The organism is Streptomyces sp. A18, assembly GCF_059026065.1.
In genome coordinates, this window is record NZ_JBWLKL010000013.1 from 112,432 (window position 1) to 168,398 (window position 55,967).

Here is a 55,967-nt window from a genome sequence, read left to right on the forward strand (position 1 = left end):
GCGACGTGACACGCTGGCCTTCCTTTCTCAGCCACGTACGCCTGGTCGAGCCGATGGACGGGGGTCGCTTCGCATGGCAGCTGGAACTGCCCGGTGCGGAGAAGAACTTCGTCGCCGAGCTCACCGAAGTGGTGCCCGAGAACCGGATCGCCTGGCACACCGTGGAGGGGGTTGACCACGCCGGCGTGGTGACCTTCCACCGGCTCAGCGACACCACCAGCCGTGTGACGCTGCAGATCGAGTACGACCCGAAGGGCTTCGTGGAGCGCCTCGGCGCGCTCACGAACCTCGACTCCACGCTGGCCAATTACGACCTGGGTGAGTTCCAGAAGCTCGCCGAGAAGGCGGCGGCACGGTAGAACCCCTGAAGCGGTAGACCCCTTGAACGCGCGAGGAAGCGAACGGCGCCGCGCCCGCTACAGCAGTAGCGGGCGCGGCGCCGTCCCTCGCACATCGGGCAGCGCGTCAGGCCGCGTCACTCCGGTGGTCGGCCATCGGCTGTCGACTGCCTGCCGGGCGCCCTTCCCCGTGAACGAGGCGAAGGTGACGTACGCGCCGATCGGTTCTCGGCCACGCTTCCTCGTTCAGCAGGTCCTCGATGCGGTCCATGGCGATCATCAGGAGCCCCATGACCGGCAAGAGCAAAAGAGCGACAACTAGCATCGGCAGCGTCCTCCTCGCGGCTTCTCTTCTCGCGTGCCCCCCATCGACACGCCCACGGCCCCGAAGGTATGGAGAGCCTGCAACGCTCTCTTCACATATGTGCCGCGTGGATCACGACCGCCGTTCGGATTAGCGCACACGTTCGAATCATTCGCTACACTGACCGCATGGCAACGCACCAGCTCCAGGGATCACTCTTCGATCAGAGCGATGACGTGCGCCTGGGCCCCCTGGACGGAATCCGCAGGACGGTCCTCGGCGACGGAGCGTGGATCGACCTCCTGCCGGGCTGGCTCAGCGGCGCCGACGTCCTGTTCGAGCGGCTGGCCACGGACGTCCCGTGGAAGGCCGAACGCCGCCAGATGTACGACACGGTCGTGGACGTACCGCGGCTGCTCGCCTTCTACCGCGACGGAGAACCACTCCCCCACGCCGTTCTCGACGAGGCCCGCCAAGCGCTCTCCGCGCACTACGCGGCCGAGCTCGGCGAGGCGTTCACGACGGCCGGCCTGTGCCACTACCGCGACGGGCGCGACAGTGTGGCCTGGCACGGCGACCGCGTCGGCAGGGGCGCCCGCGAGGACACGATGGTCGCCATCCTCTCCGTGGGAGCACCCCGCGACCTGCTGCTCCGCCCGCGCCACGGCGGCGAGGCCGTCCGGCACCCGCTGGGACACGGCGATCTGATCGTGATGGGCGGCTCCTGCCAGCGCACCTGGGAGCACGCCATCCCCAAGTCGACGCGCGCCGCCGGAGGACGCATCAGCATCCAGTTCCGGCCGCACGGGGTGCGGTGACCGCTGCCGCGGGGGACGCCGGGGCCCTAGTCGCCCAGTACCGCAGGCGTCGGGGCGTCGGGGCGGACCGTGATGCTGTACGCGGCCTTGGGCGGGGTGGAGTTGAAGCTCGGGACGTGGAGCGGCAGCAGGTGTTCGAGGAGCGTCGTTGATTCCCGGAGGGCGAACTGCAGCCCCAGGCAGGCACGGGGGCCGACACCGAACGGGTAGTAGCTTCCCGGGTCGGTGGGGCGTCGTCCGGGGGTCGTGAAGCGGGACGGGTCGAAGCGCGCCGGATCGTCCCAGAGTTCGGGGTCTCGGTGCGTGAGGTAGGGGCAGACCAGGACGTCGGTGCCGGCCTCGATCTCGTATCCGGAGAGGGTGTCGTCCTCCGCCGCGCAGCGCGGCAGCATCCAGGCAGACGGGTAGAACCGCAGCGTTTCGTGGACCAGTGCCTGGGTGGCCAGCCTGCGCTCGGGCGAGTCCTCGGGGCCGGCGGCGAGAGCCTGGTCCCTTGCTTGCGGGTTCTGGTCCAGGAGGAGGTGGAGCCAGGTCAGGGTCGTGGCGGTGGTCTCGTGCCCGGCGACCATCAGCGTGACCAACTCGTCGCGGATCAGCCGGTCGGTGTACTCGGGTCGCGTCTCGGCCGCATCGAGCAGGACATGCAGCAGGCCAGGTCCATCGGGTCCGGCATCGGCGTCGCGCGCGGCGGCGATGGCGCGGCTCGTGACCGCGTCGATCCTGGCCAGCTCGGCGGCGACCTCCCCTTGGGCCGCGGCACCGTCCGCGGGCAGGCTCGGCAGTGCGGCCACCACGGCGGGCACCGCGGCGAGTTCGCGCTCCGTGGCCGGGTCCAGAGGGTGTCCGGTCAGCGCGCGCCAGATGGTGTCCAGGGCGAAGCGGCGCATCTCGTCGCCGACGTCGAAGACCTGCCCCGTGCGGGCGTACTCGGCCCAGCGCGCCGCCGTGGTCCGGGCCGCCGCGGTGATCCGCTGCTCGTATCGGCGCATGCCCCGGCCGGTGAACTGGGCCTGCAGCAGCCGCCGTTGGCGCTGCCACGCGTCACCCGTCGCGGCCAGGACTCCGTCGCCGATCAGCAGCCGGGCGCGGTGCGAACGCTTCACGTACCGGCCGGGATGAAGCGCGAGCACGTGCTGCACGGCCTCGGGAGCGGTGATCAGGACGGTCGGGCGCGGACCGAGCCGGAAGGCGGCGACGCCGCCGAGCCGTTCGCGCGCCTGGGTGAACAGGTCGATGAGTTCCCCTCCCCCGGCCTGCCACTGTCCGACGAGGGCGGGATCGAGCTCGGGGACCCGGTGCCCGGGAGGCGACGGGAGTGAGCCGGGGCGGGCGTGGGTGGCCACGGGACTGCTCCTGTTCGGCGGCTGTGCGTCGTCACGGACGGGTGGAGGCGTCACGCACTGTAGGGGAGCCGGAGCGGCACGCGACAGTACGCCTCTGCCCTCGCGTCGCGAGCAGCCCCGAGGGGGCCGGGCCACCCCGTGGCGGCCCGGCCCTCTCGGTCGGTGGGGGTCAGACGCGGTCTGCCGCGATCAGGACGTACTGGAAGGAGCCGTCCTTGTACGAGTTGATGAACGCCTCCTCGATGCCGGTGACCAGGGACGACGTGGCCCGCAGCTCCCAGTAGGGCAGGGTCGCGGGGGTCAGGTCGACGACGGCCTGCGGGACGAGGCGGTTGTCGGCCATGGCGCGCAGGTACTCCCGGCGGGAGTGGATGTTGCACTCGAAGTGCGCGTTGATCTGGGAGACCCACCTCGACGGCTGGCCGTAACGCGGGTTCCAGCAGCCGGTGATGGTGACGTAGCGGCCGCCGACCTCAAGGACGCGGGAGTGCTCGGCGAAGAGGTCGTGCAGGTCGACGTACATCGTCGACTCGTTGTTCCACGAGCCCGCGGCCTGCCCTGTCTCGAAGGGCATGTCGAGCATGTTGCACACTCGGGCGCGGACACGGTCCTGGATGCGCAGTTCCTCGGCACGCTGGTTGGCGAAGTCGGCCTGCTTGGCCGAGAGGGTCACGCCCTCGACCTTGCACCCGAAGCGCTGGTGCGCCATGACCATCGAACCGCCGCGCCCGCATCCGGCGTCCACGAGCGTGTCGTCGGGCAGGCGGGAGCCGAGGTGGTCCAGGAGGACCTCGGCCTGCGCCGACTCCAGGCGGTGGAGCTCGCCGATGAGCTTCTTCTCGTGCTCGCTGTCGTCGGGGTCGCCCAGGGCCGCGCGGTCGACGTCGCCGATGCCGTAATGGTGGTGGTAGAGCCCGTCGACATCGCCGAGACGCAGATTCACGGGCCGCGCCTCGTTGTTCCAGTAGCGTGCGATGTCGCCCTGGTACGGGGTCGCGGGGGCGGGGACGAACGCGGACGCGCTGTCGACAGTGGAGAACTCGGTGCTGGTCACAGGTGATTCCGTCCTTACCAGAAATCGGGCAGGCTGTATCGGTAGGTGTTGGTCTGGTGCCAGTAGTGGTTGCCGTCGACCCACACGGCCACGCCCTTCAGGAAGCGCAGCACGCTCGGGACGGGACAGGAGGCCGCCAAGGCCGCGGCCGCGGCCTCGAAGTCGCGCATGAGGTCGTTGTGGACCTCGACCGCCTTCAGATAGGCGTCCTGGTCGGAGACGCCCTCACGGTCGGCGATCACCACGGGCAGGTTCAAGTGTCGTCCGGGGGCGGCCAGTTCCTTGGTGTACGAGTACAGGTCGTTGACGATGGTGCTGGCGTTCCCGGCGAGCGCGAGCACCCGTTGCATGGCGGCCTGGGCATGCAGGTCCGCGGGCAGTTCGTAACCGCCGACAGTGTCGGTGATGGTGGGGCAGGGCCGGAAGTTGTTGAACTGCCGCATCGCCAGGTACTCCCACACCTCCGGTGTTTGGTCCGTCTCGGCCCAGGCGGCCTCCGCGAGGTACCCCAGGTGCAGCCGGGCCATGTCGTGCCGGTAGCGGTCGGCCTGGGACGCGGTGGCCTGCTGGACGAAGTACTGCATCGCGGAGCGGTAGGCGCGCCGCGGGGCGTCCGCGTGCAGCGACTCGGCCCACTGCGGTTGGTACTCCTTCGTCGCGTGCAGGGGGTCCAGGGCGGTGTGGGCCAGGAGCAGGCGCCCCCCGAGGCCGATGGGCGAGCCGCCGTGGTCCTCGCAGTAGCAGTCGTCGACCGCGTTCTCCGCGACCATGAGCCGTGTGGCGACCATCAGGTGGTCGATGGTCGGAGCGTCCGGGTGACAGGCCACCATGTAGCGCCCGACCGAGAAGCCGTCGAATTCGCCCTCCCACTCGTCGGGGAACAGCTCGACCTCGTCCACCGCCCAGTCCTTGATCCGGCGGCTGACCTCCGCCACGCGCGCCGGGTCGGGCTCCGGCACCGGGTGGTAGTAGAGGCCCGGGATCTGCAGGGCGTCCGCCGGCGTCTCGGCCGCCGGCGTCTCGGCCGCCGGCGTCTCGGCCGCCGGCGTCTCGGCCGCCGGGGTCTCCTGCGGCTGAGGCGGCTCCGGTGGCTCCCGTAGCTCCGGCGGCTTCGCGCGCAGGGACAGGCGCAGGCCTGCCGTGCCAAGGCCGCTGGGGCCACGCAGGATGCGCTCAAGCGCGGGTGAGGCGGTGGGGGTGGGGACTTGGTCCCCGACGCGGGCCGCAGCGGCAGGCGGGGTCGACTGCAGAGGGGAAGACCCGGGATCGGGCATCCGTGGCTCCTTGGTGGGGTGGGTGGCCTGTCCCGGATCCGGGCACACTCGCCCGGCCCGGGAAGGTCCGGGCTGTTCGTGGCGGTACGACGGAACCTCTAGGCCCTCTAGATCCTCTAGGCCCTCTAGGCGCCCCTGCGGGCGATCTGCACGTTCTCCAGGACGCCGAGCGCGTTCGGCACCAGGATGGCGGCGGAGTAGTAGGTGCTGACCAGGTACGAGGTGATCGCCTGCTCGCTGATCCCCATGAAGCGCACCGACAGGCCCGGCTCGTACTCATCCGGCAGTCCGGTCTGATGCAGACCGATGACTCCCTGGTTGTCCTCACCGATGCGCATGGCGAGGATCGAGCTCGTCTGCTCCTTGGTGATGGGAATCTTGTTGCAGGGCAGGATCGGCACCCCGCGCCAAGCCGGTACCTGCTGCCCGCCGAGGTCGACGTGGTCAGGGTAGATCCCACGGGCGTTGAGCTCGCGCCCGATCGCCGCGATCGTCCTGGGGTGGGCGAGGAACAGCTTCGTGCCACGGCGGCGGCAGAGCAGCTCGTCGAGGTCGTCCGGAGTGGGCGGGCCCGAGTGGGGCTGGATCCGCTGCTTGAAGTCGGCGTTGTGGAGCAGGCCGAACTCCCGGTTGTTGATGAGCTCGTGCTCCTGGCGCTCGCGCAGCGCCTCGATGGTGAGCCTGAGTTGCTCCTCGGTCTGGTTCATCGGCCCGTTATAGAGGTCGGTGACCCTCGTGTGGATCCGCAGAATGGTCTGCGCGGCGGAGAGTTCGTACTCGCGCGGCTTCAGTTCGTAGTCGACGAAGGCGCCGGGCAGTGCGACCTCGCCGACGTGCCCGGCCGACATCGCGATCTCGGCCTCGCCGTACTTGTTCTGGCGCTGCCGGGGCAGTCGGCTGAACTCGTGTACGTGGGCCTGGAGGCTCGGCGCTGTGGAAAGGACGGCGTCGAAGTCGGAGCGGGACAGGGTGAGCAGGGTGCCCGCGGTCTCGGCGGTGGCGGTGCTGTCCCATCTGGCGTCGGCGTCCAGCAGGGTGTTCTCCCCGAACCGGTCGCCGTCGGCGAGTACGGCGACGCCGACCTCGTCGCCGTACTTCCCCACGGAGTTCTGGCTGATCCGGCCGTGGGCGATCAGATGGAGCTGCCCTGCGGGCGCGCCGCGCTCGACCAGCACCTCGCCGGCGCGGAAGTCCCGCTGGACGCACCGGTCGGCGATGGCGGTCAGGACCTCCACGTCGTCGAAGCCGCGCAGCAGGGCCAGTTCGCCGAGTTCCCTGGGGATCACGCGGACGTCGACGCCGTCCTGGACGAACTCGATGCGTCCGTCGCCGACGGTGTAGCTCAGGCGCCGGTTCACCCGGTAGGCGCCGCCCTTGGTCTCCACCCAGGGGAGCATGCGCAGCAGCCAGCGGGAGGTGATCTCCTGCATCTGCGGGGCGGACTTGGTCGTGGTGGCCAGCTTGCGGGCAGCCTCGGTGCTCAGGCTGGACCGCCGGGGCGGATCCAACTGCGTTTCCGGGCTGGTCTCAACGGTCATCGGGCGGGCTCTCCTTCACGGGGAGGTACGAGGCGTTTGTGCGCCAACCGGCGACAGCGGAACTAGTCGGCCAATCTCAGGGAATTCGTCCGGATCCCATGACCATTTAACGGCCGTTGCGCCGGGCCCGCCCGACAAGACCGCTGGCAACACACGAAGCAGTGATCTTGCTCGGCGCGGGGTTTATCCGACCGACCGACGACGTTCCGGCCACTGGCCGAGAGCGTGCGCAACTGGCTTCACTCCGGTACCTGGAGGGTGAGTTGACGACCCGTCAGGCACGGGCACTGGGGCACGAACTACGGTCGTGACCCATGACCGAAGCAACCCACCTGCACGCCACTCGGGCGGCGTACGACACCGTCGCCGCCGACTACGAGCGTTTCCTCCGCGACGAGTTGACCACCAAACCGCTGGACCGCGCCATGCTCACCGCGTTCTCCGAACTCGTGCGGGAACCTGGCACCGGGCCGGTCGCCGACGCCGGATGCGGTCCCGGCCGCATCACGGCCTTTCTCCACTCGCTCGGGGTGGACGCGTTCGGCATCGACCTCTCCCCCGGGATGATCGCGGTCGCCCGCCGGACGCATCCGGGCATCCGCTTCGAGGAGGGATCGATGACCGCACTCGACCTGGAGGACGACAGCCTCGGCGGCATCGTCGCCTGGTACTCGACCGTCCACACCCCGCCGGAACTGCTGCCGACCGTGTTCGCGGAGTGCCATCGGGTGCTGGCGCCCGGCGGTCGCATGCTCCTGGCGTTCAAGGCCGGGGACCGGCTGCGGCACCTGGATCGCGCGTACGGACACGAGTTGTCGCTCGATGTCTACTGGATGCCTGTCGAGCAGGTCGCCGGCCTGATGAGCGAGGGCGGTCTCGTCATGGACGCCCAGTTGATCCGCGAGCCCGACGAGAGCGAGAAACCGCGGCAGGGCACGCAGGCCTTCTTCCTCGCACGCAAGCCCAAGGCACCGTGACCCACGCCCCCCTCACCCGGGAATCCGGCGGTGGACGTCCTCCAGCAGGTTCCGCATCGCCATGCGGAACAGCTCTGCCTGGTGGTCGCCGAGGAACGAGGTGTGGCCGAACACCTCCAGGACCACGAGGCCGTGCAGGTGGCCCCATGCGCTCAGGAAGAGAGCAGTCGCGGGCGGCGGCAGGTGTCCCCCACCGAAGTGCGGCAGCTGGTCCAGGTGCCCCTTCATCGAGGGCGAGAGCGCCGGTGCGTCGGCGCGGGCGAGCTGCGCCGTGGTGAAGCCCTCGAACATCTCGCGCTCGAAGAGCACGCTCATCCGGCGCGTCGCCTGGGTGGTCGGGCCATCGGCGGGTGCCGCGTAGTCCCGCAGCGGTGTTCCGTACAGGAGTTGGAAGTGCTCGGGGTGGGCGATCGCCCATCGACGGTAGCCCTCGGCCGCGACCACCAGGCCCGGCAGGTCCGCATCGTCCGCCGCGGTGTCGACGGCGGCCTGCACCGCTTCGGCGAGGTCGTCGTACGCCTTGGTGACGAGCGCCGTGACGAGGGCGTCCCGGCTCGGGAAGTAGTGGTAGAGCGCCTGCACGGTCATCCCGAGACTGCGGGCCGTCGCCCGCAAGGACAAGGCGGCGGGCCCGTGTTCGGTGATGTGGCGCTCGGCGGCGTCCAGGATTTCCCGCGTGGCGGCGGCGCGGCGGCGCTCGCGCAGGGAAGGCGTAGCCATGGCGGGCTCCTCCGCGGCATGCGGCGGCCGTACGACGGCCGCCCCGGTGGACCACCCGGGAGTTTCCGGGTGTGAAGAAAATCTAACACTGCCAAATTTCGGGCGACCTCACTAACGTCGTCCGTGGCGACGAAGAGCGCGCGCCGCGCCTGCTTCTGACGGGGTGACAGGACCCTGCGGAGCACTGGGCCGACCCTGCCCTTGGCCAACTCCGGCCGTTTCGCGCCGCTTTCACCGTATGGACACCGAAGGAGATCGTGCGTGTTTGAACGCATAGCGGAACTGGCGATTCGCCGGTCCCGGCTGATACTGGTCGTCGCCACCGTGGTCGTGGCCCTCATGGGTGTCCTGGGCGCAGGCGCGTTCGGCAAGTTGCTGGGAGGCGGCTACGACGACCCGTCCTCCCAGTCCACCCGCGCCGGGAAGGTCATCGACGAGAAGTTCGGCGGTGAGACGAACCTGGTCCTGCTGGTCCGTAGCGCCGAAGGCCGCATCGACACCCCAGAGGCCGAGCAGAGCGGCCGGGCCCTGGTGGCCGGCCTCAAGAAGGAGCAGAACCTCGAGAACGTCATCTCGTACTGGGACACGGCGAGCCCCGACCTCCGCTCCGAGGACAGCCGCGAGGCCATGGTCCTCGCCCATGTGAAGGGTGAGGGAAAAGACCGGGACGAGAACACCAAGAGCCTCATCGACGCCTACACCGGACCGTCCAAGGGCCAGCTCTCCGTCCAGGCGGGCGGCGGCGCCGCCGTCACCAGCGAGATGGGCACACAGTCCGGCGAGGACCTCCTCCTGGCCGAGGCCATCGCCATCCCGCTCACCCTCCTCCTGCTGCTGCTCGTCTTCGGCAGCCTGGTCTCAGCCCTGCTGCCGCTGGTGATCGGCATCATCGCCATCGGCGGCACCTTCGCGGAGCTCTTCGTCCTCGGCAGCGTCACCGATGTCTCCATCTTCGCGATCAACCTGACCACGGCTCTGGGGCTCGGCCTCGGCATCGACTACGCCCTGCTCATGGTCAGCCGCTTCCGGGAGCAACTCGCGTCCGGGGCAAGCGTGGACGACGCCGTCCGGCGGACGGTGAGCACGGCGGGCCGCACGGTCGCGTTCTCCGCCGCGACGGTGGCGGCGGCTCTCGGGGCGCTCCTGGTGTTCCCGCAGTACTTCCTGCGCTCGTTCGGCTATGCCGGGGTCGGTGTCGTCGCCATCGCGGCCCTCAGCACCCTGTTCGTCATGCCCGCCCTGTTCGTCGTCCTGGGGCACCGGGTCAACAGCGGGCGGCTGCCCTGGGCGAACCGTCGCCGCTCCGCCACCCGGGCGCCCATGTGGGGGCGGCTCGCCGGCACCGTCATGCGGCGGCCCGCGCTCACCGCGCTGCCCGTGCTCGCGGTCCTGCTCCTCGCGGCGAGCCCACTCCTCGGCATCACCTTCGGCACACCGGACGAACGCGTGCTGCCCGAAGAAGCCCAGAGCCGCCAGGTCTCGACGGTGCTTCAGGAGAAGTTCAACGGCAGCGACGACGCGGCTCTCCACGTCGTCATCGACCGCCCCGTGAGCAAGGCCCCACTTCAGTCGTACGCGGATGAGCTGTCCGGGCTGGATGGCGTGGCCCGCGTCGAGACCAGCCAAGGCACCTACGCGGATGGACGGTCCGAGGCGGCCGACCCCGGCAGCAAGGCCCTGGGGCGCCCCGACGCGCAGCAGATCAACGTGGTGAGCACCCTGACTCCGAAGTCGGACGCGGCCCAGAGCCTGGTCGAGGAGGTGCGGGCGGTCGACGCGCCCCCAGGGACCGACGCCCTGGTGGGCGGAGTCGATGCCGAACTGGTCGACTCCAAGGACTCCATCGGCGACAAGCTCCCGCTCGCCGTGGCTCTGGTCGCCGTCACCACGTTCCTGCTGCTCTTCCTGTTCACCGGCAGCATCGTGCAGCCACTGCGTGCGCTGCTCCTCAACATGATCAGCCTGGGAGCGACCCTCGGCGTCATGACCTGGATCTTCCAGGACGGCAATCTCTCCTCCCTCCTCGGCTTCACCGCGCAGCCCATGGAGGTGTCCATGACGGTGCTGATGTTCTGCATCGCCTTCGGCCTCTCCATGGACTACGAGGTGTTCGTCACCAGCCGCATCAAGGAACTCCACGACCAGGGCGAGGACAACGAGTCCGCCGTGACCAACGGCCTCGGGCACACCGGCCGCATCGTCACCGCGGCGGCCTGTCTGCTCGCGGTGAGCTTCTTCGCCTTCGGCACGGCCAAGCTGAGCTTCATGCAGATGTTCGGCCTGGGCAGCGGCCTCGCCATCCTCATCGACGCCGTCGCCGTACGCGGCATCCTCGTACCCGCCGCCATGCGGCTGCTCGGCCGCTGGGCCTGGTACGCGCCCGGCTTCCTGCGGAAGGTCCACGGCCGCATCGGCCTCAGCGAAGGCGGCCCAGCGCCCGAGCCCACCGCCGGGGCGCAGCTCGTGAGCGAGTCGCCGTACGAGAAGAAGTCGACGCAGGTCTGAGCCCCGGAGAAGCAAGCGCGCCCCGCCCCCCGGCCAGAGCCGTGAGTGAGCGGGGCGCGCGGCACGCGGGAGTTCAGGACAGATAGGCCTCCACTTCGCTGAACTGGGCTGCGGGCCAGCCCGTGTTGGCCGTGACGCGCAGCCGCAGGTGTCGGATGTCAGGGGAGGAGGCGGGCAGCGTGATGGTCACCTTGTTGCCGCTCGCCGGGTCGAAGCGGTAGTCCTTCGACTCGGCCAGGGTGCTGTAGGTGGTTCCGTCGGCGCTGCCCTGGACCGACAGGGTCTGGGTCCTCGACCCCCAGGCGGCGGGCGGCGGCAGCTTCAGGACGAGTCTGCCCACCGCTTCGGTCTTGCCGAGGTCGACGGTGATCGACTGGGGGAAGGCGTTGTTGGTGGATTCCCAGTACGTCGCCGCGTCGCCGTCGACCGCCTTCGCCGGGGTGTAGACGTCGACCGATCCGGTCGCGGTGGCCGGGCGGCTCTTGGCTACGTTGCGTTCCGGGTCGGGGCCGGGGTTGCCGCCACCGGGTTCCGGCCAGGTGGAGCAGTCGTCCCAGGTGCTGTCCCAGCCGGAGTTGCCGCCTCCGTCGGTCAGGGCGAAGGTGCCGGATCCTGCCGGGTAGGGGCAGTTGTAGACACCGGCCGCGCCGACGCCGGTGGCCTTGACGTTCGACATCTTCACCGCGCCCGGCGTCTCGGCCTGGACGACGACCGTGCCCACCTCGTCGATGGTGGTGCGGTCGATGTTCACGTTCTTCACCGCCTTGCCGGTGCCGCCGCCCGACACGAACTCGTACGCGCTCCAGGGGCTGTCTGTGATCGTCGTGTCGGTGATGTTCACCGTGGCCTCGATGGCGCTGTCGTACGCGTCCACGCGCAACGCGCCCATCGGGTGCTGCCAGTTGGGGTTCATGGCTCCGGTGCGTACGAGGCTGTTCCCGGAGACGGTGATGGTGCCTGCCAGCGGGAAGAACGGGTCCAGGAACTTCTGGTTGGAGATGGCGATGCCGCTGCCCAGGGCATTGGTGTCGAGGATCAGGTTGTCCTTGACGGTGATGTCGCGGCCGCCGTAGATGGCAATGCCGTTGGCGAGGTTGGGCTGCGAGATGGTGTTGGCTTCGAAGGTCGAGTCGCTGTTGGTGGTGTTGAGGGACCACATGGCCAGGGCGTCGTCGCCGGTGTTGCGCAGGAAGTTGTTGCGTACGTCGACGCCCTTGGCTGTGCCGTTGAGGTTGAGGCCGTCGGCGGTCATGTCGAGGAAGCGGCTCTTCTCCACGACCAGGTTGTCGTTGTTGCCCGTGAGCCAGAGGCCGACCTTGAGGTGCTGCAGCCACATGCCGGAGACGGTGGAGTTCGGGCCGAGCGAGCCGTTGACGAAGTTGTCCGGGTTGTTGTCGACCCGCTCGGTGACCTCGCCGATCACCGCGAAGTCGTGCAGGCCCACCTTGCCGGTGGGTGCGCTCGACTGGTCGATGAAGCGTGAACTGCGTACGACCGAATGCCAGTTGCCGGCGCCGCGGATCGTCACGTTGTCGACGTTGTTGAGGGACTGGGTGAGCTTGTACTCGCCCGGCGGGATCCACACCGTGCCGCCCTTGGCCGCCGCGATGGTCTCGCGGAAGGCCTGGGTGGAGTCACCCTGACCGGTGGGGTCGGCGCCCTTGTCGGTGACCGAAAGCGCGCCGGATGGCTTGGTCGGGGCGCCCGCGACCTGCTCGAAGTCGGCCACGTCAACCGTGACTTGGGTGGAGGTGGCTGCCAGTTTCACCTTGTCGCCCGACTGCAGGTTCTGGCCGAGCTGCAGCCGTGCGTTGTCGAAGAGGTGGTGGGTCTTGGAGCCCGCGATCCAGGAGGTGTCGATGTAGCTGTATTTCGACGTGACGGCGAGCGTCTTGGAGATCTTCTGCCCGTTGACGTAGACGTCCATCGAACCTGCTTGGCCGTCGGGCACGTTGTAGGCGACGTTGACCGCGTTCGCGGCATCGGCGAGCGTGAACTCCACGCTCTGGCCGGCCGCGAGGCGCACCGCCTGCCGGCCCGACGCCTCGGAGGCGACCGTGCCCTGCGTGTAGTCGGGGCCGATCTTGGTGCCGTTCGTGGTCGCGCTCTCCGCCTCGATGGAGGTGAAGGGCAGCGTGGCACCCGCTGCCGCCTCGGCGGCGTGCGCGCCGGCGGCCGTGAGGCCGGTGACGAGGGTGCCGGCGAGGCCCGCGGTGGCCACGGCGGCACACCACTTACGGCTCGACCCCGACGTACGGCTCCCTGTAGCGCTCCTTGAAGTGCTTCTTGTACTGCTTCTTGTAGTGCTCCTGTCAGGTCTACCCATGGGTGGTGCACCTTCCTTGTGAGTGGGGAGGTCAGTGCTCGGTCGCGGGTGGGCGTTCGGTGAGCTGGAGGTCAGACGCGCAGCCAGACCGCCGTGTCCTGCGGCAGGCGGCCCGCGTCGTCCAGGGGGCCACTTGCCAGCAGGAGGCGTGTGTGGACCGGGAGTTCGACGGGCGTGGGGGCGAGGTTGACGACGCAGGCCAGGCCCTGTTCGCGCACGAAGGCCAGGACGCCGTCGGCAGCCGGCAGCCAGCTCAACGGGCCGTCGCCGAAGCCCGGTTCGATGCGGCGCAGGCGCAGGGCGGTGCGGTAGAGCGTGAGCATGGAGTGAGGGTCCATGACCTGGAGGTCGGCGGCGTACGAGGGCCAGTCCTCCGGCTGGGGCAGCCAGGGTCCGGTCATCGACCCGAAGCCCGCGTGCGGTTCGTGGGCCGACCAGGGCAGGGGCACCCGGCAGCCGTCGCGGCCCGGGTCGGTGCCGCCGGAGCGGAAGTGCATGGGGTCCTGGATGCGGTCCAGCGGGATGTCGGCCTCGGGCAGGCCGAGTTCGTCGCCCTGGTAGATGTAGACGGCTCCGGGCAGGGCGAGGGCGAGGAGCGCCGCGGCGCGGGCGCGGCGGGTGCCGAGCGCCAGGTCGGTGGGGGTGCCGAACTCCTTGGTGGCGAAGTCGAAGCCGGTGTCGTCGCGGCCGTAGCGGGTGACCGTGCGCGTCACGTCGTGGTTGCACAGGACCCAGGTGGCCGGGGCGCCGACCGGGGCGTGCTCGGCGAGGGTGGCCTCGATGGACGTACGCAGCTTGTCCGGGTCCCAAGGGCAGGACAGGAAGGAGAAGTTGAAGGCGGTGTGCATCTCGTCGGGGCGCAGATAGCGGGCGAAGCGTTCGGCGTCGGGCAGCCAGACCTCGCCGACGAAGACGCCCCCGTACTCGTCCGCGACGGCCCGCCAGGAACGGTAGATGTCGTGGAGTTCGTCGCGGTCGATGAAGGGATGCGGGTCGACGCCCTCGGTGAAGTCGGGCAGGGCGGGGTCCTTGGCGGGCAGGGCCGCCGAGTCGATCCGTACGCCGGCCACTCCGCGCTCGAACCAGAACCGCAGGACGTCCTCGTGCTCCGTACGGACCGCCGGGTGCGCCCAGTTGAGGTCGGGTTGCTCGGGGGCGAAAAGGTGGAGGTACCACTCGCCGTCCTCGACCCGGGTCCAGGTCGACGCGGTCGCGGAGAACTGGGACGGCCAGTCGTTGGGCGGGAGTTCACCGTGTGCGCCGCGGCCGGGGCGGAAGTGGAAGAGCTCGCGTTCGGGGGCGCCGGGGCCCGCGGCGAGGGCTGCCTTGAACCAGACGTGCTGGTCGGATACGTGGTTGGGGACGATGTCGACGATGGTGCGGATGCCGAGCGCGCGGGCCTCGGCGATCAGCTTCTCGGCTTCGGCGACGGTGCCGAAGGCGGGGTCGATGACGCGGTAGTCGGTGACGTCGTAGCCTCCGTCGACCATGGGCGAGAGGTACCAGGGGCTGAACCACAGGGCGTCGACACCGAGTTCGGCGAGGTAGGGCAGCTTGGCCCGGACGCCCGCGAGGTCCCCGGTGCCGTCGCCGTCACCGTCCGCGAAGCTGCGTACGTACACCTGATAAATGGCGGCCGAGCGCCACCAGGCGGCGTCGGTCGGGGAGGTTTCTGCCACGTGAGGTTCCTTTCGGGCAGGTGGGACCCCGTCGCCGTGGCTTGATGCGGTGGCGGGGTGCGCGAGATGTGGGCCCGGGGTCAGCCCTTGAGGCTGCCGGCGGTCAGGCCGCTCATGATGTTGCGCTGGAAGATCAGGAAGATGATCAGGGTCGGCAGCGAGGCGATGGCGAGGGCGGCAAGGAGCCAGTTCTCCGAGACGCTGGCGGCCAGGGAGTAGATGCCGACGTTGACCGTCTGCTTGGCGGGGTCGGGCAGGGTGAGCATCGGCCAGAGGAAGTCCTTCCAGACTGCGACCACCGCGAAGATCGACACGACGCCGAGGATCGGCCGGGACAGCGGAAGGACTACGGAGCGCAGGGTGCGCAGCGACGAGGCGCCGTCGATGGAGGCGGCGTCCAGGAGTTCGCGTGGGATGGAGTCGAAGAACCGCTTGAGCAGGAAGATGTTGAAGGCGTTGGTGACCGAGGGGAGCCAGATCGCCCAGGGCGAGTTGATGAGGTTGCGCTCCACGACCGGCACGTCCAGGACGGTCAGGTACTGCGGTACGACCAGGACGGTGGCCGGGATCATCAGGGTGAGCAGCATCGCCCCGAGGATCGCCTTGCCGAACACGGGCCGCAGCTTGGAGAGCGAGTAGGCGGCGGCCACGTCGAAGATCAGCTGGAAGGCGAGCGCGCCGAACGCGTAGTACAGGGTGTTGAACAGGAGCCGGGCCAGGTCCATCACGCCCCAGGCGTCCGCGTAGTTCTGCGGATGGACGGCGTCGGGGACCAGGGTGGGTGGTGTCCGGGCGAATTCCTGCGGGGATTTGAGGCCGCTGGTGACCATCCAGTACAACGGGCCGATGAAGACCAGGGTGAAGACGATCACCACCACGGTGAAGGCGGTCCAGTACAGGACCTTGCCGCGGGGCCTGGCCAGTTGGGCCGGGGAGATCAGGGTGCGTGTGCTCATGTCCGTGCTCTCCCCCGGCTAGTCTTCGCTGCCTGCGCGGCTCAGTCGTACGTACGCCGCCGAGAACCCGGCGAGCAGTACGAGCAGGACCAGGCCGAGCGCTGCCGCGCTGCCGTAGTTGTTGAAGGTGAACGCGTACTGGTAGATGAGGTGGACGACGGTCAGGGTCGCGCCCTCGGGGCCCGCGCCGCCGGTGAGCAGGAACGGCTCCACGAAGACCTGCATCGTGGCGATGATCTGCATGAGCAGCATCAGCGAGAGGATGAGCCGGGTCTGCGGGATCGTGACGTGCCAGATCCGGCGGAGGACACCCGCGCCGTCCAGTTCAGCCGCTTCGTACAGCTCTCCGGGGATCGACTGCAGCGCGGCCAGGTAGATCAGCGTCGCGCCGCCCATGTTCATCCAGGTGGCGGCGATGACCACGGAGAGCATCGCGGTGTCGGTGTCCTGCAGCCAGGCCTGTCCCGGCAGGCCCACGGATTCCAGGATGCGGTTGAACAGGCCGTATCCGGGGTCGTAGAAGTACTTGAAGAGCAGGACGGATGCGACGGGCGGCAGCATCACCGGGAGGTAGACGAGCAGCCTCAAGTAGCCCCGGCCGTGCCGGAATTCATTGAGGACGAGCGCGATGGCGAAGGGCACGGCGAAACCGAGGAGCAGGGCGAGGCCGGTGAACATCAGGGTGTTGCGCCACGCCTGCCAGAAGGCCGGGTCGTTGAAGATGTAGGTGAGGTTGGACCAGCCGGCCCAGACCGTCTCGCCGTTCTCGGTCTTCTGGAAGGCCAGGATGAACTCCCTGACCATCGGATACCAGGAGAAGATCGAGAAGCAGAGCAGGGCGCCGATGAGGAACGCGTGGGCGGTGAGATTGCGCTTCAACGCCTGGCGGAACGGCCCCTGTTCGGGGCGGGAGGCCCGGCTGCCCTTCGGCTCTGCCGGCTGCCGGGCCTCGTTCTTGTGAAGGGTGGGCGCGGACATCACTGATTGGCCAGAACCTGATTGACCTGTTGCTCGGCGGTCTTGAGCAGCTTGTCCGCGTCGGCGTCCTTGTTGGTGAGGACGGCCGACATCAGCGTGTCCAGGACCTTGTAGACCTCTTGGGCCTTGGGCGGTTCGGCCTTGCCGGTGACCGGCTTGTCGGTGAAGGCCTGGAAGTTCTCGACGGGCATCGTCGAACTTTCCTCGCGGGCCTTGTCGTCCTTGGCCTTGCTGTCGCCGGTCCAGAAGTTCGGCTGCGGCAGACCGACGGGCAGACCGTCAGCTTTGGTGCGGGCCCAGTCGAACTGTCCCTTGCCGACACTGAGGAACTTGAAGTTGATCCACGCGATCGCGGCCTTGATCTGGTCGGGCGAGCTGCCCTTCTTGATCATGTAGTCGTTGCCGCCGAAGAGGGTGGCCTTCTGGCCGGGTATCGGGCCCATCCCGAAGTCGTCGTACTTCGCGCCGAGGTTCTGCACCATGTACGTGATGTCGTCGGGCGCGGCGAGGAACATGCCGAGCTTGTCGGCGGCCATCTGCTTCTGCAGGTCGCCCCACTTCAGGAGCTGGGTCTTGCCCATGCTGTTGTCGTCCCAGCGCATGGCCTTGAGGTTGTCGACGATCTGCTTGCCGGTGTCGTTGTTGAAGGCGGCCTTGGTGCCGTCCTCGCTCACGATGTCGCCGCCGAGGCCGTAGGTGGTGGCGGTGAAGTGCCAGCCGCCGTTGTTGCCGGCGCTGTACTCGCCGAAGCCCGAGACGCCGTCGCCGAGGGCGGCGATCTTCTTGGCGGCGGTGCGGACCTCGGCCCAGGTGGTGGGAGGCGAGTTGGGGTCGAGCCCGGCCTTCTCGAAGAGCTTGCGGTTGATCAGCAGGCCCATCGTGTAGTTGCTGAAGGGCAGGCCGTAGAGCTTGTCGTCCTTCTTCAGGACGTTGACGACGTTCGGGTCCATGTCCCCCAGCGCCGGGACGGACTTGTCGTTGACGTAGGCGCTGATGTCCTGGGCGCCTTCGTTGTCCAGGACCTGCTGCAGGTCGGTGAAGTAGCTGTAGAAGACGTCCGGTTGGGACTTCGCCTTCAGCATCGCGGTGAAGCGGGGAGGCTCCAGGCAGGGGTCGGTCTGCTTCCCCTTGATCGTGACGTTCGGGTACTTCTCGTTGAACGCCGCGACGTCCTCCTTCCACTGCTTGAGCTCGGCCTTCTCGGCGGCCGGCGGCATGCAGTCGATGGTGAGCGTCACCTTGGTCTTCGGGTCGAGCGGGGCGGCGGCGTTGGCCGCGTCGGCGCCCGTGTCCCCGTCGGAGTCGCTCTCGCTGCTGCTGGTGCCGCAGGCCGCGAGTGCGGTGAGGGCGAGCGCGGAGACGACGGCGACCGTGGCCGTGCGGCGGTTGGTGGTGCGGGTGGTGCGGCGGCGGATACGTCGGTGGTACGGCATCCAGGTGCTGCTCATCGGTGGACCCCTTTGGACAGCGCCACCTGCCCGTGCGGGCAGGGACGGCATGGCAGGAGCAGGGAAGCCCACAGCTGCGCGGACTGTGTGGCGGCGCTTACTCAAGCACCGACAGCAGATCCGCGCAATATCTCGCGCGATGATTGAAAGAAATTGACAGCGCGACCGCGATGATCCACCGCGGGCGGACCTCGGACGGCTGCCACCTCCCGCGTATCCCCCGTCTACTCCTGCGGCGGCTGCCCCGTCGAGCCGCGCACCACCAACTCCGGTTCGAAGAGCAGCTCTTCCGTGGGCACCGCACTGCCCGCGATCTGCAGCGCGAGGAGCTCGACCACGGCGCGGCCCATGGTCTCGATCGGCTGACGCACCGTGGTCAGCGGCGGCTCTGTGCAGGTCATGAACGCCGAGTCGTCGTACCCGACGACGGAGACGTCCCGCGGAACGCCGAGGCCCCGGCGGCGCGCGGCGCGCACCGCACCGAGCGCGAGGGGGTCGCTCGCGCAAATGATGCCGGTGACTCCGACGTCCAGGAGCTTCGCGGCGGCGGCCTGACCGCCCTCGATCGAGAACATCCCCCGCGAGACGTGCTCATCGGGCAGCACCCCGCCGACCTGCTCGGCGACCGCACGGGCGGCGGCGAGCTTGCGCTGCGACGGCATGTGGTCGGCAGGCCCGAGCACCAATCCGATGCGGCGGTGACCGAGCGAGGACAGATGCCGCCAGGCCTGCTCGACGGCGACCGCGTCGTCACAGGACACCGCCGGGAAGCCGAGCCGCTCGATGGCCGCGTTCACGAGGACCACCGGGATCTTGCGCGCCTCGAGCCGCTTGTAGTGCTCGTGCGGGGCGTCCGCCTGCGCGTACAGCCCGCCGGCGAACACGACACCGGACACCTGCTGTTGCAGCAGCAACTCGACGTAGTCCGCCTCGGAGACGCCACCCTTGGTCTGGGTGCACAGCACAGGGGTCAGCCCCTGCTGGGCGAGCGCCCCGCCGATCACCTCCGCGAACGCGGGGAAGATCGGGTTCTGCAGCTCCGGCAGCACGAGCCCCACGAGCCGGGCCCGCTCGCCGCGCAGTTGGGTGGGCCGCTCGTACCCCAGAACGTCCAGGGCCGAGAGCACGGACTGCCGGGTCGCGTCGGAGACCCCCGGCTTGTTGTTGAGCACCCGGCTGACCGTGGCCTCACTGACCCCGACCTTCCGCGCCACCTGAGCAAGTCGTCGCGTCATGGACGCAAGAATACTGCAAGTCTTGCGTGCTGTTTGCGTGCTTGCTGAATCCGTCCGGAATCGTCCCCCGTGAACCCCGGCCGGGCCGAACGGGTGAGGGCGGATCGTTTCGGCGGGTGGTGGCCGCGCATTCAGGTATCACCGCTGGTCAGGACGGGAATGCGGGATGCGTTCAGGTGCCGTTCCCAGCACTGATGCCGATCCCAGCAAAGGAAAACGATCCATGCGTCTTCGTCACTCACTGGCCGCCGCGGCCAGTGCCGCCGTGCTCATCCTGACCGTGCCCGGCTCCGCCCACGCGGCCGAGGGCGACTTCCGCTACACCTACGTCGACAGCAGCGGCGAGGAGAAGCAGGCCACCCTGCACGACCCGGACAGCGGCGAATGCGTCACGCTCCCCGAAGCCGCCCAGGAGTACACCCAGCCGCCCGCCCACTCCCCCAAGAACCGCACCGACTCCTACGCGCTCGTCTTCACGAACGCCGACTGCTCCGGCGACCAGTTCACGTTGCGCCCCTACACGGGCGGCGCGAGCGAGCGGTTGAAGCTTCGGTCGGTCCTGTTCTCCTGACCCCGGGCCGGACGGTCGTCCGCGTCGCACCTCAGGGGACGCGGGCGACCGCGACGTAGAAACCACTCAACTCGGCCTTCGGGGCGGGGGTTTCCTTGTACCAGTGCGTCGCCGTCACCAGGCCGGGATCGACCAGCTCCAGCCCCTCGAAGAAGCGCTCGACCTCTGCGCGGCGCCGCATCCTCAAGGGAACCCGGCCCTTCTTGTAGGTCTCGGTGACGGAGTCCGCGAGCTCGGGGTGTTCGTCGGTGGTGCCGTGGGACAGCACCAGATAGCTGCCGGACGGCAGGGCGTTCACGAGGGTGCGCGTGAGGCCGTAAGGATCCTCTTCGTCGGTGATGAAGTGCAACAGGGCGATGAGGGAGAGCGCGATGGGGCGGTCGAAGTCCAGCCGCGCGCGGGCGTGGTCGAGGATCGCCTCGGGCCGGCGCACATCCGCCTGCACGTAGTCCGTGGCGCCTTCCGGGCTGCTGACCAGCAGCGCTTCGGCGTGCCGCAGCACGATGGGGTCGTTGTCGGCGTACACGACCCTGGAGCTGGGAGCGATCTCCTGGACGATCTGGTGGAGGTTCGGCGCGGTGGGGATGCCGGTGCCGATGTCGAGGAACTGCGTGACACCGTTGTCAGCCAGCCACGCTGCGGCGCGGTGCATGAACGCCCGATTCCGCGCCGCGTTCGCGCGTGCCGCGGGAGGCAGCTTCTCGCCCATCTCCTGATCGACGAGATAGTTGTCCTTGCCGCCCAGGAGCCAGTCGTAGACGCGCGCGGGGTGCGGCTTGCTGGTGTCGATGTGGACGTTCGTGTCGTCTGCAGTCATCCGTGGCTCCCCTACGTGTCTGACCAGTTTCAGTGTGCGGCGGGCGATCAGCGCCCCGCCCCAGCAGGCAAGGATCTTCCGAGCCTACAGGCCCATGGTTCAACTGTTCTGCCTGGTGGGAGAGTTCGCGGTGGCTACGACCAGGCCGCCTCAACTCCCCCTGCGACAGCGCCGCTAGAGCTGTCGCAGGTGGTCGCGCAGGCTTCGGGCCGCCTGCGCCATGACGGCGTCGGCGCCGGGCTGCGCGCCCGCCGGGACGAGGGACTCGGTCAGGACGGCGATCGCGAAGCACTGGCCGTCGGAGTGCTCGACGACACCGATCTCGTGACGCAGATTGAGCAGGGTGCCGGTCTTGGAGGACCAGGTGCTGGCGTCGGAGCTGAAGTCCGGGGTGAGCCGATGCCGAAGTACGTTGTGGGCCATGAGATCGCGCAACCGCTCGGCCACGTCCGGGTGGACCTTCGACGGCGTCCACAGAGCCTGCAGCAGGTCGACGAAGGTGCGTGCGCTGCCGGTGTTGGCGCGGGTGGTGTCGAGCTGCGGCAACCGATGCCCACGGCCGCTGGTACCGGCGTCGATGGCGAGGGCGTGGGCGAGATGGGTCTGGTCGGCGTCGAACCGCTCCACGGGAGTGTCGAACAGCTCGCCCACGCAGTGCCGTACGGCGATACCGCGGATGCCGAGCTCGTGGAGGATGCCGGCGACCTGGGCGGGCGGCGTGAGCTCGAACAGCGCGTTGGCGGCCGTTCCGTCGCTCAGGCAGATGCTCAGGTAGAGCAGGTCGTCGACCGCGATCCGGGCCGGGTGGCGGAACCGGCTCAGCCCGGTGGGGCCGGGCGTGGTGACCTGTCCGGGCGGCACCTCGAGCACCGTCGCCCCGTCGAGCTCGCCCCGCCGGATCCGCTCGACCGTCGCCAGCGCGAGCGGGACCTTGACCAGGGAAGCGGAGGGCAGTTGGGTGTCCGCCTCGATCCCCAGCTCCTCTCCCGTGCGCAGGTCCCGCACGAGCAGGCAGCCGTGCAGGCCGCCGTCGCGCAGTTGCCCGCGGATGTCGCGCAGCAGTGCCTCGGTGTTCACGCCCCCGCCAATGCCACGGTCCACCCCACTGTTCATGCCGCCGGTCATGGCGCCGTCCCTCCCTTTGTCCCTGCCTGGGGGACGCCCGTGCCCAGGCAGCGGGCGATGGCATCGCCCAGGCGTGCTTCGATGTGCTGCGGATTGCCCTCCGCCGCGGCGGCCAGGGCGAAGCCCCTGCCGAGCGCGATCTCCCCCATGGGCCGCCATTTCAGGGCGAGTTCCTCGGCCTGCGCCAGGGAGCACAGCAACAGGTCGCCCGAGCACAGGACTTCCGCCGCTGCGCCCGTCAGGTCGGCCGCGGCGACCAGTTGCGCGGGCCGCAGGCCCACCGCGTCACGCAGACGCGTCAGCGGGTCGCGGATGTGCGGCACGTCGTCCTCCGGCTGGATCCAGACGCGGCGCGGCGGACCGGAGGAGGCACGTCCGACGCGCAGCGTCTCCAGGTAGACGCGCCGCACGCCGGGTTCCTCGGCCCCCGCGAGCCCGAGCGGCACCGACCACGTCGCCTCGTCCGCGGGCACCGCGAGCAAGGCGGCCCGCACCTGCTGCGCGTGCAGGAGCTCCCTGCGCCGTGTCGGCGCCGCGACCCGCAGGTCGAGCGTGACGCCGTGCCCGCGCGCCTCGGCGACGAGGCGCGCGAGACCGACCGTGGAGCAGATGCCCGGCACCGCGAGCCGCCACGGCTTGCGCTTGACGGCTTCCGCCTCGTCGAGGAGCACATCGGCGGCCTGCACGAGCTGCCGGGCGGTCGGCAGCATGTCCCGCCCGAAGGGGGTGAGGACGGCGCGCCGCGACGTGCGCTCGAACAGCGGCTCGCCGAAGCGTTCCTCCAGCGCGGCGACGCGACGGCTTGCCACCGACTGGGACATCCGGGACGCCGCCGCTCCGTCGGTGAAGCTGCCGTACTCACTCACGCTGATGAACGCGCGACACGCTCCGACCAGATCCACGCCCCGAAGCCTATGCCAGATCAGCATGGAACCGCGCAGGAGCGTATTGGACCGCATACGTCACCGGGGGCAAGGGTGGCACTGGCACTCACGACCACGTCCCGGGACGGAGCCGTGCCGCCCCGTCCCCCCATCCCCCATGCGCCCTGCCTCTGGGGCGCCCCGGAGGTCTGGCCCATGCAGAACACCCGTGCCCGTCGCACCATGCTCGGCGCCCTCGCCACGCTCTGCCTCGTCCCCCTCGTGGCCTGCGCGGAAGACGACTCATCGGCCTCGTCTGCCGCCTCCAAGGAGTCGACACGCCCCGCGGGAGCGTCGAAGCACTCAGAGGCGTCGAACACATCGAAGACGCCGAAGACGCCGAAGGCGTTCACCCGCGATCTCAAGGCGCTTGAGCGCAAGTTCGACGCGCGCCTTGGTGTCTACGCCGTCGACACCGGCACCGGGCACGAGGTGGCCCACAACGCCGACGAGCGCTTCGCCTACAACTCCACCTTCAAGGCGCTGGCCGCCGGAGCCGTCCTCGACAAGTACTCCCTGAGCGGCCTCGACCGGAAGATCACGTACTCCAAGGACGATCTGGTCGCCAACTCCCCCGTGACCGAGAAGCACGTCGAGACCGGGATGACCCTGGGTGAACTGTGCGACGCCGCCGTCCGCTACAGCGACAACGCCGCGGCCAACCTGCTCTTCGATCAGCTCGGCGGGCCCAAGGGTCTGGACACCGTACTCGAGAAGATGGGCGACGACGAGACGCGGATGGTGCGCCGCGAGCCCGATCTGAGCACATGGATCCCGGGCGAGAAGCGGGACACGAGCACCCCGCGGGCGCTGGCCGACGACCTGCGCGCGTTCGTCCTCGGGGACGCCCTCGGCAAGGGCGAACGCGCACAGCTGACGAAGTGGCTCAAGACCAACACCACCGGGGACAAGACCATCAGGGCCGGTGTGCCCAAGAACTGGGTGGTCGGCGACAAGACAGGGACGGGCCAGTACTACGGCGCCCGCAACGACATCGCCGTGGTGTGGCCCGCCGACGGCGCCCCCATCGTGATGTCGATCCTGTCGAACCGCGGCACGAAGGACGCCGAGCCCTCCGACGAGCTGATCGCGGAAGCGGCCTCCGTTACCGCCGATTCGCTGTCGTAGCAGGAGGTACGCCGGTGGGGTGCGGCGACATGCGCGCACCCCCGGCCCCCGCACCCCGCGCCCTTTCCCGACGCTCCGCTGCCCGCAGCGGGAAGCCAGTACAAGGAGCCCTTGATGACGGACGTCGATGTCGCACCCCTCACCAGACCCGGCCGCGGACCCGCCAGGAAGGGGCCCCGCGTGGTGGTCGCGGCGGGGCTGACGCTCGCGCTCGCCGCGGGCATCGGGTACGCCGCAGAGCTGGGCCCCTTCGACCCCGGACCCTCGACACCCGACCCGAAGGCGACGGAGCGGGCGCGCGCCTTCCTGGCGGCCTGGGAGGCGGGGCGCATGTCGCGCGCGGCGGCGCTGACCTCGAGTCCCCAGCAGGCGGAGCGTGTCCTGAACAGCTTCACCGCCGGGCTCGACATCAGTGAGCCGACCCTGACGCCGGGAGCCGCCAAAGCCGGTGAGGACGGCACCGTGACCGTGGCTTTCACCGCCAAGATGCCCGTCACCGAGCTGGGCACCTGGACCTACGCCTCGACCCTGCCCCTGCGCAAGCAGGACGACGGCGCGTGGAAGGTGGACTGGGCGCTGTCCCTCGTGCACCCGAAGCTGAGCAGCACGGAGAAGTTCCGCCTGGAACGGGAGGACACCGCCGGGCCCGAGATCAACGACCGCGCCGGGAACGCCTTGTCGAGCGAGACGCACCCCTCCCTCGGCCCGCTCCTCCCCCAGATCGCCGGGGGCAGCGGCGCCGGTCCGCGGGGCGCGGTCCAGCGCGTCGACCGGGCCACCGGCGAGGTCACGGGCACCGAGGCCTCCTTCGGCAAGAAGTCCGACCGCCCCGCCGACCGTCCCGTGGCCACCACCCTCGACGCCACCTGGCAGGCCGCCGCGGAGAAGGCACTCGCCACCAAAGCCAAGGGCAAGGACGCCGCGCTCGTCGCCCTGCGGATCGATGACGGGGAGATCCTGGCCGTGGCCAACTCCCCCTCGTCCGGGTTCAATCGCGCCGTCTCGGGCACCTACGCGCCCGGCTCCACCTGGAAGATCGTCACCACCGGCGCGCTGCTGCTCAAGGACGCGGTGGCACCCGGCGACGTCGTGGACTGCCCCAAGTACCTCACCGTCGGCAAGCGGTTCCAGAACGTCGAGACCTCCGAACACCGGGGCGCCACCTTCCGCAAGGACTTCACCGCCTCGTGCAACACCGCGTTCATCGGCCTGCGCGACAAGGTCGGTGACCAGGAACTGGGCGACGTCGCCGGAAAGTACTTCGGGGTCGGGCAGAAGTGGGACGTCGGGATCCCCTCGTACGACGGGTCCGTCCCCGTCCCCCGTGACCAGACCGAGAAAGCGGCTTCGATGATCGGACAGGGCAGGGTGCAGGCCAACCCGCTGATCATGGCTTCGGTCACGGCGACAGCGGTGTCCGGCACCTTCCACCAGCCCACCCTCACCAGTGACACCGAGGACACAACCACCACGACCCCGCTTCCGCGTGAAGTCGTCTCTCAGCTGCGCGAGTTGATGCGCGCCACGGTCACCGAAGGCACGGCCACGGTCCTGGCCGATCTGCCCGGCGATGTGGGAGCCAAGACGGGCACCGCCGAGGTGTCCGACGACGTTCCCAACAACGGCTGGTTCGTCGCGCATCGCGGCAATGTCGCCGTGGCCTGCGTCGTCGAGAAGGGCGTCACCGGCGGCTCCTCCGCCGGGCCTGTCGTCCGCAGCCTCCTCGGGGCCGTGCCGGACGACCCCTCCTGACCGACGTCAAACGGCCGAGCGACCCGCCCTGGGCCTCAGGACTCCCGGCACTCCACGTGACCCCAGCCGTGCGCGTTCTTCGCGATCTTCTCACCGGCGGCGTAGGGCTTCTGGCAGTGGCAGCGGCCGGGGAACTTGGCCTTGATGACCGCACCCGAACTCCCCTTGCCCGCCCGCGCGGTGGAACTCTTGCGGGGGCGCGCGGCGGAGGGCGAGGACGTCATGCGCTCGGGCCGCGGCTCGGGGATCGTCAGCGCCCCGTGGACCGTACCGGCGGGCTCCTGCGTCGTGGCCGCGTCGCTGGCCGCGACGTCGGCGATCGCGTTGAGGTGATCGCCGTCCACCTGGTGGGCGGCGACGTGCCGGAAGGTCACCGGGCGGCCTTGCAGCAGCGCGTCGATGCGTACGACGAGATCCTTGTTGGCGACCGGCTTCTTCGCGGCGGTCATCCAGCCGTTCCGCTTCCAGGACGCGATCCACTTGCTGACGGCGTTCATCGCGTACTGGCTGTCCATCCGGACCTCCAGCGGTACCGCGGGGTCCGTGGACTCCAACAGCTCGGCCAGCGCGGTCAGTTCGGCCACATTGTTCGTTGCGTGGCCGAGCGGACCTGCCTCCCACCGCTGCGGGCGCTCATCGGCATCGGCGACCACCCAGGCCCAGGCCGCAGGGCCGGGGTTCTTCTTCGCGGCTCCGTCACAGGCAGCGATGATCAAGTCAGACATACCTCGATGATGCCAGCCCGCACGAGTCGGGCACGCCACCGCCCCTCCGGCGGCGGCCCGCCCAGGCCCTACGTCCCTTCGGCGTCCAGCGCCGGGGCGATGACGGCGAAGGCACGGTCGGTCAGCTCGGCGGGATCCTCGGCACCGTCGCTGTCGCTCCACCGTTGCAGCACGGCGTCGAAGGCGGTCAGCGCCATCCCGGCGGCAAGGCGCGGGTAGAGGTCCACGCCCGCGTCACGTCCCAGACGCCGCGCCACCTCCCCCGTCAGGTCGTCACCCCACTGCGCCTGGCGCTCCAGGAAGCGGGCGCGCAGGGCCGGCGTACGCAGAATCAGCCGCACCACGGGCAGCACCCGCTCGGAGTGGTCGCCACAGGCGGCGAGGGGAACCCACACCGCGTGCCGCAGCGCCACGGCGGGCCGCTCCTCGACGGGGCGAGCGGCCAACTCCGCGTGGATGCCGACGCCCATGTCGGCCAGGAACTGGACGACCACGTCCTCCTTGGAGGCGAAGTACCGGAAGAACGTCCGCCGGGAGACCCCGGCGGTGGTCACGATCTCGTCGATGGTGACCGCGTCGAACCCCTTCCGCGCAAGGAGTTGCAGCGCCGCTTCGGTCAGCTCGTTCGAGACGAGCTGCCGTTTGCGCTCGGCCATGCTCACTTCGGGGCGGGTACTCACCGGACCATCGTACACACCATGCCCTGTATGACACTCAAGCACACTCTTGACACTCAGTGCCAACAGCGACAGCATGTGCCGCATGACGCAGCAACAACGCTGGACAGCCGAGCAGACACCGGACCAGACCGACCGGGTGTTCGTCGTCACCGGGGCCAACAGCGGCCTCGGCCTGGCGACCGCCCACGCAATCGCCCGGCGGGGCGGGCACGTGATCCTGGCGGTGCGCGACGAGGCGAAGGGCCACCGGGCGGTCGCCGAGATCACCGCGGCACACCCGGGCGCGAGCCTGGAGGTACGCCGCCTCGACCTGGCCGACCTCGACTCGGTGCGCGGCTTCGCCGATCAGCTGCACGCCGACCATCCGCACATCGACGTGCTCATCAACAACGCGGGGGTGATGGCGCCACCTCGTACGCTCAGCGCGCAGGGCCACGAGCTGCAGTTCGCCTGCAACCACCTCGGCCACTTCGCGCTCACCGGCCTGCTGCTCGACCTGCTGGCCGCGGGGAGCGACCCCCGCGTGGTGACGGTCAGCTCGATCAACCACCGGCAGGGGCGCATCCGCTTCGACGACCTGACCGGCGAGCGCGGCTACAAGCCCATGGGCTTCTACAACCAGTCGAAGCTCGCCAACGCCGTCTTCGGCCGGGAGCTCCACCGCCGCCTGACCGAGTCCGCAAGCCCCGTGCGCAGCGTGCTCGCCCACCCCGGCTACAGCGCCACCCAGCTCCAGATGGGCACGCCGATCGGCCTGTGGCGGGTGGTTCTCGGACGCATCGGCAATCCGCTGTTCGCCCAGCGCCCGGCCGATGGCGCGCTGCCCCAGCTGTACGCGGCGACCGAACCGGACGCGCGGAGCGGCGAGTTCATCGGTCCGGGCGGCCTGGCCGAGCTGCGCGGCGCACCACGGCGCGTGCAGCTTGCGCCCGCGGCGGCCGACCCCGAGACGGGCCGCCGCCTGTGGGAGCTCTCGGAGCGCTTGACCGACGTACGGTTCGCGTTCAAGGCCGTCGCCTGACGGCGCTTCGTCAGCGCACGGCGGGGAGGATCAACTCCCAGGTGTCGACGGCGAAGTCGAGGGTCATGCCGTGGCGTTCGTACAGGGCGAGCGCCCCGGTGCTGTTGTCGGTGTCCACTCCGAGGCCGATCCGTTCGCGCCCCAGCGCCGCGTAGTAGCCGAAGGCGTGGCGCAGGAGGTAGCTGCCCAGGCCCTTGCCCCGGGCCTGGCTCAGCACTCCGAGGTGGCCGATCCAGGCCATCGACGCGCGGTCGTTGTGGGTGTGCAGCACCGCCGCGTCCCCGAGGCCGTCGACGTGCGCGATCCACGTCCGGGACCAGTCGGCGCGCTCGGCGTCGAGGTCGTGCAGCCACTGTTCGTACGTGCGCGGCTGGAAGTCGAAGTGCTCTGCGAAGGATTCCTGCAGCAGCGCGTGGGCGCGCCGGCGGTCCGGCTCGGCCAGGCAGGGACTCAGTGTCACGCCGGCGGGCGGCTCCGGCAGCCGGTCCTTGGCGGTGGAAAGGTCACGGGCCATCGCGTTGTAGCGCCGGACCGGTGTCCAGCCCCGCCCGCGCAGCGCGTGCAGGTCCACGGTGGGGGCGGTGTTGAGGCCCAGGTGCACCACCGCCCGGTCCGCGCCGTTGGCAGCGGCCCGCTCGACGGTGCGCGCCTCCATCAGCTCGAACAGGTGACGGGAGGCCTGGGACCGGTCGGGCAGCGTGTAGAACTCCACGTCGATCCGCTCGCCGCCGGACTCGTCCCACATCAGGCCGTACGCGATGAGCCTGCCGTCGTCGAACAGCAGCCAGGAGTCGTGCTCCAGGTCCACCTCGGGGTGCTTCAAGTCGGCCTGGATCTCGGAGAGTGCGGTGTCGGCCCGGCCGATCTCCAGCAGGTCGATCTCGTTGAGCAGCGCGCACACCGTCGCCGCGTCGTCGAACGTCGCCGGGCGCACGGTCAGGCCTGGCGGCAGGGTGGTGGGCGTGGTCATGGGCCCACTCTCCGATGCCGGAAGTCTGGCCGCAACGGACTTTTTCGGGCCGTGCCGGGGCCATTGCGGCCCCCGGCACGGTCGGCTTCGACTAGATGCCGAACGGCGCGGCATAGCGCACCGTGCCGCTGGGCAGCGGGTGATCGGCGTCGAGGGCGAGGGCCATCATGGCCTCGTCAGGGACCTCGATGCTGATGCCGATACCGTACGTCGAGGCACGGGTGAAGCCGAAGCGCGGGTAGTACGCCGGATGTCCGAGGACGGTGACGAAGCGCTCGCCCCGGCCCTTGGCCACCTCGAGCGCGGCACGGATGGCCGCGGAGCCCGCTCCGGTCTTCTGGTACTCGGGGAGTACGGCGACGGGGGCCAGGCACAGGGCCGGGGTGTCCCCGATGTGGCAGCGGGTCAGCAGGGCGTGGCCGACGAGCTTGCCCTCCTGGTCGGTGGTGACGATGGACAGCCCGTCGATCCAGGCGGTGTCGGCGCGCAGTGCGTCGACGAGGTCGGCCTCCGACGGAGTGTCGAACGCGGCGACGTCGATGGCGTGGACGGCGGGGATGTCAGCGCTGGTCTCGGCGCGCGTGATCCAGGTGTTACTCATGATGGATGGAGATCCGTTTCATGGTGGGTACGTGTGGGTGGTGCCCCGCGAGCTCACGCTCCCGGCGAGGGCGAATCCAGCTGAGGTCAGGCCACGACCCGGGACGTGAGGGTGGTCCGGGCGGTGCGCATGGCAGTGGCCTTGAGCGCGGTCATCAACCCCAACTCCCCACTTCCTCGATACCGGATCTCACACGAACGCCGACGATCTTACCATCCGCCCGCTGGGCTCAGGAGAAGACCGCGTGGACCTGGTCGACGGCCTCGGGCCCGTTTTGGTGAGCGCCATGATCACGCCCACCGATTCCGGTGATCCGGATCCGTTCATCATGTCCGGCCTGCACCTCAGGCCCCACCGATGATTCTGGACGCCCGCAGCGGTCACCACTGGTGGAACGCACACTCAGTGGAGGTGGAGAAACACCATGCGCACGCTCGCTGTCACCCAGAACATCACCGTCGACGGTTCGGTCGAGATGCTCACCGACTGGTTCGACCCGCAGGGCCAGGACGGGGTCGACATGGCCGACGTGCTGGAGGAGAGCCATCGGCAGGACAGCCGGGCCGACGCCCTGCTGCTCGGTCGGCAGACGTTCGAGGACTTCCGTGGCTACTGGCCGCGGCTGACCGACGACACCACCGGCATCGCCGATTACCTCGACAAGGTGCACAAGTACGTGGTGTCCACCTCGCTGGAGGACCCCCTGTGGGCGAACTCGACCGTGCTCGCGGGCGACGCCGTCCAAGAGGTGACCTCGCTCAAGGAGCAGCGCGGCAAGGACATCGTGCTCACCGGGAGCATCACCTTGGCGCACACACTGATCGAGGCGGGACTTGTCGACGAGTACCGCTTCTTCGTCTACCCGGCGGTCCAGGGCCGCGGCCGCCGCCTCTTCCCCGAGGGTTATGAGATCCCGCGGCTGCGGCTGGTCGAATCGAAGGCCTTTCGCAGCGGGATCACGCTGCAGCGCTACGTCCCCCGCCGCGATGGGAGCCCAGAGGCGTAGGGAGGGATGGACGGGGGACTCGGGAGCGAGGCAGATTGTGCACCGGCATGCACACGGGCTTCCGTACGACGACCACTGGGGGGCGCGATGTCGACGCAGACCCATCGCCTCATCATCAACGAGCTGACACGGTGCGACGAGTGTGCCGTGCTGCGCGTGAGCGGTGAACTCGACCGGACCGCCGAGAAGTTCTTCCTGCGTACGCTCGGCGCCTCCGTCATGGCGGGGCATCGACATCTCGTTCTCGATGTGACGGCGCTCGTGTTCTGCGACTCCCGTGGGCTCAACTGCCTGCTCGGGGTGCGGTGGTTGCTGCGGCGCCGCGAGGGCCAGCTTCTGCTTGCGGGAGCCGGCCGCCACCTCGTCGAACTCCTGACGCTGACCGGCAGCACGGAGATTTTCCCCCGCCATCTCACCGTAGGCCGGGCCCTGCTGGCCCTGCCGCCGTCCCACCGCCCCCTGTGGCCGCCCGCGCCCTCCCGGCCGCTTGACGGCGCGCCGAGCGACGCCCCGCCATGACGACGGCGGCGTCGGCTCGGTGCGCGGGGCCCCGCTACTTCGCCCGAGCCAGAGCGATCGCGCCCTGAAGCCGCTCCCCCGCCTCGTACATCATGTAGGGGACGCCGTTCTCCGTTCCGAAACTCGGTGACGCGCTGCGCCCGTTGTCCGGCGCCGCGTCCATCGAGTCGTGGAAGACGCCGAGGTGATCGCGGCGCGAGAAGTCCTTGCCGACCTCGGTGATCAGTATGTTTCCGCCGCTGCCCTTGTCCGTGTTGTAGACGACGTAGGCGCTGTTCCCGCGTGTCAGCAGGTGCGGCCCGCCCACGTTCTGCGCCCCCACATCCCCATGACGGATCAGCGGGGTCTGGTCGAAGGTCCAGTTGCGCCCGTCCTGCGACCAACCCCAGGCTATGTCACGGTGGTTGGTGGTGTTGTTCAGCATGAAGAGCATCACGTAACGGGCCCCGCGGGACGGCAGATCGTGGCGGAACACGCGGGCATAGGACGTCTCGGTCGAACCGGCAGGCAGCATCGAGGTGGACAGCACCACCTTGTCGTACGTGAAGTGGATGCCGTCCTTGGAACGGGCCAGGCGGGTCGTGGTGTTCTCCCCGTGGAAGTAGAGCCACATCTCCTCGGCGTCCTCGTTCCACAGCACGTGGGGCGAGGAGACGTGGCTGACCTTGTAGTGCGGCTGCCAGTCGTTCGTGACGAGCGGGTTGGCCGCGTACTCGGTGAAGGGGCCGTCGATCGAGTCGCCGTAGGCCAGGCAGATGCCGCCGGGGGCGTCGTGCGGCGCGTAGTAGAGGTAGAACCGGCCCAGCGCGCCGGGGATCCGGCCGACGGTGCCGCGCAGACACGGGAAGATGATCTCGCCCGTGGGGTTGTAGTCGAGGTCCGAGGGCTTCAGCACCGTCCGCACGTACGTGTAGTCGGGGAAGCCGCCCGGTGCCGCGACGGCCGTGCCCGCCGTCCCGGCGCCGATCGCCAGGGCCGTGCCGGTGGCGGCCGCCCCGCGCAGGAAGACGCGGCGCGGGACATTGTGCTGGGGCTCGTTCATTTCTGGACTCCGTCCTGGGAGTTGAATGTCGGAGGAATGCTCAGAGGTAGGTGGCGGCGGTGACGCAGAATCCGCCGAGCGCGACGGCCCACACGTACGGCAGGGTGCGCACCATGACCTGCTGGGGGCCGACGCCCGCGTACTGGGCGCTCCACACGGTCTGGGTGCTCGTGGGATCGGCGACGCCGAAGACCTGGTTGTAGGAGGCGGCGAGGCCTAGCACGGCGACGGCGGGGTAGATGCCGGCCGCGATGAGGACCCCCGCGATGCCCGCGCCGAGGCCGTAGACGTTCAGCGGGCCCCGGTAGAGGCACAGCGGCACGAGCAGGGTGAAGACCAGCACGAACAGCACCGGGTTCTGCGGGCTGACGGCCTTGACCAGCGGCTCCAACGCTTCGATGGCGCCCGGCAGTTTGACCGCGGCGAGCAGGATTCCGATGGCGATGAACAGGGCGATCGGAGGCGCGGCGACCTCGAAGCCGCCGTACAGGGTGCGCAGCAGCCGCTTGTTCATCGCGCGCGGCCGGGTCGTGGTGACCAGGGCGTAGAGCACACCGGCCAACAGCGAGGGAATGATGGCCAGTTCGAAGCCGAGGGCCAGGACCAGGGGCACGACGGGGGTGATCAGCGCGTACCAGGGTGCGTCGCCGAGGCGTTCACGGCGCGAGCGGCGCTTGTCGACGGCCGTCTTCAGGGCCCAGGTGTGCTCGACCCCGCGACGGCGGGACTCGACGAGGACGAAGGCGACGGCCGCGACCAGGGCCAGCGGGAACAACTTCACCATGAAGTCCCGCACCGTGGGGACCGGCAGGTCCAGGGCGGTCGAGAAGAACTGCCAGATGGGCAGTTCGAACGGCACCCCGACGGCGATGCCCATCAGGATGGTGCCCGCCGCGGTGACCTTGGGGATACCCACGGCCACCATCGCCGGGATGCCGATGATCCCGGCCAGCATGGCGGCGGGTGCCGAGCCGGTGACCGTGCCGATCAGCGCGGACACGGCGAGCACGCCGAGCGCCACGACCGTGGGCCGGTCGCCGCCGAACTCAACGATCTTGCGGACGATGGTCCCCGCGATGCCGGTCTCGTCGAGGAGTTTGCCGAGCCACGATCCGAGCAGCACCGCGATCATCGTCGAGGCGAGCATCGGGGCGCCCTCTTGGAGGACGGTGTCGAAGACGCTCTCCTTGCCGGTCAGCGGCGCTCCGGCGACGAGGGCGATGACGACACCGAGGAGGACCAGGGCGAAGGCGGTGGGGAGCTTGCGGGTGAGCATCGCGGCGACACCCACAGCCATGACGATCAGGATGACAACGCCCATGGCGCTACTTCTCTCTGTGGGTCTCGTGGGTCAGGTGGGTCTCGCGGGTCACGGCGTCGGCGAGCGCGGCCGTGAGAAGAAGGGGGCTGCGGCCCAGACCGCAGACGGTCCGGGCATGGGCGTGGGCGGCGATCTCCTCCGCGCCCGCCACGTGCCCGTACAGCCGGAACCGCCCCGCGCGCAGGACGACATGGCCCAGTGCCTGCTTCAGTGCGGCCTTCGCCGGACCGTGGTGGAGGTGTTCGTGCACGGACTCGTGGGCGAGGGCCGCCGCGCGCACCGATCCTGGCGGGTACCAGTGCCGCCAGCCCCGTGCGTCGATCAGCGCTTCGGCCGCGGCCAGGGTGTCGGTGTAGAGCTCCACCGTGGGTGTCGGCCGTGAGGTGTAGCGGGCGAGCAGGCCGTGCTCCATGCCGTCGGCCCGTTCGACGATCCTGGCCCGGCACGGCACGGGGGCCAGCGCCGCGCCGAACTCCTCGGCCGTGCGCGCCCAGTGGCGGAGGAGCTCCGGGTCGCGCCCCTCATGGGTGGGGGTCGCGGCAAGGAGCTGGACCGCGTGGTCCAGGTCGTCGCACGTCTCCGGCGAGGGCACGGGCGCCGTGGGCGGGCTCATGTGCGCACCTCCAGGACGGCGACGACCGTCTCGTCGGCGGTACGGGAGTCGAGTTCACTGCGGGCGAGCGCGAGCAGCGGCTCGGGGTCGAGGACGCCCGACAGGTCCGCGATCCGGGAGCCGAGCAGCAACCGCACGGCGGGGGCGCGGACGCCGCCGTCGCCGTACGAGGTGGTCTCGCGCACCAGCTTCGCGAGCACGTCGGGGGCGTCGGCGATCCGGGTGGTCTCCACGCGGGCGTCGGGGACGTGGAGGCGTATGACGCCGTCGGCGTCGACGATGCGGACGGGATGCCGGGTGGCGCGCAGGGTGCGGCGCATCTCGGTGCCGTACACGGTGTGGGCGGAGGTCTTGGCGAGGACCGTGACCCGGGACGGGTCGGCCTTGAGACTGGCCGCCGCGGTGCGCAGCCGCTCCGCCTCGTCCGCCCGGTGTGCCCGGTCCTGGGTGCGCAGTTCGGTGGCGCCGGTGGCCACGGCGCGCACGGTGCTGGTCTGCGGGTCGACGGTGACCTCGACCTCGACGCCGTCGGCGGCGGCGCCCTGCGCGATGACGGCTGCCTCCGCCTCTGCCCGTACGGCGAGGATCTGCGCCTGTCCGGCCCCCGGTATGGTCCGCTCGATCTGCTCCCGGACCAGGGCGAGCGCGACTCCGATCGGGCTGATCACCTCGCTGTGGCGTGCGATGCGCCCTTCCAGACCACTGACGTCGGCCAGGTGCGGTGTGACGGACGCGGCTCCACCGCCTCCGCCGACGAGGAGGGCTGTGTCCTTGTCGAGCCGGTAGTCCCTGATCATCGTGTCGACGACCTTCTTGACGTGGGCCGTTCCCACGTCGAGGAGCCGGGCCGCGGCGGTGGCGACGTCCACCCCGAGCGCCTCGGCGAGCGGGGCGAGTGCCGCCCTCGCGACGTCCTGGTCGCTGCGGGCGAAGTCGCCCTCGGGCACGCGCCCCGCCGCGTTGGCCGCGCACGTCATGGTGAGGGCGAAGCGGCCGCCCGCCGCGTCGAGGACGGCGTAGTCCTCCGGGTCGTCGGCCATCGGGCGGACGGTGGTGAGCCTGGCTTCGCGCAGGTCGTCGATGCTCGCGAAGCACGCGTAGGGCAGCCCTGCGATGTGGGCGCTGCGCGGCCCGACCCCGGTCACCTTCCCGCCGCCGATCCGCACCATGGAACCGCCGCCGACTCCGACTGTGCGTACGTCCAGGGCGTTGAGGTAGGACTTCTTGCCGAGGATCGTGGCGTGCTGGACGGCTACCTTGCCGCGCCGTACGACGCTGATGTCGGTGGAGGTGCCGCCGGTCTCCAGGAAGACTCCCTCGCTGATGCGTTCTTGCATCAGCGCGCCCGCCACGCCCGCGGCGGGGCCCGACAGGACGGTCAGGAGCGGCCTGCGCCGCATCTCGTCGAGGGACATCACGCCGCCGTCGCAGCGCATCACCATCAGCGGTGAGCCGACCCCGGCCTTGGTGATGGAACTGTCGACGAGATCGGCGGTGGCCAGCATGCGCGGCAGGATCGCCGCGTTGACCACGGCCGTGCGGGTGCGCTTGTTCAGCCCGTACAGAGAGGTGATCTCGTGTGCGGCCGTCAGCGGAAGACCGGTGGAGCGCGCCGCCGTCACGACGGCCTGCTCGCCCTCCGGCCGGTCGACGCTGAACGGCTCGGTGGCCACGAGGACTTGGGCGCCGTCCCGCGCCAGTGTGTCGGCGGCGCGCCGGACGGACTCCGCGTCAAGCGGGTCCGTGACATGGGCGTAGGCGAGCGGAAGGCTTTTGCCCGGGGTGAGTTCGAGCTTGCCGAGCGCGGCGAGCCTGCGGGTGAGGGCCGCGCCGGGTCCGGTGCCGATGCCGATCAGGCCCACGGTGGCGACGTCGCCCTCCAGCAGGGCGTTGGTAGCCTGTGTCGTGCCGTGCGCCAGAAAAGCGACGTCCTCGGGCGCGCGGCCGGTCTCTTCCAGCAGACGGCTCAGTGCTTCCACGATGCCGTGAGCCACGCCGTCCTCGTGATGGTGGCTGGTGGGGACCTTCACCTGTCCCAGGAGTTCCAGGGTCGTGGCGTCTACGGCCACGGCGTCGGTGAAGGTTCCGCCCACGTCGATGCCGACGCGGATGCGGTGGGTGGTCATGGTTGGGCACCTCCTTGTGCGGGTTGGCGGTGCGCGGGCGGGCCGGGTGGGACAGGTGGAGCTGTCCCACCCGGCATTTCCGCGGGTCAGTAGCCGCGTACGTCGGGCCAGTGGCGCTGCACCCCGTCCCGGTCGAGCAGCCGCGCGAATTCGTCGAACCGCTTGTCCTCGCCCTGGACCTGGTGGGGTTCGACCCCTTCGGACACGCAGTGCGCGGCCAGGGCGCCGGCGACCTCGCCGATGTTCCACTCCACGGGGTGGAGGCGATAGCAGCCGTTGGTGATGTGGGTGGTGCCGATGTTCTTGCCCGCGGGGAGGAGATTGCGGACCCGGCGGGGCATGAGCGCGCCGAGCGGGATCTCGAACGGCACCGAGCCGATGTCGATGTAGTTGTCACCGCCGGTGGAGGGGTGCAGGTCGATCCGGTAGTTGCCGATCCCCACGGAGTCCCGGTAGGTGGTGCGCCCGTACGGGCCGACGACGTCGATGGCGACGTCCTGTTCGGTGACGGTGGTGACGGCCTTGATCCGCCGCGACTCCCGCACGTAGGGGGCCTTGGCCAGGCCGTCCGCCGTGCCCGTGATGTCGGGGCGCAGCCGCAGGCCGGGGAATCCGGTGCCGCCGTCCTCGCGGGGCGCCTCGGTCTGCAGCCAGTAGAGGACCGAGAGCGAGAGCTGCCGCGCTTCCGCGAGTGCCTGTGCCGAGGTCTCCTGGCCGCCTCCGATCAGCGGCTTCAACCAGTAGTCGTTGAGCGGCCAGTTGACCAGCGTGATGTCGGAGTCGAAGGCGCCTGGCCGGTGCAGCTTGCGGGCGAGGATGCGGCGGAAGCCCCACAGTTCCTTGTCGCCCGCGTCGGCGCTCTGGTCGGCGTTGACGGCGAGCGGGTCGATCTCCGGGTTCGGTACGAACGTACGCGGGACGGCCTCGAGCGAACGCGGGTCCGGGGCGAGGAAGCCCAGGAGCGGGCCCGGCCAGAAGTCGGGCCGGTAGGAGCGCCAGAAGTCGTAGTCGACGGGGCGCTCGATGACGTGGTTCTCGCCCTCGTGGTGGGAGAGCGCGAAACAGACGGTGATGCCCTGCTGGTTGAGGGGCTGTGCTTCGTCGGGCGCGTGCGGCTCGCCGAACTCGGCGCGCGACTCGGCGCCGATGGCGTGCTCGACGCCGCCCAGTTCGAGCAGTTCACCGGTCTCGGTGGCGTCGATGACGTAGCGGGCGTGCAGCGTATTGCGCTCGCCGTCGCGCAGGTTCTCCAGGGTCACCGAGGTGATGACATCGTTGTCCGACTCGGCGGCGACGGCCCGGTGCTCGGTGAGAAGGGTCAGCCGCCCCGACGCGAGATGAGGCGCGAGCATGCCCTCCATGACGGCGAGCGCGACACGGGGTTCGTGACAGAGCTTGCTGACCCGCCCGGCTCCAGGATTGAGACCGGTCAGGGACAGCGCCTGCGAACGCAGGGGATACCACTGGCGGTAGTAGTCCCTGATGGACTCGCGCAGCTTGCGGTACGAGGCGGTCGTGCCGAACTGCTCCACCCAGGGGTGCTCGTCCGGCGGAACGGCCTGGGAGGTGAGCTGGCCTCCGATCCAGTCGGTCTCCTCGGTGAGGACGACGGTCCGGCCGGCCCGGCAGGCGGCGAGCGCGGCGGCGACGCCGCCCAGACCGCCGCCGACGATGAGGATGTCCGGTTCAGGGATCACGGTTCTCCTAGAGCTGCTGTGCTGTACGTGGTCGTGCTGCGGGACAGGCGCCTGGTGGGGCGCGGCTGCCCACGGCCGTCATGCGCTGTCCTCAAGCGCCTTGGGCGGTGGCCCGGTGGTGGCGCCGGGCCGGAACGCGCAGGCCACCAGCGGGTCGGGGGCGTCCTCGCCGGCGACGAGTGTGGCGAGCAGGCGTACGGCTGCGGCGCCCAACTGCGCGCGGGGGATGTCGAATCCCGTGGGCTGCGGCCCGTCCGCGAGGTCGGGTGGCGGGCTGCCGAGCAGGGCGAGGGAGACGTCGTCGGGGCAGCGCAGACCGGCGTCACCGGCTGCCGCGCTCAGCGCCCGCCAGGCCGCGCCGCTGTCGGTCTCCTCGGCCACGAACGCGGTGACGCCCTCCGTCACCCACTGCCGCAGGCGCTCGGGGCCGAGCTCGCGCTCCGGATCGGCGCAGCGGAACACGGCGGCCTTCCCGCCGGGCAGCCCGGCCATGTCCAGGCCCTCGTGGAAGCCCTGTTCACGGTCGGTGGACGCGGGCGCGTCGTCGTCCTCGCGTACGAGGATGATGCGGCGGTGCCCGAGTGCGGCGAGCCGGTGGACGACTTCGCGGCTGGCGCTGATGTAGTCGGCGCCGACCCAGGCAAGGCCTTCCGGTTCGTCCCTGCGGCCCAGGTGCACCACGGGGAAGCCGTCGTCCACGAGCCTGCGCAGTTCTTCCACCGGGGCGTGACGGCCGAGGAAGAGGCAGCCGTCCGCCAGGCGCGCCCTGTTGAGCGCGTGCGGGCCGCCGGCCCCCGCACCGCCGGTGCTGGATCCGGTGAAGAGCACCAAGTCGTAGCCCTGCGCGGCGGCTTCCTGCTCCACACCCACCAGGAACGGGTAGTACGAGTGCTGCACGTCCGTGGGGAAGGTGGCCGTGAAGCTGAAGACGCCCAGCAGGCCGTTGCGCGCCGCCGCGAGACGCCGGGCGGCCGGGTCGGGCACGTAGCCCAGGCTGCCGGCCGCGTCGAGCACCTTCTGCCGGGTCTCGTCCGAGATGGCGACGCCCTCTCTCTTGCCGGCAAGCACCAGCGAGACCGTGGCCTGCGAGACCCCCGCGAGCCGTGCGACCTCGGCCTGGCGCGGGCGGCCTGTGCGCCCCGCCGAGGCGGGCGCCCGACCTCGTCCGGCTCGCTTCTTGGGTTCGTCCACCGCTGCCCCTCCATCATTAATGCGTATTAGTAATGCGCATTAACGAGTACTGTGCGGGGCGTGGGGCGACCGGTCAAGAGGCGTGGACGGACTTTTCCACCCACCCCCCGAGGCTCAGTAAGGGCTGTGCATGGTCAGGAAGCGGATGTCGAGGTCGGACTCCAGGTAGTCCATCCGCCGCTCCCAGAAGGCCCGCATGTGCGGGAGGGCGAGGTGGGCGTCGAGATCGGCCTCGGTGCGCCAGGCCTCGTAGAAGACGAAGACACCGGGCTCGTCGCGGTCCTCGTGGAAGTGGTACTCCAGGCAGCCGGGCTCCCGCCGCGTCGGCTCGACGAACGAGAGCAGGAGCTCTTTCAGTTCGGCGGCGCGTTCGGGCTTGGGGCGGGCGGTGCCGACGAGCGTGAACGGCTGATCCATGACGGTTCTCTTCTCGACAGACGACAGATGACTCGACAGATGACTCGACGAATGGACGAGCCCGTGCCTAGGTACGACGAATCCCGTACCTATGGCTCGAACGCTAGCGACCCAAGAGGTACGATGCAAACCGTACCTATCGACGAGACCCTGAAGCGAGGTGCCCGGAATGCCAGACGACGAGGGCCACCCCACCGTCGAGGAAATGCGGCTCGGCCCGGTGCTGGCCGCGCTCGCGGACCCGCTGCGCCGCCGCGTCGTGCGCGAACTGGCGACCGCGCCCGACGGCACCGCGCGCACCTGCAGCTCCTTCGCGCTGCCGGTCTCCAAGGCGACCATCACGCACCACTTCCGCGCCCTGCGCGAGGCCGGTCTCGTCCAGCAGGTCGCCCGCGGCAACAGCCGGATGGCCACCCTGCGGCGGGCCGATCTGGAGCAGCGGTTTCCTGGACTCCTGGAGCTGGTGACGGCCGAGCCTCAGGAGTGAGCCGCGTTCGCGCCACGACGTCCAGGGCGGCAACCGCACCTCTGGGACCTGGGAAAATGCCGTGGTGCCCCGGAACCAAGGTCCCGTAGGGTGCGGCAGCATGAACCAGGATTCCCGCCCTGCCGTCCGTCCGATACGTGCCGATGAATGGCCCGAGGTGAGGGAGCTGAGGCTCTTCTCGCTGAAGGATCCGGCAGCTCCGATCGCGTTTCTCGAGACGTACGAGAAGGCTTCCGCGGAGCCGGACTCCTTCTGGCAGGAGCGGGCCAGGAGGGCGGCCGAAGGCACGCTCGTGCACCAGTTCGTGGCCGAGGGCCGGGACGGGACCTGGAGCGGCACGGTGACCGTGCTCATCGAGGACCCGGACGACGACGACGTGTTCGGCGGAGCCATCGACCGGCGCCAGGCGCATGTCGTCGGCGTCTTCGTCCGCCCCGAGTACCGCGGAAGCGGTGTGATCGACGCGCTCTTCGAGACGGCCGTCGGGTGGGCGTGGTCGGTGACGGACGTGGCGCGGGTGCGCCTGTTCGTCCACCAGGACAACGCGCGGGCCGAGAGCTGCTACCAACGGCACGGCTTCGTGCGTTCGGGCGCGACCGTCCCGATGAAGGGCGATCCCGCCAAGCTGGAGCGCGAGATGGTCCTCGACAAGCCCGCGGGTGACTCCCCGCGCTAAGCGGCTGGTCGCGACCCTGGCTCTAAGGGCCGGCCCGTCCCACGAAGAGGCTCCGCAGGTGCGCCAGGCTCCGCTCGGCGAGCGGACGCAGGTCGGCGGCGACGGCACGGGCATCGGCCCGCAGCCGCTCCTCAGCACCGACGCCGAGCACGTCCACGGCCTCCGTGGCGAAGGACGGCTCGGCGAGCCAGTCGTCGAGGAGGCCGGGGGTGACCTCCAGGTGGAACTGGAGACCCCATGCGGCAGGCCCGGCCCGGAAGGCCTGGCACTCGGTGGTGTCGGTCCGGGCAAGGACGCGCGTGTCGTCGGCGGGAACGATGCGGTCGCCGTGCCAGTGGAGCACGGCAGGGGCGTCGGCCAGCGGGCCGACGACCGGATCGTCACGGTCCACGTCGGCCAGCGGGGCCCAGCCGATCTCGCTCCCCCGGCCGAGGGCGGCGCCGGTCCGTACGTCCATGTCCTGGGCGCGGGCGAGGAGTTGGGCCCCCAGGCACACACCCAACGTCGGCACCTGGGCGCGCAGCGCGTCGGCCAGGAGGTCCCGCTCCAGCTTCAACGCCGGATGCGCCGCCAGGTCGTCGGCGTTCATGGGACCGCCCATCACGACGAGTCCCGCCAGCTCGGACGCCGGCGGCAGTGCGTCGCCAGAAGCGCCCGGGGTGTCGACCAGGTTCCGGATGTCGACGTCGAGGCCGCTGCCGTCCAGTGCGTCCAGGATCAGGCCGGGCTTCTCGACCTCGACGTGCTGAAGGATCAGGACGGTGCGCGCGGGCATGCGGGGATTCTCCTGTGGGGCGAGGGCCCGGATGTGGGGGGCGAGGGCCCGGAAGCGATACGCCCCACACCGTAACGTGGCAGGTCAGGGCCGCATCGAGCAGGTCCGACCAACCGGTGCCCCGGCTACCGGCCGAGGGAGAGATTCCCTCCCCCGGCCGACGTCGGTCCTCCTCAGGCGGCGACGCGCTGCTCGTACCCCACGAGGCGTACGCACGCGGCGAGACCCGCGATGGCCTGCTCGAGCTCCGGGAGGCTCGGGTAGCTGGGCGCGATACGGATGGTGGCGTCGCGCGGGTCGTCGCCGTGCGGGTGGGTGGCGCCGGCCGGGGTCAGCACGATGCCCGCCTCGGCGGCGCGGCGCACGACCTCCTTGGCACCACCGTCGGTCAGTTCGAGCGTGACGAAGTAGCCGCCCTTGGGGTCGGTCCACCGGGCGAGGCCCGTGCCGCCGAGCTCCGCCTCCAGGATCCGGGCCACCGCCTCGAACTTCGGCTGGAGCAGGGCGCGCTGGCGCTCCATGTGGGCGCGCACCCCGTCGGCGTCGCGCAGGAACATCACGTGCCGCAGCTGGTTGATCTTGTCCGGGCCGATCGACCGCTTGGCGTTCTTGGCGAGCAGCCACTTCAGGTTCGCGGGCGATGAGCCGAAGAAGGCGACGCCCGCACCGGCCGCGGTGATCTTCGAGGTGGAGCCGAAGACGAAGACACGGTCCTCGTTCCCGGCGTCCGCGCAGGCGGTGAGCAGGTCGGCGATCTCGGTGGGCTCGTCGGTGAGGTGATGGGCGGCGTACGCGTTGTCCCAGAAGATCCGGAAATCGGGCGCCGCGGTCTGCATCGAGGCGAGGCGGGCGACGGTCTCGTCGCTGTAGGAGACGCCGTCGGGGTTGCTGTACTTCGGGACGCACCAGATGCCCTTGACCGCGGGGTTCTCGGCGACGAGCCGCTCCACGACGTCCATGTCCGGGCCCTCGGCGGTCATCGGCACCGGGATCATGTCGATCCCGAACCGCTCACAGAGCCCGAAGTGCCGGTCGTAACCCGGAACCGGGCACAGGAACGCGATCCGCTCCTGGTCCACCCAGCGGGACTCGGCCCCCGGCACCACGCTCAGCAGGGCGTGCACCAGGCAGTCGTGCATCAGCTCGAGGCTGGAGTTGCCGAGCGCGAGGAGCTGCCCGGCCGGCACCTGGAGCACGCCCGCGAAGATCTCCCGGAGCTCGACCAGACCCTGCAGACCGCCGTAATTGCGTACGTCCGTGCCGTCGGCGGAGGTGTGCCGCCCGCCCGGCAGGCTCAGCAGTTCCTCGGAGAGGTCGAGCTGCTCCGGCGCCGGCTTGCCGCGCGTGAGGTCGAGCGAGAGCCCGCGCCCCGCGAGGGCCTGGTAGTCCTTGCGGGCCCGCTCAAGGAGCCCGGTCAAGGAGTCGGGGCTCAGCTCGGTGGTCATGGTGTGTCCTTACGTTGTCGTCGGCGCTGCCGGGGCCGGTGAGCTGCCTCGACAGGCGACGGGGGCATCGGCACTGCCTGCCGAGGATACAAAGCGATGGCCTGCTGGTGGCCGGGCGGTGGCGCTCGTCACCCTTGAGGACGGTCCGGAGCCCGTCGGGACCGGCGGAAACCCGTGGGAACCCTTCCGCGCTCGGCGAGCCTCTAAGGGGCGAGCTCGGTGGCCTTGGTCATCGGCCCTCCGGCGTCACCGGTGTTCATCGTCCCCGCCGGCTCGAAGAGTAGGATGGCGGTTTCCTCGTCCGCCACCGGGCAGTGTTCGACACCACGGGGGACCACGAACAGCTCGCCGGGGGCCAAGGCCACATCACCGTCCCTGAGCTGGATGGTCAGCCGCCCGCTGAGCACCAGGAACAGTTCATCGGTGTCCTCGTGGCTGTGCCAGACGAACTCCCCGTGCAGCTTGGCCAGCTTGACCTCGTAGTCGTTGAGTACGGCCACTGTCTTCTGCGACCACAGCTCGCTGAACCCCGCGAGCTTGTCGCTGATGTTGACGGGAACGGTCATTTTGGGCATACGGCCTTCTTTCCTCATGTCCATGAGCCTGCCGCGCCCGGACTTCGCGGGTCTTGTACGTTCCTGGCATGAGCGGAGAGCGCCCCCGCACGTCCATCAGCGCTTGGCGGCCCTCGGTCCCGGGGATCGCGGAGGTCTTCCACGCGCACTTCACCGACCACGCGTACCCGGCCCACACCCACGACACGTGGGACCTGATGATCCTCGACGACGGGGCCGTCGACTTCGCGCTCGACCGCCGTCGGCACGACGTGAGCGGCACGTCCAACGTTCTCCTGCTGCCTCCGGGGGTGCCCCACGACGGGCGGACGGTCACCGCCGCGGGCTTCCGGAAACGCGTGCTCTATTTGGATGACTCCGTGCTCCCCCGGCGGCTGGCCGGGGGCGCCGTGGACGTCCCGATCCTCGAAGACGCCTTGCTGCGCCGCCGGATCCACCAACTGCACGGTTCCCTCGGCCACGCGGGAGACGAGTTCGAAGCCGAGTCGCGGCTCTCCTTCGTCCGCGAGCGGCTCCACGTCCACCTCGACGCGCTGCGGACCCGGGCCCCTGGCCGCGAGGCCAACCGTCTCGCTGCCGCCCTGCGCGAACTCCTCGACTCCCGGATACCCGCAGGTCTCTCGCTGGAGCAGGCCGCCACCGCCCTGCACGCACACCCCACCCACCTGATCCGCTGCTTCAGGCAGACCTACGGACTGCCGCCGCACACCTATCTCACCGGCAAGCGCATCGACCGGGCGCGCCGCCTCCTGCTCGAAGGCCGTCGCCCCGCCGAGGTCGCGACCGCCGTGGGGTTCCACGACCAGGCCCATCTGAACCGGCACTTCGTACGTCACGTGGGCACGACGCCCGGACGCTACGTCCGAGGCGGGGGCTAACCCCCGTAGGCATCGGCCAGTTGACCTGATGGTCTGTCATCGACCGTGCTCCTAGCGTCGGTTCCGTCCCTCTTGTTGACCGAACGATCCCCAGGAGCATGATGCGCGGCTTCGTCACCCCCTCCCTCGCGATCGGCCTGAGTCTGGCCGGACTGCTCGCCGGAGCGGTGTCTTCGACGGCAACCCCTTCCCGTTCGGCCGCCGGCCCTCCTCGCCCGATGGCGGCCTATGAGGACCAGCGGCTCTCCTGGGGCCCCTGCTCGACGACGCAGACGGAGCTGAACGCCGCGGGGGCGCAGTGCGCGAAGGTGACCGTTCCCCTCGACTACTCCGCTCCCGGCGAGCGCACCCTGCGGATCGCCGTCTCGCGCATCAAGGCCACGTCCACGTCCCACCGCCGCGGCATCCTGCTGTCCAACCCCGGCGGCCCCGGCGGCAGCGGTCTCGCCAACACCCTGGCGCTGCGGCCCGCGTTGAAGCGGGCGGCGGAGGGCTACGACCTCATCGGGTTCGACCCGCGATTCCTGGGCGAGAGTTCCCCCATCTCGTGCGCACCGGCCGGTGCGCCGCCCCCGCCCGCGGCTTCGACGTCGCCCCGCGCGGACTTCGACGCGTCGGTGCGGGACGCGCGGGACACGGCACGGCGCTGCCAGGAGCACGGCGACAACGCGGAGCTGCCGGCGCATGCGTCCTCCCGCAACGTGGCCCGGGACATGGACGTGATCAGGGCGGCCCTCCGCGAGCGGAAGCTCTCGTACTACGGCATCTCCTACGGCGCCGACCTGGGCGCCGTCTACACCCAGATGTTCCCCCGGCGCACCGACCGCATGGTCATCGACTCGTCCACGGACCCGTCGGCCACGCAGTACGAACTGTTCCAGAGCTCCGGCGAACCGGCCGAGGAAGCACTGGACGCATGGGCGGCCTGGACCGCCCACCGCCACAGCACGTACCGGCTGGGCCGTACCGCGCCCCAGGTCCGCACGCGCGTCGAACGACTGCTGTCGCAAACCGAGCGCCGCCCGATCACCGTCGACGGCCAACGCCTCAACGCCCCGGTGCTGCGGCTGCTGTTGAAGCAACCCATTCAGCACGCGGAGAACGATCCGACGCTGGCCGCGATCGTCCGGGACCTGGTCGACGCAGCGGCGGGCAGGCCGGTCGAGCCGGGCCCCGAGCTGGCCGCCATGCTGGAGCTGCTGGCCTCGCCCGGTCTGGCGGACAGCATGGTGGGCGGGGCGCTCTTCATGTGCGGCGACGGCGGCTGGCCCGCGGGCGGCTGGCCGAAGGATCCGGAGACGTACTGGGAGAACAGCGTGCGCAGCCGCGCCACCCAGCCCGTGTTCGGCCCGTACGTCAACGGCATGATCGCCCCGTGCGCGTTCTGGCCCACCGAGCCCCGCGAACCGGGCACGGCGATCGCCAACGACGTACCGGTCCTGATGCTCCAGGCCCGCCACGACAACAACGTCCCCTACGACGGAGCTCTTGCCCTGCACCGCAAACTCACCGGCTCCCGTCTGATCACCGCGGACATCCGCTCCCACGGCGTCTACGGCCGCGCCCTCGAAGGCCACCGCCCTGTCCCCTGCGCCGACCGCGCGGTCAACGCCTACCTGCGCACGGGAGCCCTTCCCGCGCACGACGTCACGTGCGCGCGGCGGTAGCTCTCAACTCGCCTGGGGGCGTCGGAACAGATCCACGGCGGCCGGCGTCGCACCTCGTCGCATGAACCGCGGATCAGATTCAGTGTTCGCCCAGCATGGCTCACGCCTCCGGGCTCCGTGCCATCCGCCTCGATCTCCTCCTGTGCCCACCGTCGCCCCTGGCCTACCATCAGTCGGACATGGCCACACGGGAGATGCGACGACCTCAGGGCGGTGCGGTGCGCACGGCGCTGTTCGTCATGGCCTTCCTCTTTGTCGTTCCCTTGCTCGGTGTCGAGGGGCCGTCCGGTACCGCCGTCGTATCGGTCACCGAAGACCGCGGCACGGCCGCCGTCGCCTTCGGGCCGCACGTCGACAGCCGTGACAGTGATCGTGACCGAGCCGGTGGCCGTGGCTGTCACGAGGGCGAGAACAGCACCCCGCGCGGGGCGTTGCCGGCTCCCGAGCGGACCAGTTCGCCCACCTTCGAGAGCGCGCCCGCGCCGTACGCGCCGCGGGACGACGTCTCGGCGACGCCAGGAACATCTCCCCCGGACGCGACGTCCGTCGATCTCTACAGAACCCAGGTCATCAGAACGTAGGACGGGATCTCTCCACCCGCACCCCGCCGACACGGCACGACCGGTCGGCGTCACCTTCATCGGCCACCGGACCAACTGGCCAACAGACCAACAGGAGAGATCCGCATGTCCTTTTCCACCTCCACCAGCCGCACGCATACCAACGCTCCGGGCGGCGGGCTCCGCTCCCCCCACACCCCCGCGCGGTCCGGCGCCGACATCGGGTTCCTGCTGCTGCGCTGCGCGGTCGGCCTGACCATGGCCGTGCACGGCAGCCAGAAGCTCTTCGGCTGGTTCAACGGCGCCGGTCTCGACAGCACCGCGGGGTTCTTCGCCAGTGACGGCTACTCCGCCCCGAAGACCATGGCCACGGTCGCCGGCCTGACCGAGACGCTCTGCGGCCTGGGCCTCGCCATCGGTCTGCTCACCCCGCTCGCCGGGGCGGGCATCCTCGGGATCATGCTGAACGCCATCGCCATGAAGTGGGGCAACGGCTTCTTCAACCCCGCCGGCATCGAGTACGACCTGGTCCTGCTCACGGCCGCCGTGAGCCTGGCCCTCGCAGGACCCGGCAGGTTCGCCGTCGACCGCCTCCTGCCCGTCCCCCGCACCCACCGTCTCTCCCACGGCGTCGCCGCGGTGGCCCTGGGCGCCGTCTCGGCCGCTTTCGTCCTGGTGGCCCTGCACGACTGACCCCAGTTCAGTCCGCGCGCGGCGCCGCCAGCAGGTCGCGGACCTCCTCCGCGGTGGTCTCCTGCAGCCCCTCCGCGACAAGCACCCAGCGGGTGATGCCGACCGACTCCAAGAAGGTCAGGTCGTGGCTGGCGATCAGGAGTGCTCCCTCGTACGACTCGAGTGCTCCGGTCAGTTGGCGCACGCCGGCCAGGTCGAGGTTGTTGGTCGGTTCGTCGAGGAGGAGGAGTTGAGGGGCCGGGGCGGCGAGCATCATCGCGGCGAGCGCCGCGCGGAAGCGCTCGCCGCCCGAGAGGGTGCCCGCCAGTTGTTCGGCGCGCGCCCCCTTGAACAGGAAGCGTGCGAGCTGGGACCGGATGTGGTTGTCGGTGATCCCGGGAGCCAGGCGGGAGGCGTTCGCCGCGACGCTCAGGCCGTCGTCGAGGACGTCAAGGCGCTGCGGCAGGAACCGCAGCGGCACGGCCGTCCTGACCTCGCCGGACAGCGGGGCGAGCTCCCCGGTGAGCGTACGCAGCAGTGTCGTCTTGCCGGCGCCGTTGCGCCCGACGAGGGCGATCCGTTCGGGCCCCCGCACGTGCAGGTCTGCCTCCTTCAACTTGCCGTACTGGGGGCGCAGTTCGTCCAACGTCAGCACCGTGCGCCCCGCGGGCACAGCGGTGTGCGGCAGGCTGACGCGGATCTCGGCGTCGTCGCGGATCGCGTCCGCGGCTTCCTCACGCCGCTCGCGCGCCTCGCTGAGCCGCTCCTCGTGCAGCCCCCGGAGCTTGTCCGCCGACTCCTGTGCGGAGCGCTTCTTCTCCCCCGCGACGATGCGCGGAGCGCGCCGCTGCGCGTCCATCTTCTTGCTGTGCCGCTGACGGCGGGCCACCTTGACCTGGGTCTCCTCCAGCTCTCGCTTCTGGCGGCGTACATCCGCCTCGGCGGCCCGCAGCATCCGCCCGGCCGCTTCCTGCTCGGTGGCGAGGGCTTCCTCATAGGCGGACCAGCCGCCGCCGTACCAGCTCACGGAGCCGGAGCGCAGTTCGGCGATGCGGTCCACGCGTTCGAGCAGGTCGAGGTCGTGGCTGATCACGACCAGGACACCGGTGCGCCAGGAGTCGACGGCCTCGTAGAGTCTGCGGCGCGCGAACAGGTCCAAGTTGTTGGTCGGCTCGTCGAGGAGCAGGACGTCCGGGCGTTCCAGGAGCAACGCGGCCAGCCGCAGCAGCACTGTCTCCCCGCCCGACAACTGCCCTACGGTGCGGTCGAGTTCGACGTCCACGAGACCGAGTGAACCCAGCGTGGCCAGGGCCCGCTCCTCCACGTCCCAGTCGTCGCCGATGGTCTCGAAGTGCTCTTCGCGTACGTCTCCGGACTCGATGGCGCGCAGCGCGTCACGTCGCTCGTCGATGCCGAGCGCCTGGTCGACGCGCAGGCTCGTGTCGAGGGTGATGTTCTGCGGCAGGTAGGCGAGGCTACCGCCGACGGTCACCGACCCCTGGGAGGGGCGGAGTTGACCGGCCAGCAGGCGCAACAGGGTGGACTTGCCCGCGCCGTTGGCGCCGACGAGTCCGGTGCGGCCCCGTCCGATGCTGACGGAGAGATCGTCGAAGACGCCGGTGCCGTCCGGCCACTGGAACGACAGGGCGGAGCAGGTCAGGGAGGCGCTGGGCGTGGTGGGTACAGACATGGGGAATCTCGCAGTCGCAGGCGCGGCGGGCAGGGGGCGTCGTATGCGAGCACCACGCGGCGACCGACCGAGAGGGAGAGAGGTGCGGCGGTCCTGGAGGGTGAGGGACGGCTCATGCACCGAGGTCGCATCCACGCGGGGTCACGGGCCGCACGGCAAGGCCGGCTGCGGCGTGACGGGCGTACGGCGAGTGCCGTACGGCGCGATGTTCGCGAACCTCAGATGCGCAACGTCCACCTCTATCGGAGACAACAGGACCGTTCGAACGATAACGACCATGGGAGGGAAAGGCAAAGCCTTGAGGTCAACTCTCCCGGCCGTTCCCCCCTGCATCGGCTCCGCATGTCAGCGGCGCGCCTGGATCAGGGCATGGGTGCCGCTGGTGCGCCACCCCTGGCCGTGCTCGGCCACGAGCGCCGCCTCGGTCCGCGCGTCGAGCCCGACGATCACGTCGGACTTCAGCGTCCGCAGGGCGGCCACCGGGCCGGGGAAGTACGCGGTGCGCTGGTCGAACGGCGTGGTGGCTGGCCACAGCTGATCGCCGACCAGGCGACGGTAGTTCAGGTCGCCCTTCATGACGGTCACGTCGGCCTCGGCGAACTCCTGGCGCAGGTCGTCCGGCATGTCCGCGTACGGCAGCGGGGCACAGGAGAAGGTGTGGCTGCGGACCGTCAGCCGACCGGTACCCATCGCCGCCCACAAGCGCTCGCCCACCTCTGCCGCGGCGCCCCGCGCTCGGGTCAGGCGGCGGAGGCAGTCGATCACGTCGGCGGTCATGGCGTCCGAGACGTAGTACGGGTACGGCTTGACGTGCAGCACGACCCGCTCGGCGCGCTGATGCCGAAGGAGGTGGTCGATGAGGATGAGGTCGGGCAGGAGCTCTCGTCCTGCGTTGTCCGCGACCAGGCACAGCCTGGCCGCGCCGCCCTCCGGCAGCAGGGACCACAGCAGCGCGGAGCCGTCGGCGACGAGGCGCGAGTCGGCGGCCCCGGCCGCGCCGCCGCCCACGGCGAAACCCAGGTCGGCGCGGTTGCCCCACAGTGAGCCCAGGAGCAGCGCCTGACGCTGCTCGTCGAGAGGCCGCAGCGCCAGCCCGTCGAGCGCGGCAAGCTCCTCGTCGGCCTCTCCGGTGTGCAGTTCCGCCTGCTTGAACGGATGGAAGGGATCGATGCCACGCCAGGGTCCGTCATCGAAGTACCCGACAGCCGCGAGGAGTTGCCGGTAGAAGTAGCTCTCGGCCCACAGGAAGGGCACGTCGAACCAGGACAGACCGAAGTACTCGCGCCCCCAGGCCTCCCACAGGTGGTGGTCGTGCGCATCGGGCGCCAGCGGTTCGATCACGCCCTCCGTCGCCTGAGTCAGCAGGGCGTCGAGGGCGCGATGCTGCCGCGGATCGTAGGGGAAGGCGTCCCGCACCTTCTTGATGAGCGCCGGATGCCGCTCGGCGAGGACGCTCCGGGGGAAGGAGCCGGGTGCGTTGCTCAGGATGACGGGGGCGTCGACCGCTGACGATCTGGCGGCTTCGGACATCCCTGCGCCTGACATGGCAGCTTCGGACATGGCTTGCTGATCCTCCGGTTCGGTACTCGCCCACTCGCCTCCGGCGAAGAGCCGCCCCAAAGGGTCTCACCGACCGGGCGATGCGCCGAAGGCACGCCACGTTGCTTCTGTCGGTCGGTCCCTGCTCCCCGCCACTCCCCACCTACTCCCCACCTACTCCCCGCCGCCGTCGCCTTCACCGCTCGGCTTGACGCGTACGTGCATGCGCTCGCCCTGGGCCCCGTACAGGGCGAGGAATTCGACGGGGATGTCGCCCGCGTTGGCGAAGCCGTGGGGAGTGCGGGTGTCGAACTCGGCGGCTTCGCCCGCGGTGAGCACCAGGTCGTGCTCGCCCAGGGCCAGCAGCAGGCGGCCGGAGAGGACGTAGAGCCACTCGTACCCCTCGTGCATGCCCTGCTCCGGACGCTTGGCCTCATCGGGGCGCGTCACCTCATCGGAGCGCGTGCCCTGCCGGCGGCCCTTCTTGGCGACCGGCATGACCTGCTTGTAGGCGTGCATCCCGCCGAGGTACCGGGTCAGGGGCACCCACGTGTTTCCGTGCCGCATGAAAGGCCTCGGATGGATGCGCGGGTCGCCCGTCTGGGGCGCGCCGACCAGTTCGTCGAGCGGGACTCCGTACGCCTTGGCCAGCGGCAGCAGCAGCTTCAGGGTCGGCTCGCGCTGCCCCGCCTCCAGCCGCGAGAGCGTGCTCAGGGAGATCCCCGTCTCCTCGCTCAGCCGGGCCAGGGTGGCGCCGCGCGCCTTCCGCAGCGCCCGCAGCCGCGGGCCGACGGCGGTCAGCACGTCCGTGAGTTCGGCGTCGTCGCTCATCTCTCCATTTGCCGTCGCGGCAAATAACTTTGTCAAGCCGCCGCGGTCACGCGCAGGGTTGCCGCAGAACAGAAGGAGCCCACATGAGCGACCAGCACACCCACCAGCACACCCACGGCGACACCGACGCCCATGCCGCCCAGACCGCCTCAGCCGCCGACACGGCCGAAGCGTTCTGGGACGAGCGCTACAACCAGAGCGGCCGCTTGTGGAGCGGCGAGCCCAATGCCGCGCTCGTCCGCGAGACCGAGGGTCTGACACCGGGCAGCGCCCTGGACCTGGGCTGCGGAGAGGGGGGCGACGCGATCTGGCTCGCGCGGCAGGGCTGGCGCGTCACCGCCACCGACATCTCCCGCATCGCCCTGGGCCGCGCGGCCGAGCACGCGGCGCAGGCGCAGGTCGCCGACCGCGTCGACTGGCAGCACCACGACCTCGGCACGTCCTTCCCCTCCGGCAGGCACGACCTGGTCTCCGCACAGTTCCTGCACTCCCTCCACGAGATGCCGCGCGAGCAGATCCTGCGCGATGCCGCCGCGGCCGTCGCGCCGGGCGGCACCCTCCTGATCGTCGGCCACATGGGCTTCCCCGCCTGGGAGACCGAGCAGCACCCCGGTGTGGACTTCCCGAGCCCCCAGAAAGTCCTGGCCTCGCTCGACCTGCCGACCGAGGAGTGGGACGTACTCGTCTGCGACACCCATGAGCACTCCCTGACGGCCCCCGACGGAGCGCCCTCCACACGGACCAACTACACCGTCAAACTGCGGCGCCACGGCCGAAAGGACTGACCGCCCCGACCGCACGACCGGCCCATGGTCTAATCGCTGCGGCCATCGTGAGGGAGGCGGATCATGTCCACGCGCGACGCGTCCGACGGAGCGGCATCGGATGCCGGTGACGACCAGCCGGATCCGCCTCCCGGCTTATGGTCCAACCCCAACTACCGGATCTTTCTGGGCATCCAGACCCTGTCCGCCCTGGGCGACTCGTTCTCGTACGTGGCGATCCCGCTCCTCGTCCTGCACAGCACCGGCTCGATCGTGCAGATGGGACTCGTCACCGGTCTCACCGGTGTCGCCTCGATCGTCACCGGCCTCTTCGCCGGGGTGATCGCCGACCGGATGGACCGCAGACGGCTGCTGATGGCCGCTGACGCGGCGCGCTGTCTGCTGTACGCCGTGATCCCGCTGGTCTGGTTCTTCGCGACGCCGATATGGCTGATCTACACGGTGGTTCCGCTCGCCGGTGTCTTCTCCATGCTCTTCCGGGTGGCGTACGTGACGTTGGTGCCCGCCATCGTCTCTCCGGGCCAGATCACCAAGGCGAACGGGCACTTGTTCGGTACGTATGCCGTGGCGAGCGCGGCCGGGCCGACGCTCGCGGGCTTCGTCGCCTCGGCGTTCGGGCCCGCCACCGCCATCGGGATCGACTCCGTGACGTTCGCGGTCTCCGCGGCCGGCATCCTCTTCGTCCGTATCCGTACGACGCAGCGGCCCGATGACCCGGCTGCGGGCGAACGGGCAGGCGTGCGCGGGGAGTTCCTGGCCGGGGCCCGCTTCCTGTGGGCGCATCCGGTGCTGCGTCCCCTGACGGTGCTGTTGTCGCTCCTGACGTTCCTCACGTACGGCCTGACCGACGTCATCATCTTCCGGGTCAAGGAGGACCTCGGCCACGCGGACAGCACGGTCGGCTATGTCCTGACGGCCGGGACCGTCGGCACCTGTCTGGCGGCCTTCGCGGTCGACCGGGTGCGCAAACGCCTTGGGTTCGGGGCCAGTTGGATCGGCAGTTTCGCCCTGTGCGGCATCGCCCTGGGCTGCCTGGGCCTGTCGGAGAATCTGCCCACGCTCGGCGCGGTCACGGCCCTGATCCTGTTCTCCACCGCCTTCGCCGGGATCTGCTCGATGTCCCTGCGCCAGGAAGTGACGCCGAGCCACCTCCTGGGGCGGGTCACCGCCTCCTTCTGGACGATCCACTCCGCGCTCGGGCCGCTCGGCGCCGGCGCGCTGACGGCCGCGGTAGCCGGGTTCGGTGTGACCGCGATCAGTCTCGTCGTCGGGGTCGGCGTGGTGGTCATCGCGCTCAGCGGGGCGCTGACGGGGATCGGCGGAGCCACCGTCCAGGGGCGGTACGCGGCCGGTTCAGCCGGTGACGATGCCGGCGACGAGGTTGATCGTCGTCGCGGCCAGGATGCTCGCGCCGAAGAGACAGGAAAGCAGGCAATGCCGTAGGACGACCGCGCGGATCGTGGAGCTGGAGCCGGGGAACCGCGTCTCTTGCAGGCACAGCCACCGCGGGCCGCTCCCCCGGCTTTTCACACGGCCATTGAATTCTGTTTCTCAATCGATGCGCAAGCTGATAGGCGCCATTTATCAAGCCATCGATAACACCTCTTTGACTTTCTTCGAGAAACGGGCGGAAACTCGTCCGGCGGGCAAATGAAAACAACCGGGAACGGGAATCCAGGAGACGATGAGCAGCATCGAGGACCCCATCGACGACTTGTCGGTCACCGCGCCCAAGACCTGGGCGACCGGTCTGCCCGCCGTCACCCACGCACTCGAGTACTCCCTGGCCCAGACGTCGGTACGACGGACCGCGCTGACGCTCCTGAACATCAACCAGACCAAGGGCTTCGACTGCCCGGGCTGCGCCTGGCCGGAGCCCGCACCGGGAAAGCGGCACCGCAACGAGTACTGCGAGAACGGCGCCAAGCACATCAACGACGAGGCCACCTCGCGTCGAATAACGGCCGATTTCTTCCGGCAGCACTCCATCGCCGAACTCGACGGCAGGTCCGACTACTGGCTGAACCAGCAGGGCCGGCTCACCGAACCGATGGTCAAGCGGCCCGGCGCGACCCACTATGAGCCGGTCGGCTGGGACGAGGCACTCGGCCTGATCGCCGAAGAGTTGCGTGCGCTCGAATCCCCCGACGAGGCGCTCTTCTACACCTCCGGCCGGCTCAACAACGAAGCCGCCTTCCTCCTCCAGCTGTTCGCCCGCGCCTTCGGCACCAACAACCTGCCGGACTGCTCCAACATGTGCCACGAGTCCAGCGGGTGCGCGCTCCAGGAGACCCTGGGCACCGGCAAGGGCAGCGTCTCGCTAGACGACATCCACCACGCCGACCTCATCTTCGTGGTGGGCCAGAACCCCGGCACCAACCACCCCCGGATGCTCTCCGCGCTCGACGAGACGAAGCGCAACGGCGGTCAGGTCATCGCGGTCAACACGCTGCCCGAGGCCGGTCTCATGCGCTTCAAGCACCCGCAGAAGGCGCGCGGTGTGATCGGCCGCGGTACGCCGATCGCCGACCAGTTCCTGCACATCCGCGCCGGCGGCGACCTCGCCCTGTTCCAGGCCCTGAACCAGCTGCTGCTCGAGGCCGAGGACGCCGAGCCCGGCGCGGTGCTCGACCACGCGTTCATCGAGCGGCACACGACCGGCTTCGACGATTTCGCCGAGCACGCACGCAAGACCTCCTGGGAGGACGTCCTCACCGCCACCGGCCTGACCCGCGAAGAGATCGAGCGCGTGCACGACCGGGTCCTGGCGAGCAAGAAGATCATCGTGTGCTGGGCGATGGGACTGACCCAGCACAAGCACGGGGTGCCCACCATCCGCGAGGTCGTCAACTTCCTTCTGCTGCGCGGGAACATAGGCAGGCCGGGCGCCGGAGTGTGCCCGGTGCGCGGCCACAGCAACGTACAGGGCGACCGCACCATGGGCATCTGGGAGCGGATGCCGCAGAAGTTCCTGGACGCCCTGGGAGGCGAGTTCGGCTTCACCCCGCCCGCCCGGCACGGCCTCGACTCGGTGAACGGCATCCGCGCCATGCACGAGGGCCGGGCCAAGGTCTTCATCGGCGTCGCCGGGAACTTCGTGCGCGCCACCCCCGACAGCACGGTCACCGAGGAGGCGATGCGCAGGTGCCGGCTCACCGCGCACATCTCCACCAAGCTCAACCGCTCGCACACCGTGTGCGGCGACACCGCCCTGATCCTGCCCACGCTGGGCCGCAGCGACCGGGACGTCCAGGCCACGGGCGAGCAGTTCTTCACCGTCGAGGACTCCATGAGCGAGGTGCACGCCTCCCGGGGCAAGCTGCCGCCGGCCTCCCCTCATCTGCTCAGCGAGGTCGCGATCGTGGCGCGCCTTGCCCGCAGGACACTCGGCGGTGAACCGGCCATCCCCTGGGAGGAGTTCGAGGCGGACTACGGCGCCATACGGGACCGGATCGCCCGCGTCGTCCCCGGCTTCGAGGACTTCAACGCCCGGGTGGCCGAGCCCGGCGGCTTCCGGCTGCCGAACCCGGTCAACGACCACAGGTTCCCCACGCCGAGCGGCAAGGCCGTCTTCACCGCGAACGACTTCACGATGCCGCATGTCCCCGAGGGCCACCTCTTGCTGCAGACCCTGCGCTCGCACGATCAG

General features: G+C 70.1%; 49 protein-coding genes and 2 pseudogenes (2 of these 51 only partly in view). 19 read left to right on the forward strand and 32 right to left on the reverse strand.

Features of this window, described 5'->3' with window-relative positions; translation table 11 throughout:
* Positions 1–359 carry the 3' portion of an SRPBCC family protein gene (locus tag AC5P1C_RS21930; protein WP_493867590.1) on the forward strand. The gene continues 67 nt to the left of window position 1, outside the view, so 359 of the gene's 426 nt are visible here — the last part of the coding sequence; the start codon falls outside the window, past its left edge; the stop codon is at positions 357–359.
* Positions 360–830: 471 nt separating this feature from the next.
* Positions 831–1,460 carry an alpha-ketoglutarate-dependent dioxygenase AlkB gene (locus AC5P1C_RS21935; protein WP_493867591.1) on the forward strand — a complete coding sequence of 210 codons (630 nt, stop codon included), beginning with the start codon at positions 831–833 and terminating at the stop codon, positions 1,458–1,460.
* A gap of 26 nt (positions 1,461–1,486) precedes the next feature.
* Here AC5P1C_RS21935 and AC5P1C_RS21940 read toward each other — a convergent pair whose 3' ends face one another.
* The 4 genes from AC5P1C_RS21940 to AC5P1C_RS21955 all read right to left on the reverse strand — a co-directional run bounded on the left by AC5P1C_RS21940 (position 1,487) and on the right by AC5P1C_RS21955 (position 6,669).
* Complete coding sequence (locus AC5P1C_RS21940; RefSeq protein WP_493867592.1) at positions 1,487–2,803, reverse strand: cytochrome P450; 1,317 nt, start codon at positions 2,801–2,803, stop codon at positions 1,487–1,489.
* A gap of 169 nt (positions 2,804–2,972) precedes the next feature.
* Complete coding sequence (locus tag AC5P1C_RS21945; protein WP_493867593.1) at positions 2,973–3,857, reverse strand: geranyl diphosphate 2-C-methyltransferase; 885 nt, start codon at positions 3,855–3,857, stop codon at positions 2,973–2,975.
* A gap of 14 nt (positions 3,858–3,871) precedes the next feature.
* On the reverse strand, positions 3,872–5,131 hold the full coding sequence (locus AC5P1C_RS21950; RefSeq protein WP_493867594.1) for a family 2 encapsulin nanocompartment cargo protein terpene cyclase: 1,260 nt from the start codon (positions 5,129–5,131) through the stop codon (positions 3,872–3,874).
* Positions 5,132–5,256: 125 nt separating this feature from the next.
* Positions 5,257–6,669 carry a family 2B encapsulin nanocompartment shell protein gene (locus tag AC5P1C_RS21955; protein ID WP_493867595.1) on the reverse strand — a complete coding sequence of 471 codons (1,413 nt, stop codon included), beginning with the start codon at positions 6,667–6,669 and terminating at the stop codon, positions 5,257–5,259.
* 314 nt (positions 6,670–6,983) lie between these two features.
* On the opposite strand from AC5P1C_RS21955, the gene AC5P1C_RS21960 reads away from it, so the two are divergent.
* A complete protein-coding gene (locus AC5P1C_RS21960) occupies positions 6,984–7,646 on the forward strand; it encodes a class I SAM-dependent methyltransferase (RefSeq protein ID WP_493867596.1) in 663 nt (220 codons plus the stop codon).
* Positions 7,647–7,658: 12 nt separating this feature from the next.
* On the opposite strand, the gene AC5P1C_RS21965 is transcribed toward AC5P1C_RS21960, so the two are convergent.
* Complete coding sequence (locus AC5P1C_RS21965; protein ID WP_493867597.1) at positions 7,659–8,366, reverse strand: TetR/AcrR family transcriptional regulator; 708 nt, start codon at positions 8,364–8,366, stop codon at positions 7,659–7,661.
* Between the two features lie 261 nt (positions 8,367–8,627).
* On the opposite strand from AC5P1C_RS21965, the gene AC5P1C_RS21970 reads away from it, so the two are divergent.
* Entirely contained in the window at positions 8,628–10,871 is a 2,244-nt protein-coding gene (locus AC5P1C_RS21970; RefSeq protein WP_493867598.1) for an MMPL family transporter, read from the forward strand.
* A 73-nt stretch (positions 10,872–10,944) separates the two neighbouring features.
* Here AC5P1C_RS21970 and AC5P1C_RS21975 read toward each other — a convergent pair whose 3' ends face one another.
* From AC5P1C_RS21975 to AC5P1C_RS22000, 6 genes are all read right to left on the reverse strand, one after another.
* Positions 10,945–13,092 (reverse strand): discoidin domain-containing protein, encoded by a 2,148-nt coding sequence (locus tag AC5P1C_RS21975; RefSeq protein ID WP_493867599.1) that lies wholly within the window; start codon positions 13,090–13,092, stop codon positions 10,945–10,947.
* Positions 13,093–13,268: 176 nt separating this feature from the next.
* Positions 13,269–14,876: a glycoside hydrolase family 13 protein gene (locus tag AC5P1C_RS21980; protein WP_493867600.1), complete on the reverse strand. Its 1,608-nt coding sequence runs from the start codon at positions 14,874–14,876 to the stop codon at positions 13,269–13,271.
* Between the two features lie 80 nt (positions 14,877–14,956).
* Complete coding sequence (locus AC5P1C_RS21985) at positions 14,957–15,832, reverse strand: carbohydrate ABC transporter permease (protein WP_493867601.1); 876 nt, start codon at positions 15,830–15,832, stop codon at positions 14,957–14,959.
* An 18-nt stretch (positions 15,833–15,850) separates the two neighbouring features.
* A complete protein-coding gene (locus tag AC5P1C_RS21990) occupies positions 15,851–16,810 on the reverse strand; it encodes a carbohydrate ABC transporter permease (protein ID WP_493867602.1) in 960 nt (319 codons plus the stop codon).
* Positions 16,810–18,258 (reverse strand): extracellular solute-binding protein, encoded by a 1,449-nt coding sequence (locus tag AC5P1C_RS21995; RefSeq protein WP_493867603.1) that lies wholly within the window; start codon positions 18,256–18,258, stop codon positions 16,810–16,812. Before AC5P1C_RS21995 ends, AC5P1C_RS21990 begins: the two co-directional genes overlap by 1 nt.
* A 224-nt stretch (positions 18,259–18,482) precedes the next feature.
* Positions 18,483–19,493, reverse strand: coding sequence for a LacI family DNA-binding transcriptional regulator (locus AC5P1C_RS22000; RefSeq protein WP_493867604.1), 1,011 nt, complete (start codon positions 19,491–19,493; stop codon positions 18,483–18,485).
* Positions 19,494–19,716: 223 nt separating this feature from the next.
* Here AC5P1C_RS22000 and AC5P1C_RS22005 point away from each other — a divergent pair, with 223 nt between their 5' ends.
* The gene (locus tag AC5P1C_RS22005; RefSeq protein ID WP_493867605.1) at positions 19,717–20,064 is read left to right on the forward strand and encodes a hypothetical protein; all 348 of its coding nucleotides are present in this window, start codon (positions 19,717–19,719) and stop codon (positions 20,062–20,064) included.
* 31 nt (positions 20,065–20,095) lie between these two features.
* Here the strand turns inward: AC5P1C_RS22005 and AC5P1C_RS22010 are convergent, their stop codons facing one another.
* The 3 genes from AC5P1C_RS22010 to AC5P1C_RS22020 form a co-directional block, all read right to left on the reverse strand.
* Positions 20,096–20,881, reverse strand: coding sequence for an SAM-dependent methyltransferase (locus AC5P1C_RS22010; protein WP_493867606.1), 786 nt, complete (start codon positions 20,879–20,881; stop codon positions 20,096–20,098).
* Between the two features lie 174 nt (positions 20,882–21,055).
* Positions 21,056–21,958: a serine hydrolase gene (locus tag AC5P1C_RS22015; protein ID WP_493867677.1), complete on the reverse strand. Its 903-nt coding sequence runs from the start codon at positions 21,956–21,958 to the stop codon at positions 21,056–21,058.
* Between the two features lie 44 nt (positions 21,959–22,002).
* Positions 22,003–22,908: a LysR family transcriptional regulator gene (locus AC5P1C_RS22020; RefSeq protein ID WP_493867607.1), complete on the reverse strand. Its 906-nt coding sequence runs from the start codon at positions 22,906–22,908 to the stop codon at positions 22,003–22,005.
* A 177-nt stretch (positions 22,909–23,085) separates the two neighbouring features.
* Between AC5P1C_RS22020 and bla the strand changes: the two genes are divergently transcribed.
* Together bla and AC5P1C_RS22030 are read left to right on the forward strand one after the other, a co-directional pair.
* Positions 23,086–24,057 carry a class A beta-lactamase gene (gene bla / locus AC5P1C_RS22025; RefSeq protein ID WP_493867608.1) on the forward strand — a complete coding sequence of 324 codons (972 nt, stop codon included), beginning with the start codon at positions 23,086–23,088 and terminating at the stop codon, positions 24,055–24,057.
* A 114-nt stretch (positions 24,058–24,171) separates the two neighbouring features.
* Complete coding sequence (locus AC5P1C_RS22030) at positions 24,172–25,809, forward strand: penicillin-binding transpeptidase domain-containing protein (protein ID WP_493867609.1); 1,638 nt, start codon at positions 24,172–24,174, stop codon at positions 25,807–25,809.
* Positions 25,810–25,844: 35 nt separating this feature from the next.
* Here the strand turns inward: AC5P1C_RS22030 and AC5P1C_RS22035 are convergent, their stop codons facing one another.
* Together AC5P1C_RS22035 and AC5P1C_RS22040 are read right to left on the reverse strand one after the other, a co-directional pair.
* On the reverse strand, positions 25,845–26,534 hold the full coding sequence (locus AC5P1C_RS22035) for a ribonuclease H family protein (protein ID WP_493867610.1): 690 nt from the start codon (positions 26,532–26,534) through the stop codon (positions 25,845–25,847).
* A gap of 68 nt (positions 26,535–26,602) precedes the next feature.
* Positions 26,603–27,190: an acyl-CoA-like ligand-binding transcription factor gene (locus AC5P1C_RS22040; protein ID WP_493867678.1), complete on the reverse strand. Its 588-nt coding sequence runs from the start codon at positions 27,188–27,190 to the stop codon at positions 26,603–26,605.
* 106 nt (positions 27,191–27,296) lie between these two features.
* Between AC5P1C_RS22040 and AC5P1C_RS22045 the strand changes: the two genes are divergently transcribed.
* Positions 27,297–28,235, forward strand: coding sequence for an oxidoreductase (locus tag AC5P1C_RS22045; RefSeq protein ID WP_493867611.1), 939 nt, complete (start codon positions 27,297–27,299; stop codon positions 28,233–28,235).
* Between the two features lie 10 nt (positions 28,236–28,245).
* On the opposite strand, the gene AC5P1C_RS22050 is transcribed toward AC5P1C_RS22045, so the two are convergent.
* Positions 28,246–29,205 carry a GNAT family N-acetyltransferase gene (locus AC5P1C_RS22050; RefSeq protein ID WP_493867612.1) on the reverse strand — a complete coding sequence of 320 codons (960 nt, stop codon included), beginning with the start codon at positions 29,203–29,205 and terminating at the stop codon, positions 28,246–28,248.
* A 91-nt stretch (positions 29,206–29,296) separates the two neighbouring features.
* A complete protein-coding gene (locus AC5P1C_RS22055; RefSeq protein ID WP_493867613.1) occupies positions 29,297–29,806 on the reverse strand; it encodes a GNAT family N-acetyltransferase in 510 nt (169 codons plus the stop codon).
* A 424-nt stretch (positions 29,807–30,230) separates the two neighbouring features.
* On the opposite strand from AC5P1C_RS22055, the gene AC5P1C_RS22060 reads away from it, so the two are divergent.
* A complete protein-coding gene (locus AC5P1C_RS22060; RefSeq protein ID WP_493867614.1) occupies positions 30,231–30,812 on the forward strand; it encodes a dihydrofolate reductase family protein in 582 nt (193 codons plus the stop codon).
* A gap of 87 nt (positions 30,813–30,899) precedes the next feature.
* Positions 30,900–31,331, forward strand: coding sequence for an STAS domain-containing protein (locus AC5P1C_RS22065; protein ID WP_493867615.1), 432 nt, complete (start codon positions 30,900–30,902; stop codon positions 31,329–31,331).
* Positions 31,332–31,365: 34 nt separating this feature from the next.
* Here the strand turns inward: AC5P1C_RS22065 and AC5P1C_RS22070 are convergent, their stop codons facing one another.
* The 7 genes from AC5P1C_RS22070 to AC5P1C_RS22100 all read right to left on the reverse strand — a co-directional run bounded on the left by AC5P1C_RS22070 (position 31,366) and on the right by AC5P1C_RS22100 (position 39,738).
* Positions 31,366–32,373 carry a hypothetical protein gene (locus AC5P1C_RS22070; protein ID WP_493867616.1) on the reverse strand — a complete coding sequence of 336 codons (1,008 nt, stop codon included), beginning with the start codon at positions 32,371–32,373 and terminating at the stop codon, positions 31,366–31,368.
* 40 nt (positions 32,374–32,413) lie between these two features.
* Positions 32,414–33,694, reverse strand: a complete 1,281-nt coding sequence (locus AC5P1C_RS22075; protein ID WP_493867617.1) for a TRAP transporter large permease subunit — start codon at positions 33,692–33,694, stop codon at positions 32,414–32,416.
* Positions 33,695–33,698: 4 nt separating this feature from the next.
* On the reverse strand, positions 33,699–34,307 hold the full coding sequence (locus tag AC5P1C_RS22080) for a hypothetical protein (RefSeq protein WP_493867618.1): 609 nt from the start codon (positions 34,305–34,307) through the stop codon (positions 33,699–33,701).
* Positions 34,304–36,433 carry a hydantoinase/oxoprolinase family protein gene (locus AC5P1C_RS22085; RefSeq protein ID WP_493867619.1) on the reverse strand — a complete coding sequence of 710 codons (2,130 nt, stop codon included), beginning with the start codon at positions 36,431–36,433 and terminating at the stop codon, positions 34,304–34,306. The genes AC5P1C_RS22080 and AC5P1C_RS22085 overlap by 4 nt, the downstream gene beginning before the upstream one ends.
* 86 nt (positions 36,434–36,519) lie before the next feature.
* Complete coding sequence (locus AC5P1C_RS22090; protein ID WP_493867620.1) at positions 36,520–38,130, reverse strand: FAD-dependent oxidoreductase; 1,611 nt, start codon at positions 38,128–38,130, stop codon at positions 36,520–36,522.
* A gap of 78 nt (positions 38,131–38,208) precedes the next feature.
* Entirely contained in the window at positions 38,209–39,321 is a 1,113-nt protein-coding gene (locus AC5P1C_RS22095) for a LacI family DNA-binding transcriptional regulator (RefSeq protein ID WP_493867621.1), read from the reverse strand.
* 114 nt (positions 39,322–39,435) lie between these two features.
* The gene (locus AC5P1C_RS22100) at positions 39,436–39,738 is read right to left on the reverse strand and encodes a putative quinol monooxygenase (RefSeq protein WP_493867622.1); all 303 of its coding nucleotides are present in this window, start codon (positions 39,736–39,738) and stop codon (positions 39,436–39,438) included.
* 169 nt (positions 39,739–39,907) lie between these two features.
* On the opposite strand from AC5P1C_RS22100, the gene AC5P1C_RS22105 reads away from it, so the two are divergent.
* The gene (locus tag AC5P1C_RS22105; RefSeq protein ID WP_493867623.1) at positions 39,908–40,225 is read left to right on the forward strand and encodes an ArsR/SmtB family transcription factor; all 318 of its coding nucleotides are present in this window, start codon (positions 39,908–39,910) and stop codon (positions 40,223–40,225) included.
* Between the two features lie 100 nt (positions 40,226–40,325).
* Positions 40,326–40,901 (forward strand): GNAT family N-acetyltransferase, encoded by a 576-nt coding sequence (locus AC5P1C_RS22110; RefSeq protein ID WP_493867624.1) that lies wholly within the window; start codon positions 40,326–40,328, stop codon positions 40,899–40,901.
* 22 nt (positions 40,902–40,923) lie between these two features.
* Here the strand turns inward: AC5P1C_RS22110 and AC5P1C_RS22115 are convergent, their stop codons facing one another.
* The 3 genes from AC5P1C_RS22115 to AC5P1C_RS22125 all read right to left on the reverse strand — a co-directional run bounded on the left by AC5P1C_RS22115 (position 40,924) and on the right by AC5P1C_RS22125 (position 43,696).
* Positions 40,924–41,676: a type 1 glutamine amidotransferase gene (locus AC5P1C_RS22115; protein ID WP_493867625.1), complete on the reverse strand. Its 753-nt coding sequence runs from the start codon at positions 41,674–41,676 to the stop codon at positions 40,924–40,926.
* Between the two features lie 173 nt (positions 41,677–41,849).
* Entirely contained in the window at positions 41,850–43,121 is a 1,272-nt protein-coding gene (locus AC5P1C_RS22120) for an aspartate aminotransferase type Ic (RefSeq protein ID WP_493867626.1), read from the reverse strand.
* Between the two features lie 203 nt (positions 43,122–43,324).
* Positions 43,325–43,696, reverse strand: a complete 372-nt coding sequence (locus AC5P1C_RS22125) for a cupin domain-containing protein (protein ID WP_493867627.1) — start codon at positions 43,694–43,696, stop codon at positions 43,325–43,327.
* A 68-nt stretch (positions 43,697–43,764) separates the two neighbouring features.
* On the opposite strand from AC5P1C_RS22125, the gene AC5P1C_RS22130 reads away from it, so the two are divergent.
* The 4 genes from AC5P1C_RS22130 (at position 43,765) to AC5P1C_RS22145 (ending at position 47,494) form a co-directional block, all read left to right on the forward strand.
* Positions 43,765–44,574, forward strand: a complete 810-nt coding sequence (locus AC5P1C_RS22130) for a helix-turn-helix domain-containing protein (protein WP_493867628.1) — start codon at positions 43,765–43,767, stop codon at positions 44,572–44,574.
* Between the two features lie 101 nt (positions 44,575–44,675).
* Positions 44,676–46,241 carry an alpha/beta hydrolase gene (locus AC5P1C_RS22135; RefSeq protein WP_493867679.1) on the forward strand — a complete coding sequence of 522 codons (1,566 nt, stop codon included), beginning with the start codon at positions 44,676–44,678 and terminating at the stop codon, positions 46,239–46,241.
* A 179-nt stretch (positions 46,242–46,420) separates the two neighbouring features.
* Complete coding sequence (locus tag AC5P1C_RS22140; RefSeq protein WP_493867629.1) at positions 46,421–46,822, forward strand: hypothetical protein; 402 nt, start codon at positions 46,421–46,423, stop codon at positions 46,820–46,822.
* Positions 46,823–46,927: 105 nt separating this feature from the next.
* Positions 46,928–47,494, forward strand: a complete 567-nt coding sequence (locus AC5P1C_RS22145) for a DoxX family protein (protein ID WP_493867630.1) — start codon at positions 46,928–46,930, stop codon at positions 47,492–47,494.
* A 7-nt stretch (positions 47,495–47,501) separates the two neighbouring features.
* On the opposite strand, the gene AC5P1C_RS22150 is transcribed toward AC5P1C_RS22145, so the two are convergent.
* The 3 genes from AC5P1C_RS22150 to AC5P1C_RS22160 all read right to left on the reverse strand — a co-directional run bounded on the left by AC5P1C_RS22150 (position 47,502) and on the right by AC5P1C_RS22160 (position 51,533).
* Entirely contained in the window at positions 47,502–49,163 is a 1,662-nt protein-coding gene (locus AC5P1C_RS22150) for an ABC-F family ATP-binding cassette domain-containing protein (RefSeq protein WP_493867631.1), read from the reverse strand.
* 345 nt (positions 49,164–49,508) lie between these two features.
* Complete coding sequence (locus AC5P1C_RS22155; RefSeq protein WP_493867632.1) at positions 49,509–50,693, reverse strand: damage-control phosphatase ARMT1 family protein; 1,185 nt, start codon at positions 50,691–50,693, stop codon at positions 49,509–49,511.
* Positions 50,694–50,876: 183 nt separating this feature from the next.
* Positions 50,877–51,533 (reverse strand): helix-turn-helix domain-containing protein, encoded by a 657-nt coding sequence (locus AC5P1C_RS22160; RefSeq protein WP_493867633.1) that lies wholly within the window; start codon positions 51,531–51,533, stop codon positions 50,877–50,879.
* Between the two features lie 83 nt (positions 51,534–51,616).
* Here AC5P1C_RS22160 and AC5P1C_RS22165 point away from each other — a divergent pair, with 83 nt between their 5' ends.
* On the forward strand, positions 51,617–52,318 hold the full coding sequence (locus tag AC5P1C_RS22165; RefSeq protein ID WP_493867634.1) for a class I SAM-dependent methyltransferase: 702 nt from the start codon (positions 51,617–51,619) through the stop codon (positions 52,316–52,318).
* 63 nt (positions 52,319–52,381) lie between these two features.
* Positions 52,382–53,575 (forward strand): annotated as a pseudogene (locus AC5P1C_RS22170) (MFS transporter); the annotation flags it as partial.
* A 96-nt stretch (positions 53,576–53,671) separates the two neighbouring features.
* On the opposite strand, the pseudogene AC5P1C_RS22175 reads toward AC5P1C_RS22170, so the two are convergent.
* Positions 53,672–53,788, reverse strand: a pseudogene (locus AC5P1C_RS22175) (DUF1345 domain-containing protein); the annotation flags it as partial.
* Positions 53,789–54,002: 214 nt separating this feature from the next.
* Between AC5P1C_RS22175 and AC5P1C_RS22180 the strand changes: the two are divergent.
* A protein-coding gene (locus AC5P1C_RS22180; protein ID WP_493867635.1) for an FdhF/YdeP family oxidoreductase crosses the window boundary here: on the forward strand, positions 54,003–55,967 show its 5' portion. Its footprint extends 333 nt past the window's final position; only the first 1,965 of its 2,298 coding nucleotides appear in the window; its start codon is at positions 54,003–54,005; the stop codon falls past the right edge of the window.

Excerpts from the sequence above, each read along its gene's own strand:
- AC5P1C_RS21935 (WP_493867591.1), top strand. The coding sequence starts at position 831 with ATGGCAACGCACCAGCTCCAGGGATCACTCTTCGATCAGAGCGATGAC.
- AC5P1C_RS21950 (WP_493867594.1), bottom strand. The coding sequence starts at position 5,131 with ATGCCCGATCCCGGGTCTTCCCCTCTGCAGTCGACCCCGCCTGCCGCT.
- AC5P1C_RS21955 (WP_493867595.1), bottom strand. The coding sequence starts at position 6,669 with ATGACCGTTGAGACCAGCCCGGAAACGCAGTTGGATCCGCCCCGGCGG.
- AC5P1C_RS21960 (WP_493867596.1), top strand. The coding sequence starts at position 6,984 with ATGACCGAAGCAACCCACCTGCACGCCACTCGGGCGGCGTACGACACC.
- AC5P1C_RS21965 (WP_493867597.1), bottom strand. The coding sequence starts at position 8,366 with ATGGCTACGCCTTCCCTGCGCGAGCGCCGCCGCGCCGCCGCCACGCGG.
- AC5P1C_RS21985 (WP_493867601.1), bottom strand. The coding sequence starts at position 15,832 with ATGAGCACACGCACCCTGATCTCCCCGGCCCAACTGGCCAGGCCCCGC.
- AC5P1C_RS21990 (WP_493867602.1), bottom strand. The coding sequence starts at position 16,810 with ATGTCCGCGCCCACCCTTCACAAGAACGAGGCCCGGCAGCCGGCAGAG.
- AC5P1C_RS21995 (WP_493867603.1), bottom strand. The coding sequence starts at position 18,258 with ATGAGCAGCACCTGGATGCCGTACCACCGACGTATCCGCCGCCGCACC.
- AC5P1C_RS22000 (WP_493867604.1), bottom strand. The coding sequence starts at position 19,493 with ATGACGCGACGACTTGCTCAGGTGGCGCGGAAGGTCGGGGTCAGTGAG.
- AC5P1C_RS22005 (WP_493867605.1), top strand. The coding sequence starts at position 19,717 with ATGCGTCTTCGTCACTCACTGGCCGCCGCGGCCAGTGCCGCCGTGCTC.
- AC5P1C_RS22010 (WP_493867606.1), bottom strand. The coding sequence starts at position 20,881 with ATGACTGCAGACGACACGAACGTCCACATCGACACCAGCAAGCCGCAC.
- bla (WP_493867608.1), top strand. The coding sequence starts at position 23,086 with ATGCAGAACACCCGTGCCCGTCGCACCATGCTCGGCGCCCTCGCCACG.
- AC5P1C_RS22030 (WP_493867609.1), top strand. The coding sequence starts at position 24,172 with ATGACGGACGTCGATGTCGCACCCCTCACCAGACCCGGCCGCGGACCC.
- AC5P1C_RS22035 (WP_493867610.1), bottom strand. The coding sequence starts at position 26,534 with ATGTCTGACTTGATCATCGCTGCCTGTGACGGAGCCGCGAAGAAGAAC.
- AC5P1C_RS22040 (WP_493867678.1), bottom strand. The coding sequence starts at position 27,190 with ATGGCCGAGCGCAAACGGCAGCTCGTCTCGAACGAGCTGACCGAAGCG.
- AC5P1C_RS22045 (WP_493867611.1), top strand. The coding sequence starts at position 27,297 with ATGACGCAGCAACAACGCTGGACAGCCGAGCAGACACCGGACCAGACC.
- AC5P1C_RS22050 (WP_493867612.1), bottom strand. The coding sequence starts at position 29,205 with ATGACCACGCCCACCACCCTGCCGCCAGGCCTGACCGTGCGCCCGGCG.
- AC5P1C_RS22055 (WP_493867613.1), bottom strand. The coding sequence starts at position 29,806 with ATGAGTAACACCTGGATCACGCGCGCCGAGACCAGCGCTGACATCCCC.
- AC5P1C_RS22060 (WP_493867614.1), top strand. The coding sequence starts at position 30,231 with ATGCGCACGCTCGCTGTCACCCAGAACATCACCGTCGACGGTTCGGTC.
- AC5P1C_RS22065 (WP_493867615.1), top strand. The coding sequence starts at position 30,900 with ATGTCGACGCAGACCCATCGCCTCATCATCAACGAGCTGACACGGTGC.
- AC5P1C_RS22070 (WP_493867616.1), bottom strand. The coding sequence starts at position 32,373 with ATGAACGAGCCCCAGCACAATGTCCCGCGCCGCGTCTTCCTGCGCGGG.
- AC5P1C_RS22075 (WP_493867617.1), bottom strand. The coding sequence starts at position 33,694 with ATGGGCGTTGTCATCCTGATCGTCATGGCTGTGGGTGTCGCCGCGATG.
- AC5P1C_RS22080 (WP_493867618.1), bottom strand. The coding sequence starts at position 34,307 with ATGAGCCCGCCCACGGCGCCCGTGCCCTCGCCGGAGACGTGCGACGAC.
- AC5P1C_RS22085 (WP_493867619.1), bottom strand. The coding sequence starts at position 36,433 with ATGACCACCCACCGCATCCGCGTCGGCATCGACGTGGGCGGAACCTTC.
- AC5P1C_RS22100 (WP_493867622.1), bottom strand. The coding sequence starts at position 39,738 with ATGGATCAGCCGTTCACGCTCGTCGGCACCGCCCGCCCCAAGCCCGAA.
- AC5P1C_RS22105 (WP_493867623.1), top strand. The coding sequence starts at position 39,908 with ATGCCAGACGACGAGGGCCACCCCACCGTCGAGGAAATGCGGCTCGGC.
- AC5P1C_RS22110 (WP_493867624.1), top strand. The coding sequence starts at position 40,326 with ATGAACCAGGATTCCCGCCCTGCCGTCCGTCCGATACGTGCCGATGAA.
- AC5P1C_RS22115 (WP_493867625.1), bottom strand. The coding sequence starts at position 41,676 with ATGCCCGCGCGCACCGTCCTGATCCTTCAGCACGTCGAGGTCGAGAAG.
- AC5P1C_RS22120 (WP_493867626.1), bottom strand. The coding sequence starts at position 43,121 with ATGACCACCGAGCTGAGCCCCGACTCCTTGACCGGGCTCCTTGAGCGG.
- AC5P1C_RS22125 (WP_493867627.1), bottom strand. The coding sequence starts at position 43,696 with ATGCCCAAAATGACCGTTCCCGTCAACATCAGCGACAAGCTCGCGGGG.
- AC5P1C_RS22130 (WP_493867628.1), top strand. The coding sequence starts at position 43,765 with ATGAGCGGAGAGCGCCCCCGCACGTCCATCAGCGCTTGGCGGCCCTCG.
- AC5P1C_RS22135 (WP_493867679.1), top strand. The coding sequence starts at position 44,676 with ATGCGCGGCTTCGTCACCCCCTCCCTCGCGATCGGCCTGAGTCTGGCC.
- AC5P1C_RS22140 (WP_493867629.1), top strand. The coding sequence starts at position 46,421 with ATGGCCACACGGGAGATGCGACGACCTCAGGGCGGTGCGGTGCGCACG.
- AC5P1C_RS22145 (WP_493867630.1), top strand. The coding sequence starts at position 46,928 with ATGTCCTTTTCCACCTCCACCAGCCGCACGCATACCAACGCTCCGGGC.
- AC5P1C_RS22150 (WP_493867631.1), bottom strand. The coding sequence starts at position 49,163 with ATGTCTGTACCCACCACGCCCAGCGCCTCCCTGACCTGCTCCGCCCTG.
- AC5P1C_RS22155 (WP_493867632.1), bottom strand. The coding sequence starts at position 50,693 with ATGTCCGAAGCCGCCAGATCGTCAGCGGTCGACGCCCCCGTCATCCTG.
- AC5P1C_RS22160 (WP_493867633.1), bottom strand. The coding sequence starts at position 51,533 with ATGAGCGACGACGCCGAACTCACGGACGTGCTGACCGCCGTCGGCCCG.
- AC5P1C_RS22165 (WP_493867634.1), top strand. The coding sequence starts at position 51,617 with ATGAGCGACCAGCACACCCACCAGCACACCCACGGCGACACCGACGCC.